Below are 56,812 nucleotides of genomic sequence, written 5' to 3' on the forward strand. Positions count from 1 at the left end.
GACCCGGACGGCGACCAGCAGCGACACCCCGATCGCGACGAGGCCCAGCACCCCGGCGACGCCGAGACGCAGCAGGATCGTGACGGCGACCGGCACGGACCGTTCGGCCAGCCCGTCGGCCTGGCTGAGTTCGAAGTCGCGCAGCTCCTGCTGGACGGCCTCCTGGCTGACCTGCCAGGTACGCGGGTCGATCGGCGGGAGGCCGGACGGCCCGGCGCTGAGCAGCTGCTCCTGCATGGTGCGGAGCCGGACGAACACCTCCCCCTCCACCAGCCGCTGGTAGGCGGCCCGGTCGGCGGCCGGCAGGTCGGCCACCGCCGACTCGGCGAGGAACCGTTCGTTGGCGATGGTCTGCACCAGCCGCAGGTGCTCGCCCTCGGTGAACCGGCCGGCGACGAACGCACCGGCGAGGATCGCGTCGGTCTGGCCGAGCAGTTCGCGGGAGCGGCCGACCGCGGTCAGGGCGAGCGCCTGACGGTTCAACTCGGCGTCGGGCAGCGCCGCCGTCGCGGCGAACGCCTGGAAGGCCGAGGAGATCATGCCGCTGTACAGGCCGATGGCGCCGGCCCGGTCGACCTGCCGGCGGTCGATGAACCCCCGGCCGGCCGGCAACGCCTCCAGGGCGGCGCCGAGCGCGTCGAGCCGGGCGTTGAGCAGGTCACCGGCGGCGTCCCGCAGCGCGTCGCCGTCCATCGACCGGCGCAGCTCGACGATCGCCTCGTCGGTGCGTCGCCGCTGGTCGGCGAGGGCGGGCAGGGTGCCGGTGCCGGCCAGTTGGATCACCGAGGCCCGGCGCTCCCGTTGCAGCTCGGCCACCACCCGTTCGCCGGGTCGACCGAAGTCCGCAAGCAGGGTCCGGGCGGCGAGCAGGTCGAGCGCCGGCCCGAAGGTCAACGTCGTGGCGAAGATCCAGAGCGCCAGGAGGGCGGCCACCGGGGTGACGACCAGGGCGGTCAGCTTGGCGCGGATCGGCCAGTCGCGGGTGTCCATGAGTCCTCGCCCGGGCGGGAGTGTCGGCGGCGGCGCCGGCACCGACCGGGCGGTTCCGGCATCGATGCCGGGCACCGGCGCGGCACCTTGGGCAGGATACGTAATCCTGACGCCCAGCACTACCGTGCGTCTCCCGGCGTCACCGCTGCGTCGCCGCCCCGCCACCCGACGGGCCGTCCCGGCCGACCGGCGTCCGACCTGGCCGCAACCGGGTTGATCAGGCATCGGCGGTGGCCGCCGGGGGCCCGCGCCGACCCCGCGCCGGCCGGCGGGACCGATGGAAAAATGTGATCGGATTTCCACCCGATCGGCCCCCGGACGTACGTCGTGGCCACTTCGTCCCGGTCGGGATCGGCGTGGGCGGAGGAAATTCGCCGGATCGGGATTGGTGATCAGTGCGGGGAGGGAATACCGCAGGGCGAAGGAGGAGCCATGTCGCCCACGCAGATAGTCCTACTGGTTCTCGCCGTACTGGTGGTGGCGGCGCTGGTCGCCGTGGCCGTGGTGGCCAACCGCCGACGCGCCCTGCGGTCCCGGTTCGGCCCGGAGTACGACCGGGTGGTCGCGGAGCAGGACAGCCGTAGCGCCGCCGAGCGGGAACTGCGCGAGCGGGAGCGCCGCCACGCGGAGTTGACGCTCACCCCGCTCAGCCCGACCGACCGGGCCCGGTACGCCGCCGCCTGGGAGGAACTCCAGGTCCGCTTCGTCGACTCGCCGGCCGAGGCCGTCGGTGACGCCGACGAGCTGGTCAGCCGCCTGATCGCCGACCGGGGCTACCCGACCGGGGAGTTCGCCGAGCAGGCCGCGCACCTGTCGGTGGAACACGCCCGCACCCTGACCCACTACCGGGAGGCGCACGAGATCCGGCTGCGCAACGAGCGTGGCGAGGCCGGCACCGAGGATCTCCGGCAGGCCGTCGTCCACTACCGCGCCCTCGTCGCCGACCTGCTCGGCGAGGAGCCGGTCGGACACCGCCTCCCGGAGCAGCAGCACCCGGACAGCCCGCAGGACGCCACCACCCGCTGAGGAGACACCGCCATGCGCCAGGACGAGCAGCAGTCGACCACCGACCACCCCGAGGTCGTCCGGTCCACCCCGGTGGCGGTGCCGCCGCCGGATGCGGTGGACGCCGACCCCGTCGGCCGGCACGCCACGGCCCGCGACGACCGGGACCGCGACGGCGTCGACGACCGGGCCGCCATCGACCACGACGACGACGGCATCGACGGCGACGGCTTCGACGACCGGGACGGCTTCGACAACCACGACGGCTACTACGGCCCACGGAACGACGACGGCTTGCCCCTCGGCCGCCCGCGCTCCCGTGACGACGCCGACCGGGAGACGCCGGCCGGCACCGACCCGGACGGGGACCGGCGGCCGGAGTTCCACGAGCCCGCGCCGCTGCCCACCGCCTTCGGGGCGACCAGCGTGGGCGACGCGGTGGCCGCGTCGGCGCTGGCCGGCGGACGGCCGCAGGACGAGCGGGACGCCCGCGACGAGGATCTCGCCGCGCCCGGTGACGGGGCGCCGGGGCGGACCGGGCCGTTCGACGACGAGCGCGCCGACCCGACCGGGGCGGACCGGATCCACGACCGGGACCGCTGGTCGGCCGACCGCACCTCCGACGACCACCGCACCGGCACCGACGACATCGACGCCGGTGACGTCAACGCCGGTGACGTCGACGCCACCGATCCGGACCGGGACGCCGACCGGCCGGCCCCGGTGACCGACGCCGCCGGCTACGGCAGCGCCACCCCGGCGATGGTCGACCCGGACGCGACGGCCGACGGCGACGGGTCGACGGCGGCCGGCGTCGTCGCGGCCGGCACGGCCGGTGCGACCGGTGCCGCCGCTGCGGCGGCCGGTGCCGACGCCGAACGGTCGACGGGCGCGAACGTGCCAAGCGACGCGGCGACCCTGTTCGAGGCGGACGCCGCGCAGGGCTTCCGGGACCGGTGGCGCGACGTGCAGCTCCGGTTCGTCGACGACCCCCGGGGCGCGGCCGGCGAGGCGCAGTCGCTCGTCGAGGAGGCGATCGCGGCCCTGTCCGAGGCGCTCGCCGCGCAGAAGGAGAAGCTGGGCGGCTGGCAGGGCGCCGACGAGGCCGACACCGAGCAGCTCCGGGTGGCCGTCCGGCGGTACCGCGACTTCCTGGACCGCGTGCTGGGCCGCTGAACCGCCGCCGTACCGCCGCTGAAGTGCCGCGCGGACGGCCCGCCGGCACCGCACCGGGCCACCCACCGCCCGTGCTCCACCTCCGTCGACGCCCCGGCCGGGTCACTCCCGGCCGGGGCGTCGACCCTCTGCCCGCCGATTCGACCCGGACGTCAGGCATGAAAACCCGCAGGAGGGGTAATAGCGCGCCCGGCGAGCGTCGACGGCGCATCGGGAGGGTGGCGGACGATGGACGGTGCCGGGCTCAGACTGAACATGAACGTGCTGGATTACGGAATCCTCGCGCTCTACTTCGTCACCGTGCTCGGGGTCGGTTTCGCCGCCCGCCGGGCGATCCGCACCAGCGTCGACTTCTTCCTCTCCGGGCGTTCACTGCCCGCCTGGGTGACCGGTCTGGCCTTCGTCTCGGCCAACCTGGGTGCCCTGGAGATCATCGGGATGGCCGCCAACGGCGCGCAGTACGGCATCATGACCGTCCACTACTACTGGATCGGCGCCGTACCGGCGATGATCTTCCTGGGCATCGTGATGATGCCGTTCTACTACGGCTCCCGGGTGCGCAGCGTCCCGGAATACCTGCGGCTGCGGTTCAACCGGCCGACCCACCTGCTGAACGCGATCAGCTTCGCGGTCGCCCAGGTGCTGATCGCCGGGGTCAACCTGTACGCGCTGGCGCTGATCATGCAGGCGCTGCTCGGCTGGCCGCTCTGGCTGGCGATCATCGTCGGCGCGGTGATCGTGCTGGCGTACATCACCGTCGGCGGGCTCTCCGGCGCGATCTACAACGAGGTGCTCCAGTTCTTCGTCATCGTCGCCGGGCTGGTGCCGATCACCGTCATCGGCCTGGTGAAGGTGGGCGGCTGGTCCGGCCTGATGGACTCGGTGCGCGACTCGAAGCTGGGCGAGGCCGGGCTGCACGCCTGGGAGGGCACCGGCAGCACCGCGAACCCGCTCGGTGCGCACTGGCTGGGCATCGTGTTCGGGCTCGGTTTCGTGCTCTCCTTCGGCTACTGGACCACCAACTTCGCCGAGGTGCAGCGGGCGCTGTCGGCCAAGAACATGAGCGCCGCCCGGCGTACGCCGATCATCGCCGCGTACCCGAAGCTGGTCATCCCGGCGGTGACCGTGATCCCGGGCCTGATCGCGCTGGTCACCGTCAAGGGACTGGGGGCCGAGTCCGGCGACCTGGTCTACAACAACGCGATTCCGCTGCTCATGCGCGACCTGCTGCCCAACGGGGTGCTCGGGATCGCGGTCACCGGCCTGGTCGCCTCGTTCATGGCCGGCATGGCGGCCAACGTCAGCGGCTTCAACACCGTCTTCACCTACGACATCTGGCAGGCGTACGTCCGCAAGGAGCGGTCCGACGAGTACTACATCCGGATCGGGCGGATCGCCACCGTGGGCGGGGTGGTGGTGGGCATCGGCACCGCGTTCATCGCCGCCGGGTTCAGCAACATCATGAACTACATCCAGGCGCTGTTCTCCCTGTTCAACGCCCCGCTGTTCGCCACCTTCATCATCGGCATGTTCTGGAAGCGGATGAGCGCGCTGGCCGGTTTCTGGTCGCTGCTGGCGGGCACCCTGGCCGCGCTGGCGACCTACCTGCTCTACAAGGCAGGCGTGGTGCACTTCAACTCCGACCTGGAGGAGAGCTTCTGGGGCGCGGGCATCGCCTTCGTCACGGTCGCCGTGGTGGCGGCGGTGGTCACCCCGCTGACCCGCCCCAAGCGGGCCGAGGAGTTGCAGGGTCTGGTCTACGGGATGGGTGGGGTCGACCTGAAGGGCGACGTGCTCGCCGGGGACCAGGTCTGGTGGCGGTCGCCGGTGCTGCTCGGCGCGATCGCGCTGGTGCTGGCCGTGCTCTTCTACATCCCGGTCTTCTGAGGCTACATCCCGGTCTTCTGAGCCCGGTCCGTCACGAGAGGGAGGCGCAGGCGTGGACCAGCACAGCGAGCGGGCGAACGACCCGCAGGTCGCCGAGACCGAGGACGAACGCAAGCGGTCCGCCGCCGCCCGGCTGTTCGACATCCGCCGGGTCATCGGTGGCCTCTTCGTGGTGTACGGGGTGATCGTCGGTCTGGTCGGTCTCTTCGACTCGGCTGCCGAGATCGACAAGGCGCAGGGCGTCCGGATCAACCTCTGGGCCGGGCTGGCGATGCTGGCCTTCGGGCTGTTCATGCTGGCCTGGCAGTGGCTGCGCCCGGTGGTGCCGCCCAGCGCCGAGGAGGCCCGGGAGGTCTGATCCGCCCGGCATGGGGTCGCCCGGACGGGGTACCCGGGACGCGGGAAGCGTCTGGGACAGGAGGGCGGCACCATGACCGACCGTGACCCGAACCGACCGTTGGAGGAGCGCCCCGAGGTGGCCGCCGCGGTGGACGACGACTCCACCGTGCCGCGGTTCTCCCGGGGCGGCGCCGGTCCGGCCGATCCGGCGTTCGTCGCGCCGGGTGACCAGCCCGGGGGTGCGACCGAGGAGCTGATCGGTGACCCGTACGCCGCCGGCACCGGGGCCACCGGAACCGGCACCGGGGCCGGTGGGGACAACATCCGTACCGGGGCGGAGCAGCCCTGGGAACCGGAGGACCTGGTCATGGCGCGCGGGCAGGACCTGACCCGGGAGAACCTGGAGCGGGCCCGGCGTGACCTGGCCGAGATGGGTCGGGCCGCGGTGGAACGTACCGTCCCCTGAGGCCGGCGCGACAGCGGCCCGGCACACGGGTGGGCCCCCGGCCCGACCTCTCGGTCGGACCGGGGGCCCGGGTGCGCCCGCCGCGTCAGTGCCTCACTCCAGCCGCGGCGGGCTGGTTCGTCAGAGCGCCGGGTAGGCGTTCTTCATGAGCTCCTGGAACTGCGCGGAGAACCAGGCGCCGGAGATCGGAGCGTTGGGCAGCGCGCCGCTCATGCTGTTGCCGTTGCGGGCGTTACCGGTGTAGGTCGGGTCGCACATCCGGTCGAAGCCCTTGCCCTCGTTGTTCGGGATGAGGGAGCTGGAGCCGTCGGACTCACCCGGGGGCTTCACCCAGACGTAGGCGTCGATGCCCGGCTCGGGGTTGGCCTTCGGCCGCTCGCCGAGACCCGCACCGGCCTGGTTGCACCAGTTGCCGGCGTGGAACCGACGGTCGACACGGCCACCGTTGACGTAGGTGTCGACGCTGGTCGTCGCGCCCGGGCCGGTGGGCCGGGCGGTGCCGCCCCAGCCGTTACGGGAGGTGTCGATCAGCATGCCGATGTTGCTGTTGAAGCCGACCGAGATCAGCTTGGTGCGGAACGCCTGGGCGAACGACAGCTCGTCGACGTAGTAGTTCCAGTCGATCCACTTGGACTGGCGGACGGTCTGGCCGTTCACCGAGTCGGTGATCTTGATGTACGGCTCCTTCAGGGCGGAGTAGTTCGCCGTGTTGGTGATGAAGCCGTGCACGTAGTTCACGTTGCTGCCGGAGGCGACCGCGGCGGTCTTCAGGATGTCGGCGGTCGGGCCGAAGTTGGTGTCCCAACCCAGCCAGCCGTGGTGACCGGCGTCGATGTAGTTGTAAACGTTGCCGATCGGGCCCAGCTTCGCCAGGGCGTAGCCGACGCCGTTGACGTACGCGCCGTTGGCCTTGACCACGTCACACTGCACCGTGCCACCGGCGTTGCCGGAGGTGTTGGTGACCAGGTTCGGCAGCGAGTCGATCTCGATGATGTTGATGATCCGCAGGCTGGCGTACTTGGCCTGGCTCTGGATCGCGGCGATCGGGTCGATGTACTCCGCCTTGTAGCGCGGCAGTTCGTCGGCGGCCAGCTCACCGTTGGAGGCGAGCGCCGAGCAGTCCCGGCCGGGCAGGTTGTAGATCACGAACTGGATGTAGCCGGCACCCTGGGCGAGGGCGGCGTCCAGGTGGTCCTTGACGCCCATCGCGCCGTTGGAGCTGCTGTCCGGGGTGCCGTTGATCGCGGCGATCCGGTCCAGCCACACGGCGGTCGGGTTGTTGGAGACCCGGCTGCCACCGGCCTCGGCGTCCGCCTTGGCCTTCCACTCCGGGTTCACGTAGCCCTTGACCCCGGCGTAGGGGTTGTCCACCTTCTGCCCCGGCGGGGGCGTGGTGGGCGGAGGCGTCGTGGGCGGCGGGGTGGTGGGCGGAGGCGTGGTCGGCGGGGGCGTGGTGGGCGGCGGGGTGGTGGTCGGCGGCGGGGTGGTGGGCGTGACGCCACCGCAGACGACTCCGTTCAGGGTGAACGAGGTCGGCTTGGGGTTGCTGCCGCTCCACGAGCCGTTGAAGCCGAGGGTGGTGCTGCCGCCGCGACCCAGCGAGCCGTTGTAGGACTCGTTGGTGGCGGTCACGTTCTGGCCGCTCTGCGACCACTTGGCCGACCAGCCCTGGGTCACCCGCTGGCTGCTGTTGGGGAAGGTGAAGCCGAGGGTCCAGTTGCTGATCGGGTCACCCACGTTGCGGATGGTGACGTTCGCGGTGAAGCCACCGGACCAGTCGTTGGTGGTGTAGTCGATGCTGCACTGGGTGGCGGCCTGCGCCGCGGTGACCGGGAGGGTCACCAGCCCGCCCGCGACCAGCACGCTCGCCCCGGTGAGGGCGAACGCCCGGCGTCGGGCGGACAGACTTCTCCACAGATTCATGCCTTTTGCACTCCTTGGGCGAGACCGGCACCACGAGGGGACCGGCAAGTGGCGCGTGAGCGTCCTGGGGTACGGACGACCCCGGCGCCAACGGGACATCTCGGGGGGTGCCCGACCCGGAGGACGGGCGTGGTGGTGGTGAGCTTCACCGGCCCGCACGGACCGGTCGGCGGCGACGTCGTCCGGTGCACCGGTTGCCCTCGACCTCTGCCGTGCGCGGTGTGGCTCCCCGAACCGCGTGCAGCGATTCTTGCATGGGAGCGCTTCCATGGCAATGGCTCGATACTTCGCGGCAACCTGGCCGCAATGCCCGGACCGGCATCCGGGCCGCTACGAGCCTATCTCCGCCCAGCTCGGCCGGGAGCGCGCCGACCGCGCAGCCGGGCGGTAACGCCGACACAAGCGGCTCATGGTGCTTAAGGGTCGCATCATCGGTAAAGCCGAAAACACGAATCTTTCCCCGAATAAGTCATGAAACCGTCTAACGTCGGTCATAGCTCGACTGTCGTCGGGCTCAGGACAACAGGGGATGGAGTGACGCAGGTCATGGCTAACAAGATGCTCGGGAAGGTTGTCGCGGGTGCCGCTCTCGGTGGCGCGTCCCTTCTGGTGTTCACGCCGGGGATCGCGTTCGCGGACGGTCACCACGACGGCGAGAGCCGGGACGGCAAGGTCATCGCCAAGCCGCACGTCGTCAAGCCCGGCGACGAGGTGAAGCTCATCGAGATCTGCCCGGAGGCGCAGGAACACGCCTTCGTCTGGTCCAAGGTCACCGGCAAGGTCAAACTCAAGCCCGCCGAGGGCCGCGGCGAGGAACACGGCGGCTGGAAGGACGACGAGGGCAAGGGCGAGGACCACGGCAAGGGCGAGGAGGGCAAGGGCGAGGACCACGGCAAGGGTCCCGACGGCCAGGCCCCCGACGACCACGGCCCCAAGCCGCAGCCCCCGGCCGAGGGTGGACAGCCCCCGGCGGACGGCGGTCAGCCCCCGGCGGGCGGCCAGGGCGGTGGCTTCATGGCCGCCGACCAGGGCCCGGACCACGGCGGCAAGCCCGAAGAAGGCAAGGGCGACGAGCACGGCAAGCCCGAAGAAGGCAAGGGCGAGGAACACGGCAAGCCGGGGGCCGGCGAGGAGTCCGGCGAGCACGGCAAGCCCGGCTGGGACGAGGAGTCCGACGAGGGCGACTGGCAGGGCCACGAGGGCTACGGCCAGGACGACGAGTACGGCTACGGCAAGGACGAGGAGTCCGGCTACGGCAAGGACGAGGGCGGCTGGGGGCACAAGAAGGACTTCGTCTACTACGGCGAGGCCGAGGTCTCCGAGGACGCCCGCCCGGGCCGGTACGAGCTGAACGGCTCGTGCGGCGAGGGCGAACTGGTCGTCCTGCCGAAGGGCCACGTCGACGGCGGTGACGGTGGGATGACCACCACCGGCGCCGACCGGGGCATGGTCGCCGGCGGGGCCGGCATGATCGGCGCGGCCGCCCTCGGCGGCATCGTGCTGATGCGCCGGCGTCGGGCCGATGAGCTCGGCTGACCCGACGGCGACACGGGCCGGCGGCCGTCACGGGAGACCGTGGCGCGCCGCCGGCGCGGCCGTCGTCGTCCTCCTCGCCATGGCCGGCTCCGGCATGATCGGCGCGTCGATCCGGACCACGCCCCCGCCCCGTCCGCCGCAGCCGGCGGCCCAGGCCGCGCCGCAGACCGCCCCGCCGGACGCCCCGGCCGGGGACACCGGGCCGGTCGACGACCCGGACGCGCAGGTCCCCGCCGACGCGAGCGTGCCGCCGGGCCCCGCACCGCTGCCCCGCTCCGCCCCCACCGCGATCGTGATCCCCAGGATCGGGGTCAACGCGGCGATCATGCCGCTGGGCACCAACCCGGACGGCACGGTCCAGGTGCCCCCGCTGGACCAGGCCCAGCAGGCCGGCTGGTACGAACCGGGGGCCAGCCCCGGCGAGACCGGCAACGCGGTGATCGTCGGGCACGTCGACTCGGCGCAGCTCGGGCCGGCGGTCTTCTTCCAGCTCGGCTCGCTCCTGCCGGGCGACACCGTCGCGGTGGCGCGGGCCGACGGCAGCACCGCCACGTTCACCGTCGACGAGGTGCGGTCCTACCCGAAGACGCAGTTCCCCACCGACCTGGTGTACGGCCCGAACGACCGTCCCGGGCTGCGGGTGGTGACCTGCGGCGGCCAGTTCGACCAGGCCGCCGGCAGCTACCAGGACAACGTGATCGTCTTCGCCACGCTGACGTCCTGAGCCGGCCCGCACACCGCACGACCGCGCCCGTGGCGGAAGTCCGTCACGGGCGCGGTCGGCGTACGGTCAGGCGGCGGCGGACGTCCGCACCAGGGTGCGGATCTGCCGCAGGAGCACCGAGAGCGAGGCGAGGTCCGCCCGCGACTCGTCGAACTCCCCCATCGCCCGGTGCGCCCGGTGGATCGAGGTGGCGTTCGACTGCTCCCACTGGAGCACCCGCTCCTGCGGCGGCAGGTCACCGGAGGTGGAGTCGAGCACCTCGCCGGTCAGCGCGGCCAGTGCGGCGTACAGGTCGTAGCGCAGCGCCATCCGGGCCAACGTCTGCCAGCGGTCCTCGCGCGGCAGCAGGGAGATCTTCGACAGCAGCGAGTCCACCCGGAACCGGTCGGAGAGCACGAAGTAGACCGAGGCCACCTCGCCGACGTCCCGCCCGCTGGTCCGCGCCGTCTCCACCACGTCCAGCAGACCGAAGCTGTACATCAGCCGGGTCGCCCGCCCGGCCAGCTCGGCCGGCAGCCCCCGGGCGGTCATCGCGTCGATGTGCGCCTGCAACGACTCCCGCTCGCTGCCGTGGAACCGGTCCTGGAGGTCCGGCAGGAGCCGGGCCACGCCGTCGCGGAGCCGCTCGATCTCGGCGGGCACGTCGATCGGCGACCGCCTGTTGCTCACCAGCCACCGGACGGCCCGGTCGAGCAGCCGCCGGGTGTCCAGGTAGACGCTGGTCTGCAACTCCGGCGGGACCTGGTTGTCCAGCGCCTCGACCGCGTCCCACAGCTCGCGCAGCCCGAACACCTCCCGGACCACCACGTACGCCCGGATCACGTCGGCCGCCGACGCGGCCGTCTCCTCGACGACCCGGAAGACGAACGAGATGCCGCCCCGGTTGATCGCCTCGTTGACCAGGACCGTGGTGACGATGTCCCGACGCAGCCGGTGCTGGGCCATCCGGTCGGCAAACCGCTCGCGCATCGGCGTCGGGAAGTAGTTGACCAGGACGTCGGTCGTCCACTCCTCGTCCGCGAGCCCCTCGGCCAGGATCTCCCGCTCCAGCACGATCTTGACGTACGCGAGCAGCACCGCGAACTCCGGCGCGGTGAGCCCGGACTCGGTGCGTACCGCCAGCTCCTCGTCCGGGGGCAGCGCCTCCAGCGCCCGGTCGAGCTGGCCGGCCCGCTCCAGTTCGCTGATCATCCGGCGGTGCACCGGCAGCAGCGAGGCGGCCTGGGCCTGCGAGTTGTTGATCGCCCGCGCCTGGTCGTAGTTGTCCCGCAGCACCAGCTCGGCGACCTCGTCGGTCATCTGGGCGAGCAGTTCGTCGCGGGCGGGAACGTCCAGCGCGCCGTCGGCGACCGCCGTGTTGAGCAGGATCTTGATGTTCACCTCGTGGTCGGAGCAGTCCACCCCGGCCGCGTTGTCGATGAAGTCGGTGTAGATCCGGCCGCCCGTCTGCGCGTACTCGATCCGGCCGAGCTGGGTGCAGCCCAGGTTGCCGCCCTCGCCGACGACCCGGCAGCGCAGGTTTTTGCCGTCCACCCGGATCGCGTCGTTGGACTTGTCGCCCACCTCGGCGTTGGTCTGGCTGGACGCCTTCACGTAGGTGCCGATGCCGCCGTTCCAGAACAGGTCCACCGGCGCGGTGAGGATCGCCTTCATCAGCTCGGCCGGGCTGAGCTGGGTGACGTCGTCGGCCAGGCCGATGGCGGCGCGCACCTGCGGGGTGATCGGGATCGACTTGGCCCCGCGCGGGAAGATCCCGCCGCCTTCGGAGATCAGCTTCGGGTCGTAGTCCTCCCACGACGAACGGGCCAGCTCGAACAGCCGCTGACGTTCCCGGAACGAGGTGGCGGCGTCCGGGTCCGGGTCGAGGAAGATGTGCCGGTGGTCGAACGCGGCCACCAGCCGGATGTGCTCGGAGAGCAGCATCCCGTTGCCGAACACGTCGCCGGACATGTCGCCGACGCCGACCACGGTGAAGTCCTGGGTCTGGGTGTCGTGGCCCAGCTCGCGGAAGTGCCGCTTGACCGACTCCCAGGCGCCCCGGGCGGTGATGCCCATCTTCTTGTGGTCGTAGCCGGCGGAACCGCCGGAGGCGAACGCGTCGCCCAGCCAGAAGCCGTGCGCCGCCGAGATCTGGTTGGCGATGTCGGAGAACGTGGCGGTGCCCTTGTCCGCCGCCACCACCAGGTACGGGTCGTCGGGGTCGTGCCGCACCACGTCCACCGGTGGCACGATGTCACCGGAGACGATGTTGTCGGTGACGTCGAGCATCGCGCCGACGAACTCCTGGTAGCAGGCGACGGCCTCGTCCCGGTCCCCCGGCTTCTGCTTGAGCACGAAGCCGCCCTTGGCGCCGACCGGCACGATCACCGCGTTCTTCACCATCTGCGCCTTGACCAGGCCGAGCACCTCGGTCCGGAAGTCCTCCCGCCGGTCGGACCAGCGCAGCCCGCCCCGGGCCACCGGCCCGTAGCGCAGGTGCACGCCCTCGAACCGGGGCGAGTACACGAAGATCTCGAACTTGGGCCGGGGTGCCGGCAGGTCCGGGATGGCCTGCGGGTCCAGCTTGAACGCCACGTACGACTTGGGCCGCCCGTCGGCGCGCTTCTGGTAGAAACTGGTCCGCAGGGTGGCCTGGATCAGCGTCAGGTAGGCGCGCAGGATGCGGTCCTGGTCGAGGCTGGCCACGTCGTCCAGGGCGACGCCGATCGCGTCGACCAGTTCGCCGCTGCGTTCCCGGCGCTGCTCCGCCTCGCGCCCGTCCGGCGCGAACCGCACCTCGAACAGTTCCACCAGCAGCGCCGCGATCTGCGGGTACGCGATGAAGGTCTGCTCCATGTACTCCTGGGAGAAGACCGCCCCGGTCTGCCGCAGGTACTTCGCGTACGCCCGCAGCACCACCACCTGCCGCCAGGTGAGGCCGCCGCGCAGGACCAGCTCGTTGAAGCCGTCCACCTCGGCCTCGCCCCGCCAGGCGGCGGCGAAGGCGTTCTCCACGTGCGGGCGCACCTCGGCCAACTCCTGGTGCCCCTCGGGCAGCCGCAGCCCGAAGTCGTACAGGAAGACCCGGCCGTCGATCCGGTCCACCTCGTACGGGTGCTCGTCGACCACCCGGACGCCCAGCGAGTGCAGCACCGGCAGCACGGCGGAGAGCATCATCGGCTCGCCGTACCGGTAGACCTTGAACCGGACGTCCATCGCCTCGTCGGCCCGCTGCCCGGCCCGGGGGGCCCACTGCTTGCGGAACAGGTGCATCTCCAGCTGGCCGGGTTCCTCCAGCAGCTCCAGCTTGGCCAGGTCCTTCATCGCCTCGTACGGCGTGTGGGTGTCCTTGTAGCCCTCCGGGAACGCGTCGGCGTACCTGGTGAACAGGCGCTTGGACTGCTCGTCGCCGAGCTTGCGTTCCAGCACCAGCCGGTAGTCGTCGTCCCAGAGCCGGGTGGCGTCGGCCAACTCCTCGGCGAGCAGGTCGGCGTCGATGTCACCGGGCGGGTTGTTCGGGTCGGTCCGGACGATGAAGTGCACCCGGGCCAGCATCGACTCGGTGACCCGGGTGGTGTAGTCCACCCCGACCCCGTTCAGCTCCCGCAGCAGGATGTCCTGCATGCGCAGCCGGTTCTGGGTGGTGAACCGGTCCCGGGGCAGGTAGATCAGGCAGGAGATGAACCGTCCGTACGCGTCGCGGCGCAGGAACACCCGCAACTGCCGGCGGCCGGCCATCCGCAGCACGCCGACCACCGCGTGGTACAGGTCGTCGGTCTTGATCTGGAACAGCTCGTCGCGCGGGTAGGTCTCCAGGATCTGGAGCAGGTCCTTGCCGGAGTGGCTGCGCTGGCTCAGCCCGGAGCGGTCCAGCACCTCGGCCACCTTGCGGCGGACCACCGGCAACTCCCGCACGCTGGTCCGGTACGCCGCGGTGGAGAACAGGCCGAGGAACCGCCGTTCGCCGACCACCGCACCGGCCGAGTCGAAGATCTTGAAACCGATGTAGTCCAGGTAGGCCGAGCGGTGCACGGTGGCCCGCGAGTTCGCCTTGGTGATGATCAGCAGCCGCTTCTCCATCACCTTCTCGTGCGCCTCGGGCGTCATCGACGAAAGCGCCCGCGCTTCCGGCGAGTCCGAACGCAGGATGCCCAGCCCGGTGCCGAGCACCGCCTCCAACGCCGGGCCGCCCTGGCCACCGGAGTCGACCAGCCGGTACTCCCGGTAGCCGAGGAAGGTGAAGTGGTCGTGGGCCAGCCACCGCAGCAGCTCCACCGAGTCGGTGATGTCCTTCTCCGGCACCGGCGGGCGGTCGTCCGCCGTCCGGGCCGAGGCCAACTCGTCGGCGAGCGCCAGGGCCCGCTGGCGCATCTTCGGCCAGTCCTCGACGGCTTCCCGCACGTCGGTGAGCACCCGCTGCAACTCGCGGCGCAACTGGTCCCGCTGGTCGGCGTCGCGGACCGGATCGATCTCGATCCGCATCCAGCTCTCCACCAGGTCACCGGCGATCGCATCGTCCGGCTCCACGTCGGCGGAGACCTCGGTCAGCCGGCCCAGCGGCTCCCGCCGGACCACCACCAACGGGTGCACCAGCAGGTGTACGTCGAGGTGGTGGGCGTTGAGCAGGGCGGTCACCGAGTCGACCAGGAACGGCATGTCGTCGGTGACGATCTCGACGACGGTGTGGTGCTGGTCGGCGTCGGGGGGCAGGATGCGCAGCTTCAGCTCGCCCGGCACCCGCTGCTGGGCGAGGTCCCGGTGTGCCCGCGCGGCGTCGAGCATCTCCTCGGCGGTGAACCCGATCAGCTCCTCGTCCGGCGCGAACCGCCAGAACCGGCCCACCAGGGTCGCCGCGTCGTGGTCGTCCCCGGCCAGCGCCACCGCCTGCGCCACCAGGCGTTCCGCGTTGGGCACCGGCTCGTCGAGTTCGGCGTCCTCCACGTCCTCGCCGAGCGCTTCCACCGGAAGGCCCAGGTCGTAGAGGGTGTCGATGCTCGAACCGGTCATCCCGGTCACGCCGGTGTCGAGTCGGCCGTAGCCGTCCCCGTCGATCGGCGGGCTGTCCCCGTCGGTCGCCGAATCGAAGCTGTCGTCCCGGCCGGTGTCGCTCTGCCGGAGGTCGGGTACCGGTTTGATCGCCGGACGCCGGTCCATCGGTGCCACTCCCCTCGACGACCCACCGCGTTGTGGGTCACTCTGCCGCCCCACCATAGGCCCTGCCGCTTCGTGCCTCGGTCGGTGGACCACCGGTGGGACGTCCGGTTCGGGACTCTGGCCTGGCATCCGTGGCAGATGCACGATCGGCCGGGTGCCGAGTACCCCGCCTCGGGATGTTCATCACACCTGCGGGCCCACCACTTCGTGCGGTCCCGTTGGGGCCCGGCCCCACCCCCGGCGTCGCCGTCACGGCGGCCCGGCCGCACCGGCGTACGGCCTGGCCGGGTGGCCCCGGCGGCCGCACGGGGCGGTACGGGCGGCGACGACGGACTAGCGTGCAGGGCAGCCCGCCGTCCGGAAGGTGCAGCTCCATGCCCCTGTCGTACCCCTACCGCTGCCCCGGCACGCCCCTGCGACGGGGGCTCGCGGCCCTGGCCGCCACCGTGCTGGCGGCCGGCGCCCTGGTCGGCTGCTCCGCCGACGACGGGCTGACGGGCAGCGTCGACGCGTTCCTCGCCGGCTGGCGATCCGGCAATCTGGACAAGGTGGGCTTCGTCGACCCGACCGGGGCGAGAGTGCCCGCCGGCACCGTCGTCGAGGAGATCAAGGCGCTTTCCGGCGATCTCGCCGCCACCCCGCCCGCCCTGCGGCACGTCGGGGAGGCCGAGGTCACCAAGAACCTCGCCACCACCACCGTCGACATCCGGTGGACGCTGCCGGGCGGGGCGGACTGGGCCTACCAGCGTCCGCTCCGGTTGCGGCAGAACTCCGGCGACGACCGGTGGCAGGTGATCTGGGAACCGCAGGTGCTGCACGACCAGCTCGCCAAGGGCGACCGGTTGACGCTGCGGCGGACCGCCGCGCCCCGGGCCGGGCTGCTCGACGGCGCGGGACAGCCGATCGTGACGCCCCGGCCGGTGGTCCGGATCGGACTGCAACCCGGCGAGATCCCGGACGTCGCGGCGCTGGTGGGGCGGCTCGACGCGGCGTTCCGGGCGGTCCGGCCGCCGATCAGCCCCCCGGTCGACCTCGCCGACCTGCCGCAACGGCTCCGCGACGCCGACCCGGACGCGTTCGTCGAGGTCGTGACGTTGCGGGACGAGGCGTACCGGCAGATCCGTTCCCGGATCTACGACCTGCCGGGGACGAAGTTCCGGGCCGAGAAGCTCGACCTGGCACCGACCCGGGAGTTCGCCCGCGCCCTGCTCGGCACGGTCGACCCGGCACAGGCCGACGACCTCGCCGCCCACCCCGACCGGTACGCCAAGGGCGACCTGGTCGGCCACGGCGGCCTCCAGGGCCGCTACGACGAGCGGCTGCGCGGCGCTCCCGGCACCACAGTGGAGATCCGCCGGCCCGCGCCCGAGGGCGGCAGCACCGTCGTCACCGAGGCGTTCCGGCAGGAGCCGGGCCCCGGCCAGCCGGTCCGCACCACCCTCGACGTGGCCACCCAGAACGCCGCCGACGGCGCGTTGCGGGGCGAGAAGCGACGCGCGGCCCTGGTGGCGGTACGGGTCGGCGACGGCGCGGTGCTCGCCGCCGCCAACGGCCCCGGGGCGGCCGGGGAGAACCTGGCCTTCACCGCCCAGGTGCCACCGGGCTCCACGTTCAAGACGGTCAGCGCCCTGGCCCTGCTGGACAAGGGGGCGGTGACCCCGCAGACCGTCGTCGACTGCCCGAAGACCAGCGTGGTGGACGGCCGCCCGTTCAAGAACTCCGACGACTTCGTGCTGGGCAGGGTGCCGTTCCGGACCGACTTCGCGAAGTCCTGCAACACCGCCTTCGTCGCGCTGGCCCCGCAGCTCGGCCCGGACGGGCTGGCCGCCACCGGTCGTACCCTCGGGTTGGAGGGCTCGTGGGACCTCGGCGCGGACGTCTTCACCGGCAAGGTCTCCACCGGCGGCGGGCCGACCGAGCAGGCCGCCGCCGCGATCGGCCAGGGCACCACCGTGGTCAGCCCGCTGGCCATGGCGGGGGTGACCGCCGCCGTCGCCCGGGGCCGCTTCGAGCAGCCGAAATTGGTGCTCGACCCGGCCCCCGCCGCGCCCGCCGCGGCCGGCCCGACGCTGCGGGCCGAGTCGGTGGCGGCGCTGAAGACGATGATGCGCGAGGTGGTCACCGCCGGCACCGCCCGGGCGCTGGCCGACGTGCCGGGTGGCCCGGTGTACGGCAAGACCGGCACCGCCGAGTACGACGACGATCCGGCGCACACCCACGCCTGGTTCGTCGGGTGGCGGGGCGACGTCGCGTTCGCCGTCTTCGTCGAGCAGGGTGGTTCGAGCACGGCCAGCGCCGTCCCGATCGCCGAACGCTTCCTCCGCGCCCTCCGCTGACGCCTCTCCCGCCCGGCCCGGTCTCGCGCTCGACGGGGGCGATGTAGCGGTATCCAGGTCGCGTGACCCCGCCACATCGGCCCCGTTGCGGGGTCACGCGGGCCGGGCCAGGCGGGCCGGGGCACGGTCAGGCGACCGGCTCCTCGGCGCGGCCATGCGCGTCGGCCGGGTCGGGGTCGGCGGGGTGCGGCTGGGGCGGCAGCAGCCGGGGTGGGACGGCGTCCGGGGCGACGACCGGGGCCAGTCCGGCGACGACCGTGTTGACGATCTCGGCGGCGTACGCGCCGTCCGGGTCGTAGTCGGGGTCGAAGACGGTCAGCTCGACGCCGAGGCAGTGCGGGGTGTCCACCAGCCCGGCGAGCAGGATCTCCAGCTCGGCGAAGGCGATCCCGCCCGGGTCGGGGGCGTCCACGGCCGGCATCACCGCCGGGTCGAGCACGTCCACGTCGATGTGCACCCAGTAGCCGGCGCAGTCGGCGAGTTGCTCGTGCGCCCACTGGGCGCTGCGGGCGGCCCCCTCGGCGCGCAGGGCCGGCACCGGCCGGGTGATGATCCCGGCGGCCTGGAGGTCGAGCCGGTACTCGTCCTGCGCGCGGATGCCGAGCACCACCACGTCGATGTCCCGGAAGTACGGTCGACGCCCCTCGATGGCGGCCAGGTCGGCCTGCCCGCGCCCGGTCACCAGGGCGAGGTCCTCCCCCGCCGCCGCACCGACGTAGGAGGCGTTGCCGGGGTGCCGGAAGTCGGAGTGGCCGTCGACGAAGACCAGCCCGATCCGCCCGCCGACGGCCTCGCCGAGCCGGTGCATCGCCAGCGCCGAGCCGAGCAGCACCGAACAGTCCCCGCCGAGGACCAGCGGGAACTCGCCCCGGTCGATGATCGCGCCGATCCGGTCGGCCAGCGCCGTCGAGTAGCCGGAGATCTCCCGGGCGTGGCAGACCCCGTCGCCGGGCCGCCAGTCGCCCGGGTCGTACCGGGGGGCGGTGAGGCAGCCTGCGTCGCGGGCCCCGAGCCGGGCGAGCAGGCCGTGGTCGCGCAGCGCCCCGGGGGCCTTGCCGCAGCCGGGGACGGAGGTGGAGGTGGGTGGGCGCAGACCCAGGTTGGTCGGCGCGTCGAGGACGGCGATTCGGCGCATCACGGGCTCCCGTCCTCGATGGTCGGCGGGCCGGCCGTGCGGCCGGCCCGCGCGGGGTGTCAGGGGATCAGAACAGGGCGCTGGCCAGGGCGCGACGGGCGGAGGCCACGGCGGGGTCGTCCGGGCCGGCGATGCTGAACAGCGAGACCAGGTGTTGGCGGGCCCGGTCCCGGTCGTCGCCAGCGGTCCGCCGGACCACCCCGACCAGCCGTTCGTACGCCTGCTCGGCCATGCCGCTGAGCACCTCGATGTCGGCGGCGAGGAGCTGGGCCTCGACGTCGTCGGGGTTGGCCTGCGCGGCGGCGAGGGCGGCCTGCGGGTCGGCACCGGCGACCCGCCGGGCCACCCCGACCTGGGCCAGGCCGGCCTCGGCGGCGGCGTCCGCCGGGGACTCGGCGAGGATCTTGCGGTACGCCTGCTCGGCGGCGTCGAGGTCGCCGCTCATCAACGCGTCGTCGGCCTCGTCGAGGCGCGGGTCCTCCGGTTCGGCGACGGTGACGCCACCGGCCTTGAGCACCGCGGCGAGCCACTGGCGCAGCTGCGGCTCGGGGATCACCCCGGGGAAGGCGTCGATCGGCCGCCCGCCGACCACCGCGTAGACGGTGGGGATCGCCTGGATCTGGAACATCTGCGCGATCCGCGGGTTCTCCTGGACGTCGACCCGGGCCAGGACCCACTGGCCGGCCCCCTCGGCCGCCAGCCGCTCCAGCACCGGGGCGAACTGGTCGCTGTCCGGGTAGCCGGCCGCGCCGAAGAAGACCACCACGGGTGTGGTCATCGACCGTTCGAGCACCCCGGACTGGATGTTCGCCTCGGTCACGTCGAGCACGGCGGCGCTGCCACCTGTGGCGGGACCGCCAGGTGCGCCGGTGGGTGCGCCGGTCTGGCTCGGTGTGGCGGGACGGGAACTGGCCGGGGCGGTGCCGCGCAGCGCGCTGAGGTCGACCGCGCCGCGGGTGAAGATCGACGAGGTGATCCGTGGGTCGCTCATGGTTACCTAGTCTCGCACGATCCCCACCGTTGTCGGCTCAGCCGCAACGCCCACAGTTGCCACTCTCACCTCCCGTTCTCCCCCCACCCCCACCCCGTCGATCATGGAGTTGTGGTGGGCGTAGCGCCCCTTTTATGAGGCTCTGCCACCACCACAACTCCATGATCGACCGGGGGTGGGGTTGGGGGACGGGGGTTAGAAGCGGGCGGGTTCGCGGTAGGTGCCCCATTCCGTGCGTAGGGCGTCGCAGATTTCGCCCAGGGTGGCTTCGGCGCGGACGGCGTCGAGCATGGGCGGGATCATGTTGCCGCCGGTACGGCTGACCTCGATCATGCGCTGCACCGCCGCCGTCACCGCCGCGTCGTCGCGGGCGGCCTTGCGCTCGGCGAGCACCCGGCGCTGCTCCAGCTCCACCTCGTGCGAGATGCGCAGGATCTCCAGCTCCTTGGCGACCGTGCCGGTGTGGCAGTTGACCCCGACGATCTTCTTGTCGCCCTTCTCCAGGGCCTGCTGGTAGACGAAGGCCGACTCGGCGATGTGGCCGGTGAACCAGCCGTCCTCGATGCCGCGCAGGATGCCGGAGGTCATCGGGCCGATCCGGTGCGGGCCGTCGCCGCCGAGCTGCCGGATCCGGGCGAAGATCTCCTCCGCCTCGGCCTCGATGGCGTCGGTGAGCGCCTCGACGTACCAGGAGCCGCCGAGCGGGTCGGCCACGTTGGTCACCCCGATCTCCTCCATCAGCACCTGCTGGGTACGCAGGGCGATCTCGGCGGATTCGTCGGTGGGCAGGGCCAGGGTCTCGTCGAGGGCGTTGGTGTGCAGCGAGTTGGTGCCGCCGAGCACGGCGGCAAGGGCCTCCACGGCGGTGCGTACCACGTTGTTGACCGGCTGTTGCGCGGTCAGCGACACCCCGGCGGTCTGGGTGTGGAACCGCAGCCAGAGGGCCTTCTCGCTGGTCGCGCCGTAGACGTCGCGCAGCCAGCGGGCCCAGATCCGGCGGGCGGCACGGAACTTGGCAATCTCCTCGAAGAAGTCCAGGTGCGCGTCGAAGAAGAAGCTCAGCCCGGGGGCGAAGACGTTGACGTCCAGGCCGCGCGAGAGCCCCAGCTCGACGTAGCCGAACCCGTCGGCCAGGGTGTACGCCAACTCCTGCGCGGCGGTCGAGCCGGCCTCGCGGATGTGGTAGCCGGAGACCGACAGCGGCTTGTAGCGCGGGATCTCGCCGGCGCAGTACTCCATCAGGTCGCCGATCAGGCGCAGGTGCGGCTCGGGGTCGAACAGCCACTCCTTCTGCGCGATGTACTCCTTGAAGATGTCGGTCTGCAACGTGCCGTCGAGCCGGGACAGGTCGACGCCCTGCCGCTCGGCGGCGACCAGGTACATGCAGAACACCGGCACCGCCGGGCCGGAGATGGTCATCGAGGTGGTGACGCCGGCCAGGTCGATGCCGTCGAAGAGCACCTCCATGTCGGCGGCGGAGTCCACCGCGACCCCGCAGTGCCCGACCTCGCCCAGCGCCTGCGGGTCGTCGGAGTCACGCCCCATCAGGGTCGGCATGTCGAAGGCCACGGAGAGCCCGCCGCCGCCCGCGCCGAGGATCATCTTGTACCGCTCGTTGGTCTGCTGGGCGTTGCCGAACCCGGCGAACTGCCGGATCGTCCAGGCCCGACCCCGGTAGCCGGTCGGGTGCAACCCCCGGGTGTACGGGAACTCGCCCGGCCAGCCGATCCGTTCGAACCCGGGGTACGCGGTGCCCTCGGGGGGCCCGTACACGGGTTGCACGGTGGCGCCGGACAGGGTGGTGAAGTCCGCGTCCCGCTTGCGCGCGGCGTCGTACCGGGCCTGCCAGCGTGCCCGTCCGGCGGCGATCTCGTCGGCGTTCATCCGCGGGGCTCCTCCTCGAGTCCTCGACCGAACCCCGAGTGTAGAACGACAACCTGAACGATCGCTAAGGGAACTCACCCCCCCTCGCCACCCCACCCCGGTGATCAAGAGGTTTGCGTCACGATCCGCGGGCAGATTGACGCGAACCTCTTGATCACCGAGGGTGAGGGGGAGGTCGGGGTGGGCTGCGGTCGCCGCGCGGACAGGCCTGGCGCGTCCGAGCGCCTACCAGTACTTCGCGTCCCGTACCGACCTGCTCGACGCGGTCATCGTGGACCTGCTTCCCCGCTGGTCGACCTACGTGACGCAGCGGATGCGCCGGGCCAGCACCCCCGGCCACCGGGTCCTCGCCTACGTGGCGGCCAACCTCCATCTGGTCGCCACGGGCGAGCACGCGGTCTTCCGCGGGTTGTCGGCGATCGCTTCGCCGGAAGCGTTCGCCGAACCCGGCCGTCACCTCCACGAACAGTTGCGCGCTCCGCTCGTGGAGGCCCTCGCCGAGCACGGCGCACCCGACCGGGCCGGCACCGCCGAACTCGTCCAGGCGATCGTCTACACCGCCTCCCACATGATCGAGGACGGTGTCGGGGAGGCCAGGGCGCGTTCACTCGCGCGCGGGCCGCTGGAGCCGTACCTGCGGCAACCGACCGGCTGAACACACCACCGGCGGCGGCCAGCGGAACGGTCGTTCCCATTCCGCGACGGCGCGGTCCGGATCAGGTGTAGAGGAGCAGGTGCCAGTGCGGGTTGTGGCTGGCGGAATAGTTGCAGGCATAGTCGCGGTACCGCGAATTCGGCAGCTCGACCGCATTGCTGCCGGCCTGGTAACAGGAGGTGCTGTTGGTGAACCAGCCGCCACTCACCGAGCCGGCACTCGCGGCTGCCGCCGTCGTCGCCAACGTCAGCGACACGGCGCCGACGACGAGCGCGCCGGAGACACCGAGCCGGGTGGCCATTGTTCCGATCCTGGTCACGGTATTCCTTCCCTTCCTCGGTTCGGAGACCGCGCCCCGGGCGCAGAATGCGCCCGGGCCCGAGATCAGTTTCGCCGTTCCTGTATACACGCGTACATCACGGCATTCAAGAGCAGCAATATGCCCCCCGAAAAGGGCCAGGTGGTGTCCGGCCCGCCGGCCCGGTCAGGCGCTGATCTGGGCCAGCAACTCGTCCGCCGCCGCGTACGGGTCCAGCGCCCCCTCGGCGACCTTCGCGGCGAGCGTCGGCAACTCCGTACCGTCGCGCAGGGAACCGATGCGGGCGCGCAGGGTGCCCAGCGCGATCGCCTCGATCTCGGCGGCGGCCCGCTTCTCCCGGCGGCGGCGCAGCTCGTCGTGCTGCTCCAGCCAGGCCCGGTGCTTGTCGATCGCGGCGGCGATGTCGTCGATCCCCTCGCCGCGCGCGGCGACCGAGCGGACCACCTGCGGCCGCCACTGCCCCGGCCCGCGCTCGCCCAGCGCGATCATGCCCTGGATGTCACGGACCGTGTTGTCGGCGCCGTCCCGGTCCGCCTTGTTGACCACGAAGACGTCGGCGATCTCCAGGATGCCCGCCTTGACCGCCTGGATCGCGTCACCCATGCCGGGGGCGAGCAGCACCAGCGTGGTGTCGGCGAGCGAGGCCACCTCCACCTCCGCCTGGCCGACCCCGACGGTCTCCACCAGCACCACGTCGCAGCCGGCGCCCTCCAGCACCCGGACCGCCTGTGGGGTCGCGGCGGAGAGCCCGCCGAGGTGCCCCCGGCTGGACATCGACCGGATGTAGACGCCCGGGTCGGTGGCGTGGTCCTGCATCCGCACCCGGTCACCGAGGATCGCCCCGCCGGTGAACGGGCTGGACGGGTCGATGGCCAGCACGCCGACCCGGTGCCCGCCCGCCCGCAACGCCCGCACCAGCTCGTTGGTGGTGGTCGACTTGCCGACCCCCGGGGAGCCGGTCAACCCGACCACCTGGGCCTGCCCGGCGTACGGCGCGAGCGCCGCCGCCACCTGCGGCAGCACCTCGTCGCCGGACTCGACCAGGGTGATCAGCCGGGCCACCGCCCGGGGGTCACCCTCGCGTGCCCGACGCACCAGCATCCGTACGTCCCGACTGCGACGAACCGGGACAGCGGCCGGGGAGGGAGCGTTCTCGACAGTCACTGGGCCACCTTCGCTCACGACTGCGGGGCTCGCAAACCCCGCCCACTCCCCGCGCTCGTCACCGGATCACCTTCGCGCCCGACTGCGCGGCTCGCCGACCCCGCCCCTGCCGACCCGGATGCGGGTCAGCCCTGGGCGTCGGCCGGCACGTGGATGATCAGGGCGTCACCCTGACCGCCACCACCGCAGAGCGCCGCCGCGCCGGTGCCGCCGCCGCGCCGCTTCAGCTCCAGCGCGAGGGTGAGCACCAGCCGGGCGCCGGACATGCCGATCGGATGCCCCAGCGCGATGGCCCCGCCGTTGACGTTGATCTTGTCGACGCCGACCCCGAGGTCCCGCGCGGACTGGATCCCGACCTGGGCGAACGCCTCGTTGATCTCGATGAGGTCGAGGTCGTCGATGCTCAGGCCACCCTTCTTCAGGGCGTGCTGGATGGCGTTGGACGGCTGCGAGTGCAGGGAGTTGTCGGGGCCCGCCACGTTGCCGTGCGCGCCGACCTCGGCCAGCCAGGTCAGACCCAGCTCGTTCGCCTTGGCCTTGCTCATCACGACCACGGCCGCCGCGCCGTCCGAGATCGGCGACGAGGAACCGGCGGTGATCGTGCCGTCCCTGGTGAAGGCGGGACGCAGCTTGGCCAGCGACTCGGCGGTGGTGTCCGGGCGGATGCCCTCGTCCTCGCTGATCACCAGCGGGTCGCCCTTGCGCTGCGGGATGACCACCGGGGTGATCTCGTCGGCGAAGTGGCCGTTCTTCTGGGCGGCGGCGGCCCGCTGGTGGCTGGCCGCCGCGAATGCGTCCTGCTCCTCGCGGGTGATGCCGTGCCGTGCGCCGAGCCGCTCGGTGGACTCGCCCATCGAGCAGCAGTCCCAGGCGTCGCTGAGCCCGTCGTGGGCCATGTGGTCCTTGATCGTCACGTCGCCGTACTTGTAGCCGGCGCGCTGACCGAGCAGCAGGTGCGGGGCGTTGGTCATCGACTCCATGCCACCGGCCACCACGATGTCGAACTCGCCGGCCCGGATGAGCTGGTCGGCCAGGGCGATCGCGTCCAGGCCGGAGAGGCACACCTTGTTGACGCTCAGCGCCGGCACCGACATCGGGATGCCCGCCTCCACCGCCGCCTGCCGGGCGGGGATCTGCCCGGCGCCGGCCTGGAGCACCTGGCCCATGATCACGTACTGCACCTGGTCCGGGGCGACCCCGGCGCGCTCCAGCGCCGCCTTGATCGCGATGCCGCCGAGCTTCGTCGCCGGCAGGTCCTTCAGGTTGCCCAGCAGCCGGCCCATCGGGGTCCGCGCGCCGCTGACGATGACCGATGCCACTGTCTGCCTCCGAGGGGGGTACCGAGCTGTACGCCTTAACGGCTGTTCGGCCAGACTAGCGTCATGGCTGAGAACTCCCCCGTCGAGCCCGCTGCCGACTACGTCACAGACATCGGGCTGCGCCGTATCGACCACGTCGGGGTCGCGGTCGCCGACCTGGACGCCGCGATCGACTTCTATCAGCGCACCTTCGGGATGCGCTGCATACACGAGGAGACCAACACCGAGCAGGGCGTACGCGAGGCGATGATGGCCGTCGGCCCGACCGCCGAGGGCGGCTGCGTGCAACTGCTCGCCCCGCTGTCGCCGGAGTCGACCATCGCCAAGTTCCTCGACCGCAACGGCCCCGGGGTGCAGCAGGTGGCGTACACGGTCGCCGACATCGACGCGGCCTGCGCGACCCTGCGCGAACGCGGCGTACGGCTGCTCTACGACACGCCGAAGCGCGGCACCGCCAACTCCCGGGTCAACTTCGTCCACCCCAAGGCCGCCGGGGGCGTCCTCATCGAACTCGTCCAACCCGCCGACACCCCCCACTGACCCTTCCTCTCCCCCTCCCCCGCCCCTCCCTCCGTGTCGATCAAGAGGTTTGCGTCATCCCGATCTCCAGACCTGACGCAAACCTCTTGATCACCGGGGCGGGGCGGACCGGGGCGGGCATTGTGCGGGGATGCCATTCCGGGGGTGGCGGGGGAAAGGTGTGGGGCACTGCCGGGATAGCGGGCGGTGACGGCGGCGGGGCCGCCCGGACCTGCCAAGATCGCCGTTTGGCGTCGGCCGCCGGTACGACCCGGTGGACCATGTAAAGAGGACACGAAAGCTCGGCACCGCTCTTGCGAACGACCCCGGGGGGTCTGCAAGTATGTCCCAATGCCCCAGCAGCAGTCCTCCCCTCTCGCGTTCTTCGATAACGCGAACTCGCAGCCCGACTTCACGGTGGGCCTGCGCGGATACAACACCCACCAGGTCGACGACTTCCTCGGCCGGATGACAGCCGCGCTGACCCAGTCGGAGCAGGCCCGCGCCGAGGCCGAGCAGCGGATGAACGACGCCCAGCGTCGGCTCCGCCAGGCCGAGCAGCGGCAGGCCGCGCTCGAGCAGAAGCTCACCGACACCAACAAGCAGCTCGAGGAGAACAGCCGGCCGACCCTCTCGGGTCTCGGCACCCGGGTCGAGCAGATCCTCCGGCTGGCCGAGGAGCAGGCCAACGACCACCGCAACGAGGCCAAGCGCGAGTCGGAAGGAATCCTCTCCGCTGCCCGGCTGGAGGCGCGGGAGATCACCGACAAGGCGCGCGCCGAGGCCGCCGCGATGAAGGCCACCGCCGAGCGGGAGGCCGGCACCGTCCGCACCGCCGCCGAGCGGGAGGCCGCCGAGGCCCGGGTGCAGGCCCGCCGGGAGGCCGACACGCTGCGCGCCGACGCCGACCGGGAGACCAAGCAGCTGCGTACGGTCACCGCGCACGAGGTGGCCGAGCTGAAGTCCACCGTCGAGCGGGAGGTCGCCACCCTGCGCGCCACCGCCGAGCGGGAGATCACCCAGCAGCGGGCGAAGGCCGCCCGGGAGGCCGAGGAGAAGCGCGCCGAGGCGACCAAGCTGCTCACCGACGCCCGCGACAAGCGGGACAAGGACCTCCAGGCGCTGGAGCTCCAGCTCGCCGAGCGGCGGGAGAAGGCCGAGCGCGAGGAGTCGGAGCGGCACGCCGCCCAGGTGGCGCAGACCCAGAAGCTGGTCGGCGAGGCCGAGCAGCGGGCGCGGGCCGCCCAGGAGCGGGCCAAGGAGATCGAGCAGCGCGCCGAGGCCCGCCGGGTCGAGTCCGAGCGCACCGCCAACGACACCGTCGACAAGGCCAAGGCGTTGGCCGAGAAGACCCTCAACGAGGCCAAGGCCGAGGCGAAGCGGCTGCTCACCGAGGCGCGCACCGAGGCGGACCTGACCACCCAGGCGGCCCGCCGCGAGGTGGAGGACCTCACCCGCCAGAAGGACGCGGTCACCTCCCAGCTCGGCCAGATGCTCTCCGGCCTGGCCGGGATCGTGCCGGGCGTGCCGGCCCAGCAGCAGGCCGCCGCGCCGGCCAAGGCGGAGCCGGCGAAGGCCGACGCCGAGTCCCGGGCGACCGCGGAGACCGCCAGCTGACCGAACGCATCGACGGGGCATGAGTCGCGGCGCGGAGGGACACCGGATGACCGGTGCACCCCCGCGCCGCGCCCGTTCCCGCCCTGTGACACCCTGTCGCGGGACAGCACTGAAACAGCTCCCCACAGCGGCGTCCGTATCGCCCCCGGAGGGCCGGATGCGTGTGAGGATGGGGGCATGTCGCACGGCGAGGAACTGTTCGCTCTCGGCGGGGATGTGACCACGGAGCCCAGCTTCGAGTCCGCTCTGCGGGGATACGACAAACGACAGGTCGACCGGTACGTCGCTCGTGCGGAGCACGAGATCGCCACGCTGACGGGTGAGCGGGAACAGGCGTACACCCAGATCCACAAGCTGGCCGGTCAGGTCGAGCACCTACAGCGGGATCTCGCCCAGGTGCGCAAGCAGGTCGGGGTGGTGGACCGGGCCTCCTTCAAGCACCTCGGCCCCCGGGTCGAGCAGATCCTCGCCCTCGCCGAGGAGCAGGCGGACGCGATCCTGGTCGCCGCCAACGAGGAGATCGAGGCCCGCCGGGCCGCCGCCGAGCACATCATCGACGAGGCCCGCGAGCAGGCCGCCCGGGCGCTCAAGGACTTCGAGATCGCGCTCGCCGCCCGGCGTGCCGAGGAGGAACGGCACACCACGGCCCGCAAAGCCGAGGCGGACGCCGCCGTGCGTACCGCCAAGGAGGAGGCCGCCCGGCTGCGCAGCATCGCCAAGGACGAGGCGACCCTGCTGCGCGCCACCGCCGAGGACGAGTCCAACCGGTTGCGGACCGCCGCCCAGGAGGCCCTGAACCGGGCCCAGCAGGAGGCCACCAAGCTCCGCGACACCGCCAAGGAGATCCACTCCCGGGCCCAGCAGGAGGCCACCAAGCTCCGCGAGATGGCGAAGGCGGCGCTGGCCAAGGCCCAGAAGGAGGCCACCGACCTGCGCGAGGCCGCCAAGGAGGTGCACCTCAAGGCACAGCAGGAGGCCCGGCGGCTCACCGATTCGGCGACGGAGACCAGCCGCGCCACCCACGCCAAGGCGCTCCAGCAGGCCAAGCAGGTCACCGACGACGCCGACGGCGCGGCCAAGGCGACCCGGGAGCGGGCCCGGCAGGAGGCGCAGCGGCTGACCACCGAGGCGACCGAGGCGGCCCAGCGCAGCCGGGCCGAGGCCGAGGCGTACGTGCAGCGGATGCGCACCGAGACCGAGGCGTACGTGCAGCAGTCCCGCGCCCAGACGCAGCAGGAGCTGGGGGCCTGGCGCGCGGGGGTGGAGCAGGAGGTCAACGGCCGGCGGGAGGCCGCCGACCGGGAGCTGGCCCAGCGCCGGGCCGCCGCCGAGCAGGAGTTCGCCAAGCGCCGCGACGAGCTGGACCGCAAGCACCGGGCCCGGCACGACGAGCTGGAACAGCAGCACGGCACGCGGCAGGCCGAGCTGGAGCGGGAGTGGGCCGCCCGGCGGGACGAGATCGAGCAGGGCGCGGCCGAGATCCGCCGGGTCGCCGAGGCGGACGCGGCGACGCTGCGCCGTACGGCCGAGCAGGAGACCACCGAGCTACGGCGGCGGGTGGAGCAGGAGACCACCGAGCTGATCGACCGGGTCGAGCGGGAGACCGCCGAGAAGCGTCGCCAGGCCGACGAGCACGTCGCCGCCTCCCGTCGGCAGTTCGACGAGTACGCGGCCACCACCCAACAGCACCTGGCCACCACCCAGCAGCACCTCGCCGCCACCCAGCAGGAGGCGGCGGCCGGCCGGCAGCAGCTCGCCCGGGTGATGCTGGAGATCGCCCAGGCCCAGCAGCAGCTCGCCGACCTGCGTCAGGAGACCTGGCAGGCGCGGCAGGAGCACGACGAGCTCCAGCGGGACGTCACCGCCCTGCGGACGCGCGCCGCGACGCCGGTGGGCACCGACGCGGTGGTGCCGTCCCCGGACGGCGACCGGCCGGGGACGGGCCCGCTCGGCAACGGCAGGAAGCCGAAGCCGACCCGCACCGCCGACGCCCCGGCGCCGCAGCCGGTGGGCTCCGCTGCGACCGGCGGCGGCAAGGCCCCCGCCGACAGCGACGCCGGGAAGGAACCGGTCGGTGCGGACGCGGTCGTGGCCGTCACCAGGCCGGCCGGCGGTCCGGCCGCCAACGGCACGAAACCGACCGGTGGTACGGACGGTGCCGCGAAGCCGAAGGCCGAGCCGGTGACCACGGTGGACGGCGGGACGGCGAGCGCCGGGGTGGACGGTGAACCGACAGTCGCCGCGGTTCCGGGCACCGCCGGCCGGGGCGCCACCCCGACGAAGATCACCAGTACCGGGGAGAACGGCAAGCGGCCCAGCAAGCCGACCACCGACGAGCGCAGCGCCAAGCCGAGTACGGTGACCGTCGAGTCCGAGTGACCACGGCGGGGCGACCCCGGGGTGGCCGGCGGGCCGCCCACCCCACTACCCTGCGGGCAGGAGCCCGTACGGTAGGTGGTCGCCGGGTGGGTCGGCCGATCCACTCCGGTCTGCCGCGCCGGGGCGGAACTGGGGAGGTCCGGTGGCACAGCAAGGCCCGGCACGCGACGACGCGGCCCGGGACAGCGTCCGCGCTGGCGTACCGGTGGCCCGGGCCGGGAAGGAACCGGTGACGGCCCGCTCCGAGCCGCCGCCCGGCCCGACCGGGGAGCCGGCCACCGGGGCAGAGCCCGCCACGCGCGCAGAGCCCGCCGCACCGACCGGCCGGGCCACCGACGCCCCCACCACGGCACCGCACGCGCCAGCGCAGGACGCACCGGCGCGGAACATGTCGGGGGACGGCTCCGCCGGGTCGGTCGCCACCGGATCGGGGCGGTTCGGTCGACCCGGGCGGCCACTGCGCCGCAGCAGTTTCCTGGTCGGGTTCACCGGGGCCCTCGGCGTGCTGCTGGCGTACACCGTGTTCCTGGGGATCCGCAATGCCGGCGGCATCCTGGTCCTGGTAGTGATCGCGCTCTTCCTGGCGGTGGGGCTCAACCCGGCGGTGGTCCGGCTGCGCCGCTGGGGGCTGCCGCACGGGCTGGCGGTGGCGGTGGTGGCGCTGACTGTGGTGCTGCTGATCGTCGCCGGGCTGGTGGCGTTGGTGCCGCCGGTGGTGACCCAGACCGGGCAGTTCATCGAGCAGCTCCCCAGTTACGTCGAGGAACTGCGCCGCAACCGCACCGCCAACGACCTGGTGGTGCGGTACGACGTGATGCGGCGGGTGCAGGAGCTGGCGAACGCGGACACCGTGGGCCGGGCGCTCGGCGGGGTCCTCGGCGGCGCTCAGTTGATCTTCGGCACGATCTTCCGGGTGCTCACCGTGCTGGTGCTGACGATCTACTTCCTGGCCTACTTCGACCGGCTGCGCGACCTCGGGTACGCGTTGGTGCCGAGGTCCCGCCGGCAACGGGTCAGCCTGATCGGCGACGAGATCCTCACCAAGGTCGGCGCGTACATGGTGGGGGCGTTGAGCATCGCCGTGCTGGCCGGCGCGACCAGCTTCGTCTTCGCCCTGGTCGTCGGGCTGCCCTACCCGTTCGCGCTGGCCGTGGTGGTGGCGGTGACCGACCTGATCCCGCAGATCGGGGCCACCCTCGGCGCGGTGGTCGTCAGTCTGGTCGGCTTCGCCACCGCGCTGCCGGTCGGCATCGCCTGCGTGGTCTTCTTCGTGCTCTACCAGCAGGTGGAGAACTACCTCATCTACCCGAAGATCATGCGGCGGTCGGTGGAGGTCAACGAGGTGGCCGCGCTGCTGGCCGCCCTACTCGGGGTGGCGCTGATGGGGGTGGTCGGCGCGCTGATCGCCATCCCGGTGGTCGCCGCCCTCCAGCTGATCCTGCGCGAGGTGGTGCTCCCCCGCCAGGACCGCCGCTGAGACACGACCGGGAGGGCTCAGCCGGCGGCGGGCCCCGGTACGGGGGTGTCGGCGAAGGCGGCCACCGTCCGGTCGGCGTACGCACTGACGTCGCCGGTCTCCATCGGGCCGTCCCACCTCGTCGGCAGCGGCAGCGGCACCGCCGGGTTCACCCGCCTGACGATCTCGTCGAGCACCCGCTCGGCGTCGCCCACCCAGAGGTGCTTGGCCCCGGGCACGCCGACCACCTCGGCCTGCGGCACCGCCGCGAAGCGCCGCCGGGCCTCGTCGGGGCGCAGGTAGTCGTCGAACTCGGGCACCAGCGCGGTCAGCGGCCGACCCGACTCCGCCCAGACGGCCAGGTCGCCGGGTTGCGAGAAACGCAGCGGCGGGGAGAGCAGGATCGCTCCGGCCACCGCCGGGTCGCAGCCGTACTTCAGGGTCAGGTCGGTGCCGAACGACCAGCCCACCAGCCAGATGTTCGGCAGCTCGTGGAACTCGGCGTACTCGATGGCGGCGGCGACGTCGAACCGCTCGCCCACCGCGTTGTCGAACGCACCCTCGCTGGTGCCCCGCACGCTGCTGGTGCCCCGGGTGTTGAACCGGAGCACCGCCAGGTCGGCCAGGGCGGGCAGCCGCCAGGCCGCCTTGCGGAAGACGTGGCTGTCCATCATCCCGCCGTGGGTGGGCAGCGGGTGCAGGCAGACCAGGGTGCCCGCCGGCGTCCGGTCGACCGGGCGGGCCAGCTCACCGACGAGCCGCAGGCCGTCGGCGGTGTGCAGCTCGATGTCCTCCCGGTGGCCGGGCAGGATCGACGACGCGCGGATCGGTGTGCTCACCGCCCCAGTCTGACCCGAACCCGCCGCGGTCGCTCGCCCGGGGCGGAACCGGGGTGATCCAGATCGCTCGCGCCGGGTGGGTGGGCCGGAGCGGTCAGCCGTACCGGGGAGCGCCCCGGCCGCGCAGCAGGTTCGGTCCCCGCCGGTCCCGGGCCCGCCAGCAGCCGTTGTGCCAGTGCCGCCGGTCGGTGAGGTCACCCGCGCCGTCGGCCGGCCAGGCCACCAGGTGCGCCACCCCGGGTCGGATCTCCTGGTCACACCCGGGGCAGCGGTACGTCTTGACGGACGCCCCGCCGCTGATCCCGCGTACCTGCCACTCGCCGTCGCGCCACTGCTGCACCGATTCGACGCCGTGCCGGGCCCGTTCGGCGTCCAGCTGGCCGGTGTCCTCGCGACGGGGGCGGTTGCGACGGGGGCTCACCGTGCCAAGGTTACGGTCAGGCCAGCGTCCCGGCGGGGTGAGGTCGATCGCCCCGGATCAGCGCCCGGCGTGCTCGCGGAACCGCCGGCCGGCGGTGACCAGGTGGTGCAGCAGCGGCGCGGGGGCCAGGCCCGGTTCGCGCGATTCCCGGTACAGCGCCCGCTGCACGGCCAGCGCCACGTCGGGGCCGACCGCGTCGAGCAGCGCGAACGGGCCGGTCGGATAGCCGCAGCCGAGCGTCATCGCGTGGTCGATGTCGTCGACGCCTGCGTAACCGGCCTCCAGCATCTGCACCGCGTCGTTGAGGTACGGGAAGAGCAGCGCGTCGACCACGAGGCCGGCCCGGTCGGCGCAGACCAGCGTGGTCCGGCCGAGGGCGGCGCAGACCGCGCGGGCGGTGGCGGTGGCCTCCGTCGAGGTCCGGACGGTAGTCACCACCTCGACCAGCGGGCGTACCCGCACCGGGGCGCAGAAGTGCAGGCCGAGCACGTCGGCGGGACGGCTGGTGGCCATCGCCAGGTCGATCACCGGCAGCGCGGAGGAGGCGGTGGCGAGCAGCACGCCCGGCTTGCAGACCTCGTCGAGGCGGGCGAACAGCGCCCGGGTGGCGTCCAGCTCCCCCGCCGTCGCCTCGACCACCAGGTCGGCGTCGGCGAGTTGCTCCAGCGCGTCCGCCCAGGTGATCCGGGCCAGCGCGGCGTCCCGGCCGGTCGCGTCCCGGCGGTCCCGGGTGACGTCCTCGTCGAGCGCGGCCCGGACCGCCCCGGCGGTCCCGGCGGGCCCGTCCGCGCCGACGGCGACCACCTGGTGGCCGGCGGCGGCGAACACCGCGGCGAGATCGGCCGCCGTCGTCCCCGAGCCGACGACACCGACCGTGGCCACGGCCGTGGTGCCCGGCACGTCGTCGGCGGCGGCGGTGGGGGTCGACCCGTCGGGTACGACCTTCGCCGAGCCCGGCTTGTCGTAGGTGTAGAAGCCGCGCCCGGTCTTGCGGCCGAGCAGCCCCGCCGTGACCATCTGCCGGATCAGCGGCGTCGGGGCGTGCCGGCGGTTGCGCCCGCCGTGCCGGTACATGGTGTTGAGGATCTCGTACGCGGTGTCCAGGCCGATCAGGTCCAGCAGGGCGAGCGGGCCCATCGGCAGGCCGCAGCCCAGCGTCATCGCCGCGTCGAGGTCCTCGCGGGTGACGTGGCGTGCCTCGAACAGGCCCACCGCCTGGTTGAGGTAGCCGAACAGCAGGGCGTTGGCGATGAATCCGGCCCGGTCGCCGATCGTCACGCCGACCTTGCCGAGCCGGGCGCAGAGCGCCTCGACGTCGGCGACCACGTCGGCGGCGGTGACCACGGTGCGGACGACCTCGACCAGTTTCATCACCGGTGCCGGGTTGAAGAAGTGCAGGCCGACGACCTGGTGGGGACGGCCGGTGGCGACGGCGATGTCGGTGACGCCCAGCGAGGAGGTGTTGGTCGCGAGGATGGTGTCGGGCCGGCAGATCCGGTCCAACTCGGCGAAGATCCGCCGCTTGAGGTCGAGGCGCTCGGGGACCGCCTCGACCACCAGGTCCACCGCGTGCAGCGCGTCCAGCCCGACCTGGAAGTCGACCCGGGCGTGCAGGGCGTCCCGGTCGGCCTCGGCCAGCTTGCCCCGGGCCACCGCCCGGTCGGTCGACCGGGTGAGGGTGGCCCGGCCCCGGGCCAGGGCGTCCGGGGAGATCTCCACCGCGACGACGTCGACACCGTTGCGGGCGAACACCTCGACGATGCCGGCACCCATGGTGCCCAGACCCACCACGCCCACCCTGGTGAACTCCCGCGCCACGACCGGCCTCCCCTGGTTGATTCCGCCGTTGCCGGCATGAACGAACGCTAAGGTTATCCGCCGGGACCGGCGCGGGGGAGGTCGGTCCCCGTCCGCCTCAGGCGTCGACGACGCTGGGCGCGGGGACCGGGGCGGCCGGCAGGGCGTCGGTGGGGCCGGGGACGCGCGACGGCAGCGGCAGCGTGGGCCGGTGGTCCCGGCGGCCGACGGACCCCCCGGCGAAGCGCAGGCCGACCGGGTCGGTGGTGGCCAGTCCGGGGTCGAAGTAGCGCAGTTCGGTACGGCCGAGCCGGATCACGTCGCCGTCGGTGAGCGGTTCGGCGTCGGTGATCCGCCGGTCGTTGAGCCAGGTGCCGTTGGTCGACCCCAGGTCGGCCAGGAGCACCCCGTCGTCGGTCAGCCGCACCTCGGCGTGCCGCCGGCTCAGGTGCGCGTCGGCGACCGCGATGTCGGCGGTCGGCGCCCGGCCGATCACCTGCGGCTGGGGCCGGACGCGGAAGCTCGCCCCGCGCATCGGGCCAGCGGCCACGGTCAGCAGTGGCATCAGTTCCGGATGTTCCTGCATGGACAGTCAGCTCCCCACCCACCGTCGCCCCGCGGTCAGCCTGCCAGCTCCGCGTGATCAGCTCACCACCCGCCCGGTCATCTCCGCGACCCCTGGCGGACATCCGGTGTCCACCGAACAGGCGGCGACGGAAGCAATAGCTGAGCAGTGTTCACAACTACCAGCGGGTAGCTTCCGGGTCTAGACTTCCGCCATGACGGCTGTGCAGGTCCCGGGTACCCCGGTCATCTCCGACGGTCGGCTGGTCTCGACGAGCCCGGCCACCGGTGACGAGGCCGGCAGCGTGCCGGTCGCCACCGCCGGGGAGGTGGACCGCGCGGTCGCCCGCGCCCGCACGGCCGGGCAGTGGTGGGCCGGGCTCGGCTTCACCTGCCGCCGCACCCGGCTGCTGCGCTGGCGGGCCCTGCTCGCCCAGCGGGTCGAGGAGCTGGCCGAGCTGATCCACGTCGAGGGCGGCAAGCCGGTCGGAGACGCCGTCGTCGAGGTGCTCACCGCCATCGAACACATCGACTGGGCGGCCCGCAACGCCCGCCGGGTGCTGGGGCCGCGCCGGGTCCGCTCCCGGCTGATCCTCGCCGAGTTCTCCGGTCACCTCGAATACCAGCCGCACGGCGTGGTCGGGGTGATCGGCCCGTGGAACTACCCGGTCTTCACCCCTGTCGGTTCCGCCGCCTACGCGCTGGCCGCCGGCAACGCGGTCGTCCTCAAGCCCAGTGAGTACACCCCGGTCGTCGGGCAGTGGCTGGTCGACACGTTCGCCGAGGTGGTGCCGGAGCAGCAGGTGTTCACGGCGGTGCACGGCCTGGGCGACGTCGGCGCGGCGCTGTGCCGCTCGGGCGTCGACAAGGTGGCCTTCACCGGTTCCACGGCGACCGCCCGCCGGGTCATGGCCGCCTGCGCCGAGTCGCTGACCCCGGTGCTGCTGGAGGCCGGCGGCAAGGACGCGATGATCGTGGACGCCGACGCCGACCTGGACGCCGCCGCCGAGGCGTGCGTCTGGGGCGCGCTGACCAACGCCGGGCAGACCTGCATCGGCATCGAACGGGTCTACGCGGTGGCGGCCGTGCACGACGCGTTCGTCGACAAGGTGGTCGCCCGCGCCGAACGGCTGACCGTCGGTGCGGATGGGGCCGATCTCGGCCCGATCACCATGCCGAGCCAGCTCGACGTGATCCGCCGGCACATCGACGAGGCCGTCGCCGCCGGGGGGCGGGCGGTGCTGGGCGGTCCCGCCGCCGTGCAGCCGCCGTACGTGCACCCGACGGTGCTGGTGGACGTCCCCGACTCCGCGTCGGCGATCCGTGAGGAGACCTTCGGCCCCACCGTGACCATCACCCGGGTCGCCGACGCCGACGAGGCCGTACGCCGGGCCAACGCCCTGCCGTACGGCCTGGGGGGTTCGGTGTTCGGGCGGCGCGACGCGGTGGCGATCGCCCGCCGGCTGCGCTCGGGGATGGCGTCGGTCAACTCGGCGCTCACCTTCGCCGGGATGTCCACGCTGCCGTTCGGCGGGGTGGGCGACTCGGGCTTCGGCCGCATCCACGGTGAGGACGGGCTGCGCGAGTTCGGCCGGGCCAAGTCGGTCACCAGGCGACGGGCCCGTTCGCTGCTGCCCGCGATGACCTTCGAGCGGACCCCGACCGACGTGGCCCGCATCGTCAAGGTCACCAAGGCCCTGTACGGCCGCCGCTGACCCCGCCCGGCCGGTGGTCAGAACAGGGTCAGCTCGTCGCGCACGATGCCGCGCAGGCGGTCGTAGTCGACCACCACGCAGCGGATGCCCCGGTCGGTGGCGAGCACCCGGGCCTGCGGCTTGATCTCCTGGGCGGCGAACACGCCGGTCACCGGGGCGAGCAGCGGGTCCCGGTTCATCAGTTCGAGGTAGCGGGTGAGCTGCTCGACGCCGTCGATCTCGCCGCGCCGCTTCACCTCGACCGCGACCGCGCCGGCGTTGGCGTCCCGGCAGAGCAGGTCGACCGGGCCGATCGCGGTCATGTACTCCCGCCGGACCAGGGTGTAGCCCTCCCCCAGCGTCTCCGGGTTGGCGGCCAGCAGCTCCTGCAGGTGCGCCTCGACGCCGTCCTTGCGCAGCCCCGGGTCGATGCCCAGCTCGTACGAGGTGTCCTGGAAGACCTCCTCCAGGGTGATCCGCAGCTCCTCGCCGGCCTTGTTGACCACCCGCCACACGCCGGGGGCCTCCTCCAGCCGGCAGGGCGGGCTCATCCAGTTCAACGGCTTGTACGCGCGGTCGTCGGCGTGGATCGACACCGAACCGTCCGCCTTCACCATGAGCAGGCGGGTGGCCAGCGGCAGGTGCGCCGAGAGCCGTCCGACGTAGTCCACCGAGCACTTCGCAATCACCAGACGCACCCGACGAGGGTAGCGGAGGACCGGCCGGTCACCGTCGCGCGGCACTGGCGTGCCGGTGCGATGCTGAGATGGTGTTCGAAGTCCTCACCGGTACCGGGCTCGCCGCCTCGGCGGGCCTGAACGCCTACATTCCCCTGCTCACCATGGGTCTGCTCGCCCGCTACACCAGCCTGATCGACCTGCCGAGCGGTTGGCAGTGGCTGAGCAACGGCTGGGTGCTGGCGATCCTCGCGGCGCTGCTCGCGGTCGAGGTCGTCGCCGACAAGGTGCCCGTGGTCGACCACGTCAACGACGTCGTGCAGACGGTGGTCCGCCCCACCGCCGGTGGCCTCGCGTTCGGCGCGGGGTCGGGCTCGGAGACGGTGACGGTGAGCGACCCGGGCGGGTTCTTCTCGTCCCACCAGTGGGTGCCGGTGGCCGCCGGTGTCGCCATCGCGCTCGGGGTGCACCTGTTCAAGGCGGCGGCCCGACCGGTGGTCAACGCGACCACCGCGGGTTTCGGCGCACCGGTGGCCAGCACCGCCGAGGACGCGACGAGCGTGCTGATGTCCCTGGTGGCGATCATCCTGCCGGTGCTGGTGCTGGCGTTCCTGCTGGGCATGGTGGCGTTCGTGGTCTGGTTCCTGCGCCGACGCCGGGAACGTCGCCGGGACCGCGAGGCGGCCCGCGCCGCCGGCTACCGGGTCTGACCCGCCGCCGCACACGCCGATGGCCGGCACCCCGGGTGGGGGTGCCGGCCATCGTGTCGTACGCGGGTCAGCTGTTCCAGTGCTGGGCGACGAGGTCGGCGGCCTGCTGCTCCCACTGGGCGTAGTGGTCGGGGTACGCCGACACCTGGACGGTCTGGGCGGCCTTGGTCAGGGGCATGTCCTGCCAGCCGTCGACCTGCTTGAGGCCCTTGAGGAACGCCAGGGTGGCGTACTCGGGGTCGGTGATCTGCTCCACCGTGCCCCAACCGCTGGACGGACGCTGCTGGAACAGGCCCTGCGAGTCGTGGTCGTTACGGTCGCCCAGGTGACCCAGGTTCTCCAGCTTCGACTCCTGCAGGGCGGTCGCGATCGACACCACTGCGGCACGCTCGTCCATGCCGGCCTTCTTCGTGGCGGCGATGATCGCCTTGACGTTACCCGTCTGCTCGTCGTTCAGGTCGATGCGGGACTGCTCGCCCTGCACGCCGTGCGGGATCAGCTTGGCCTTGTCCACCGCCGGCTTGTCGGCCTGCACCACGGCCACGGTGTGGTCGGTGGCGGTCGACTCGGCGGTGCCGTGGTTCAGCGGGCCGGCGGCCAGACCACCGGCGACGGCCAGACCGGCGATACCGAGGACACTCTTACGCAGAATGGTGGTCTTCATGGGGGATGCTCCTTCGAGGGGGTCGACGCCACCCGACCGGTCGGGGGACCGGGGCACCGGCGGAGCCGGCGGTGGGGGCGTAAGCACCACGACGAGGCGCTCATGAGGGGAAGTTCTCAGGTCTCCGGCGGGCCCTGCCGCTCGCGCCGGAACCAGATGTAACGACCGGGGGCCCCGCGTCATTCCGGGGCGCTGCCCGCCTCCGGGCTGGCCGGGCGGGGTGCTGCTGCGGTCGTACAGAGGGTGTAACGACTGCGGGCCGGCCGGGATTCCGCCGTCAGGGTGCCGCCGGTCACGGGACGCCCCGCCCGGCCGATCCCATCCCGGACACCGGTGACGCCGCGCCCGCCCCGCCGCACCCACCCCGCTGCGGTGATCAAGAGGTTTGCGTCGCCGAGAGCGCTCTCCGGCGACGCAAACCTCTTGATCACCGGAGTGGAAGGGCAGGGGCGGGCGGGCGGGCGGAGCGGGGACGGGGTGTCCGGGCGCGGGCGCCGCAGTAGCGGGCTTCCTACGGGGTGATCAGCGCAGGAACGGCCCGTGCCCACCCCACCGGCACCTACTATTTGTGGCATATCTACCGAAAGTGAGGTTGTCATGACCGCAGCGATGGAAATGCCCCGGGTTCAGGAGTGCGCGGCCTCGTCCTGCGCCTACAACCACACCAACGACTGCCACGCGTTCGCCATCACCATCGGCAGCACCGACCACGCGCACTGCCACACCTTCGTGGAGCTGCCGGTACGCGGTGGCCTCGACCGGCTCATCGCCCAGGTCGGCGCGTGCAGCCGGGCCGACTGCCGGCACAACGCCGAACTGGAGTGCCGCGCCCCGGCGATCACCGTCGGCCCCGACAACGACCTGGCCGACTGCATGACCTACCAGAGCCGCTGACCGACAGGCCACCACGGGCCGGGGCCGAGCCGTCCCGGCCCGTCGGACATGACCGGCCACGCCAGACCTGCCGGCCATGCCGGACACGCTCGGCACAGCCCGGCCGTCCCCGGCTATGCAGCACCTCACAGGCCCCCGTCGGGGACGAAGCGGGCCGCCTCGACGCGACCCGGCCGACACCGGCACACCCCGGACCGCCGCGCCGGACGGCCTGGTCGCACACTGGACGGCATGGATGACGAGCTCGCGATCTCCGTACGGGGACTGCGCAAGGCGTACGGCGACAACGTCGCGGTGGCGGGGGTGGACCTCGACGTCCGCCGAGGCGAGGTGTTCGCCCTGCTCGGACCGAACGGCGCGGGCAAGACGACCACGGTGGAGATCCTGGAGGGCTACCGGCAGCGCGACGCCGGCGAGGTCAGCGTGCTCGGCACCGACCCCGGTCTCGTCCTCGGGTCCCGTCCGCGCGGCCCACGGGCGGGCGCACCGCGCACCTCCCGGGGTCAGGCCGCCGACTGGCGGTCCCGGGTCGGCATCGTGCTCCAGGGCACCGGCGAGTTCGACGAGCTGACCGTCGCCGAGGTCGTCAGGCACTTCTCCGGGTTCTATCCCGAGGCGGACGACCCGGACAAGGTCGTCGAACGGGTCGGGCTGGGCGCCAAGGCCAACGCCCGCACGCACACCCTCTCCGGCGGGCAGAAGCGCCGGCTCGACGTGGCGCTGGGCATCATCGGCCGCCCCGAGCTGCTCTTCCTCGACGAGCCCACCACCGGTTTCGACCCGGAGGCGCGGCGCGAGTTCTGGGAGCTGATCCGCGACCTCGCCGCCGCCGGCACCACCATCGTGCTCACCACCCACTACCTGGACGAGGCCGAGTCGCTCGCCGACCGGGTCGGGGTGATCGCCGCCGGCCGGGTGATCGAGGTGGCCCCGCCGGACCTGCTCGGCAACCGCCAGGACGCCCTGGCGACGGTCTCCTGGCGTACCCCCGAGGGGACGCCGGAGACGGCGCAGAGCGCGACGCCGACGGCGCTGGTGGCGGAACTGGCCGCGCGCTTCGGCGGCGAGGTGCCCGGTCTCACGGTGACCCGGCCGACCCTGGAAGACGTCTACCTGAGCATGATCGGACACTGATGACCACCACCACGAAGCCGGCGACCCCGCCCGCCACCACCGGCCGCCGGCGGGTCGGGCCGGGCGCGCTCGCCCTGCGCCAGGGCCGGCTGGAGATCACCCAGTTCCTGCGAAGCCGGGAGTCCGTCGTGTTCACGATGGGCTTCCCGATCATCATGATCCTGATCTTCGCGTCGATCTTCGACGGGACGATCGGCGGCGGGGTGAAGTTCACCCAGTACTTCATCACCGGCATGATCGCGACCGGGCTGATGACGGTGAGCTTCCAGAACCTCGGCATCTGGATCCCGATCGAGCGGGACCGGGGCGTGCTCAAGCGCTACCGGGGCACCCCGATGCCGAAGTGGGTCTGGTTCGCCGGCAAGGTGATCATGGTGGTGGTGATCGGCGTCGCCGAGACCGCGCTGCTGCTGGCGGTCGCCGTGGCCCTGTTCGACCTCGACCTGCCGGCCACCGCCGGGAAGTGGTTCACCTTCGGCTGGGTCGCCGTGCTCGGGGTGACCGCCTGCACCCTGTGCGGGATCGCCATCTCGTCGCTGGCCCGCACCGCGCGCAGCGGCTCCGCCGTGGTCACCCCGGTCTCCCTGGTGCTCCAGTTCATCTCCGGGGTGTTCTTCGTCTTCACCGACCTGCCCACCTGGATGCAGCAGGTGGCGGCGCTCTTCCCGCTCAAGTGGATGTGCCAGGGCCTGCGCGCGGTGTTCCTGCCGGAGAGCTTCGGCGCGCAGGAGCCCGGCGGCTCCTTCGAGCTGGGCCGGGTCGCCCTGGTCCTCGCGCTGTGGTGCCTGATCGGCCTGGCGCTCTGCCTGACCACCTTCCGCTGGACCACCAAGCGCGACGGCTGACCCGTAACGCCCCCACGGCCACCCGCCACCCCGCCTGACCCCCGGCCGGGCCGGGGCCGGCCGGGGGGCGGGCCTTGATCGACTCAGTTGCGCCGATATTGCGGTGTCCGCTTGGCGGGATACCGCAATATCGGCGATCTGGCGAACCGGCCTGGCCGGCACCGGGGCTCAGTAGGAGTAGAAGCCCTGGCCGGTCTTGCGACCCAGGTCACCGGCGGTGGCCATCCGCTGGAGCAGCTCCGGCGGGAAGAACTTCTCGTCGGCCGTATCGGTGTAGATGTTCCTCGTGGCGTTCAGCAGGACGTCCACGCCGGTCAGGTCGACCGTGGCCAGCGGACCCATCGCGTGGCCGAAGCCCAGCTTGCAGGCGGTGTCCAGGTCCTCGGCCGACATCACCCCCGACTCGACCAGCTTGACCGCCTCCATCGCCAGCGCGCAGATCAGCCGGGTGGTGACGAAACCGGCGATGTCCCGGTTGACCACCACCACCGTCTTGCCGATCTCCTCGGCGAACGCCTTCGCGGTGGCCAGGGTCGCGTCGCTGGTCTTGTAACCGCGCACCAGCTCGCACAGCTTCATCATCGGCACCGGGGAGAAGAAGTGGGTGCCGACGACCGACTCCGGGCGCTGCGTGGCGGTGGCGATCTGGGTCACCGGGATGGCCGACGTGTTGGTCGCCAGCACCGCGTCCGCCTTGCAGATCTTGTCCAGCGCGCGGAACACCTCGTGCTTGATCTCGATCTTCTCGAAGACCGCCTCGACCACGATGTCCGCGTCGGCGGCGGCCTCCAGCTCGGTGGTCGGGGTGATCCGGCCCAGCGTGGCCTCGACGTCGGACGCCTCGATCCTGCCCTTCTCGGCGAACTTCGTCAGCGACTTCCGGATGCCGTCCACACCGCGCGTCGTGGCCGCGTCGTCGATGTCGCGCAGCGTCACCTGCCAGCCCGCCTGCGCCGCCACCTGGGCGATGCCGGAACCCATCAGCCCGGCCCCGACGACCGCGAGTCGACCCGCCATCTGCTTCTCCCTCGCCTGCGATTGAGTGTCTGCCAGCACCCTAGTAGGCGAGCCTGAACGACCGCTAAGCCCCGGACGATCGGGACCGGCGACGGGAGGCGGCGGGCGGGTCAGATGGTCAGCTCGGGGGTCTCCGCGGCGGTGCCCCGTTCCACCTCCACGCCGAGCGCCCGCAGGTCGGCCACGAAGTCCGGGTAGCCCCGGTCCACGTGGTGCACGTGGGAGACCTCGGTGACGCCGTCCGCGCAGAGCCCCGCGATGATCAGCCCGGCGCCGGCCCGGATGTCGGTGGCCCGGACCGGCGCGCCGGAGAGCCGGTCCCGGCCCCGGACCACGGCGTGATGGCCGTCGGTCTTGATGTCGGCACCGAGCCGCACCATCTCGTTGGCGAACATGAACCGGCCGTCGAAGATGTTCTCGGTGATCAGTGACGCCCCGTCGCTGACCGCCGCCAGGCCGATCGCCATCGGCAGCAGGTCGGTGGCGAACCCCGGGTACGGCAGGGTCACCACGTCCACGGCGGCGGGCCGGTCGTCGGCGCGGACCCGGAAGGCGTCGCCCCGGGTCTCCACCAGCGCGCCGGCCGACACCAGCTTGTCCAGCGCGACCTCCAGGTAGGCCGGGTCGATCCCGGTGACCGTCACGTCCCCCCGGGTCATCGCCGCGCCGAACGCCCACGTCCCGGCGACGATCCGGTCCCCCACCGTGGCGTGCCGCACCGGGCGCAGCGCGGGCACCCCGGCGATGCGCAGCGTCGAGCTGCCGCAGCCGGAGATCCGGGCGCCCATCCGGTTGAGCATCGTGCAGAGGTCGACGATCTCCGGTTCCCGGGCCGCGTTGTCGATCGTCGTCACGCCCCGGGCCAGCACCGCCGCCATCACCAGGTTCTCGGTGGCGCCCACGCTGGGGAAGTCCAGCACGATCTCGGCCCCCCGCAGCCCGTCCGGGGCGGCGGCGATGACGAAGCCGTGCTCGCCGGAGACCTCCGCGCCCATCCGGGCCAGCCCGGCGATGTGCATGTCCAGGCCCCGCGAGCCGATCGCGTCCCCACCCGGGTGGGCCACCCGCACGTACCCCCGGCGGGCCAGCAGCGGGCCCAACACGCAGATCGACGCCCGCAGCCGACGCACCAGGTCGTAGTCGGCGTCCGCGCCGGGCTGCTCGGGCACGTCGATGACGACCGACCGGGAGCGGGCCTGCCCGTCGTAGGCGACCATCGGGTCCACCGGGTCGTCCGCCGCGAAGTGCACCGCGCAGCCGAGCCGGCGCAGCACCTCGCCCATGATGGCGATGTCGGTGATCCGGGGCACGTTCGTGATCACCGTACGGCCGGGCGCCAGCAGCGCCGCCGCCATCAGCTTCAGCGCCGAGTTCTTCGCCCCGACGACGTGCACCGTGCCGGCCAGCCGGGCGTCGCCGCCGACCCGGATGACGTCGACCGCGTCGACCGCCGGGTCACCGGCGTCACCCGGCCCCACCTCCGCCGGCCAACCGGCCGCAGCGGGCCGTGCCGGGATCGTCAGGTCCGGTATCCGTAGGCTGTGCGTCATGGCCGTCCACCTCACGCGCATCTACACCAAGGCCGGCGACGCCGGCATGACCAGGCTGAGCAACAACGAGCAGGTGCCGAAGACCGATCCCCGGATCGCCGCGTACGCGGATGTCGACGAGTGCAACGCCGCGCTCGGCGTGGCGCTCGCCCTGGGGCAGCTCGACGACGAGCTGCGGGCCGTGCTGGAGTCGATCCAGAACGACATGTTCGACGTCGGCGCCGACCTGGCCACCCCCGTCGAGCCGGACCCGGCGTACCCGCCGCTGCGGGTCACCGAGGAGTACGTCGAACGCCTCGAAGGCTGGTGCGACGAGTACAACGGGCGACTGGGCAAGCTCGACTCCTTCATCCTCCCCGGCGGCACCGCTGGCGCGGCGCTGCTGCACGTGGCTCGGACGATCGCCCGGCGCGCCGAACGGGCGGCCTGGGCCCTGGTCGCCCACGATCCGGATCGCACTAGCTCCCTTCCGGCAAAGTATCTCAACCGCCTCTCCGACCTGCTGTTCATCCTGTCAAGAACGGCCAATCCGGGCGGCGATGTGCTATGGGTGCCGGGCGGCAGGCGCTGAGCACGGGCGGGCTGCACCACGTCGAGGTCTGGGTGCCCGACCTGGCCGCCGCGAAGCGGAGCTGGGGTTGGCTGCTCGGTGAACTGGGCTGGACGCCGTACCAGGACTGGCCGGCCGGCTGCTCCTGGCGGCACGGCCCGACGTACCTGGTCGTCGAGGAGTCCCCGGCACTGACCGGGCGGGTCCACGACCGGCTCGCCCCGGGGCTCAACCACCTGGCCTTCCACGCCGGTCCGCCGCACGCGGTGGACCGGCTGGTGGCCACCGCCGCGGACCACGGCTGGACGCTGCTGTTCGCCGACCGCCACCCGCACGCCGGTGGTCCGGACAGCTACGCCGCCTACCTCACCGACGGGCAGGGCTACGAGGTCGAGCTGGTGGCCGCCGTCGGGGCACCGTGACCGCGACCGGGCCGCTGCCGGGTCAGGCGGCGGGCCAGTCCTGGGAGGCCATACGTGGCGAGGCCGCCCCGGGCGGGGCGGCCTCGAGCCAGGAGGAGAAACCGGTCACCGTGGATCGGGCCATGGCGATCTCGACCGGGGCGTGTTGACTGGTACAGCGGAGGATCACCCAGTCGGACGGCATGGAGAGCCGTTCCTGGCCCTCGGGCAGCCGCCGCCGCTCCACCACCAGCTCCTTGCGGGAGAGCACCCGCTTGGGCCGCAGGGCGAAGCTGAACATCCGGTACCAGCGGAGCTGGTCGCCGACGAACCGCGCGAAGCCCGGTGACCAGCCCCGGCCGTCCAGGACGGTGGTGACCCGGACGCTCAGCCGGATGATGCCGCCGCTACGGGTGACCAGGGCCCGCCGGACGAAGAGGATCAGGAGCGCGGCGAGGATCACCGCGATGCCGATTCCGATCCCTTCGACGATCTCCATCGGCGGGTGGGCTCAGCGGGCCGGAGTGGCCGGGGTGGCGCTCTCGGCGAGCACTGTCACGCTCTCCGCGCCGACCGACAGGAACCCGCCGGTGATGTCGTAGGCGACCTGCTGGCCGCCGGCCTGCTTGATCCGGACCTGGCTGGGCTCGGCGAGCTGGCCGAGCAGCGGCGCGTGCCCCGGCAGCACACCCAGCTCGCCTTCGGTCGTACGGGCGACGACCATCTCGGCCTCGCCGGACCAGACCTTCTCCTCGACGGCTACGAGGTCGACGTGAAGCTGCTGTGCCACGCTGTCTCCTTGCTGCGGCGACGGATTGCCGAAAGTCTAGTCGGACCGCCGTCGCCGACCCAACGCGGGTGCCGAGACCTGCACCACCGTCCGGCGTGTCGGCTGGCCGGACGGTGGTGTCGGCACCCCGCGGGGTCACTTGACCTTGTTGCGGAACTCCGGGTGCTCCAGCAGGAAGGCGTCCAACTGCTCGTCCTTGAGGGCGGCGAAGAAGTCGTCGGCGGCGGGCAGCAACCGCTCCCCCCGGTAGCCGTTGCCGGTGCCGATCCCCTCCCCCGGCAGCTTGATCAGCTCGACGTTCTCCGAGCGGATGTCCTTGAGCGCGATGGCGAAGTCGACCACGCTGTTGCCCCGGCCGTTGAAGGTCAGCGACTGGCCGGCGGCCCGGATCACCCGGTCCAGCTTGATCGGGTTGGTCACCACGTCGGCGCTGAACGCCTGGCTGACCATCGCCTTGATGAACTGCTGCTGGTGCCGCTGCCGGCCGTAGTCGGCGTCCGGGACGCCGTTCTTCGGGTAGCGCTGCCGGACGTAGTCCAGCGCCTGCCAGCCGCTGAGGTGCTGGTTGCCCTTCTTGTAGACCGCCTGCGGCCCGATGTACCCCTCGCCGTACGGGTTGCCCTTGCGGTGCTTGCCGTTCGGCTCGCGGTGCTCGGAGCGGACCTCCCGCTCGATGTACATGTCGACGCCGCCCATCGCGTCGACGATCTTCTGGAAACCGGTGAAGTTGATGATCGCCCCGGCGTCGAACCGGGTGATCCCGGTCGCCTTCTGCACGGTCTTGGCGAGCAGTTCGAAGCCCTGCGCCGCGCTGGGGTTCTTGCCCTCGACGATGCTGCCGTGCGACATCGCTCCGTTGATCTTGCCGGAGCCGCCCCGGTAGCCGGCCTTGTCGAACTTGGGGATGTCGACGTAGAGGTCACGCGGCACGGAGAAGATGTACGCCCGGTCCAGCGACTCGGGCACGTGCAGCACCATGATCGAGTCGGCCAGCGGCGGGGTCTTGGCGTCCCGGGGGTCGATGCCCACCAGCAGGATGTTCAGCGGGCCCTTGACGTTGCTCTTGCGCTCCTGCGCCCCGGCCGCCTTGTCGCCGAACAGGTCGGCCTTGCCCACCGAACCCTCGTAGCGCGACAGCAGCGTCTCGTAGCCCACCAGGACGGCGCCGCTGAGCATCAGCAGCACGACTCCGAAGATGGTGCACGCGCGCGCCCAGCGGGGCACCCCGGACCAGATCGACCGCTTGCCACCCTTACCGGCTCTGCCGGCCTTGTCGACCGTGCCGGCCTTACCCACCGTGCCGGCCTTACCGTCCCTGCCGCCCTTGCCGGCCTTGCCCACCAGCAGCTCCATTCGTCGCGCACGGGGACTCGTCACGAGGATTCGTCACGCCCACGAAGAGGAGACGGGCGTACCCGGTCGAAAAGTTGCACCAGACCGACACCCGGATCCGAGAGTCGTTCTCGGAACGGTACCGCGCCCCCGTGGCGACCGCTCGCCCGGCAACCGGACACCGGCCCCCACCAGGCAGGAAAGGCCGAAGGCCACCCCGGTCGACCGGGGTGGCCCTCGTAGCACGACTGTCCGGGGGCTCAGCCCTCCGACATCAGCTCCTTCGCCTTGCGCTCCAGGTCCTCCAGACCGCCGCACATGAAGAAGGCCTGCTCGGGGAAGTGGTCGTACTCGCCCTCGCTGATCTTCCGGAACGCGTCGATGGTCTCCTCGATCGGGACCGTCGAGCCCGGCACGCCGGTGAACTGCTCGGCGGCGTAGGTGTTCTGGGAGAGGAAGCGCTCGATCCGGCGGGCCCGGCCGACGGTGAGCTTGTCCTCTTCCGAGAGCTCCTCGATACCGAGGATGGCGATGATGTCCTGGAGGTCCTTGTAGCGCTGGAGGATGCGCTTGACCTCGGTGGCCACCGCGAAGTGCGCCTCGCCGACGAACTCCGGGGCGAGGATCCGGGACGAGGACGCCAGCGGGTCCACGGCCGGGTAGATGCCCTTGTCGGAGATCGACCGCTCCAGGTTGGTGGTCGCGTCCAGGTGGGCGAAGGTGGTCGCCGGCGCCGGGTCGGTGTAGTCGTCGGCGGGCACGTAGATCGCCTGGAGCGAGGTGATGGCCTGGCCCCGGACGGAGGTGATCCGCTCCTGGAGCTCGCCCATCTCGTCGGCCAGGGTCGGCTGGTAACCCACCGCGCTCGGCATCCGGCCGAGCAGGGTGGAGACCTCGGAACCGGCCTGGGTGAAGCGGAAGATGTTGTCGATGAAGAGCAGCACCTCCTGCTTCTTGACGTCCCGGAAGTACTCGGCCATGGTCAGCGCCGACAGCGCCACCCGCAGCCGGGTGCCCGGCGGCTCGTCCATCTGGCCGTAGACCAGCGCGGTCTTGTCGATGACGCCGGACTCGGTCATCTCGGCGATGAGGTCGTTGCCCTCACGGGTGCGCTCACCCACGCCGGCGAAGACCGACGTACCACCGAAGTTCCGGGCCACGCGGGTGATCATCTCCTGGATGAGCACCGTCTTGCCCACGCCCGCGCCGCCGAACAGGCCGATCTTGCCGCCCTTGACGTACGGGGCGAGCAGGTCGATGACCTTGATGCCGGTCTCCAGCATCTCGGTCTTCGGCTCCAGGTCCGCGAAGGCCGGGGCCTTGCGGTGGATGCCCCACCTGTCGTCCGCGTCGAGCGTCTCGCCCTCGGTGAGGTTGAGGCACTCGCCGATGGCGTTGAAGACGTGGCCCTTGACCGCGTCGCCCACCGGAACGGTGATCGGCGAGCCGGAGTCGGTCACCTCGGCGCCGCGGACCAGACCGTCGGTCGGCTGCATCGAGATGGCCCGGACCAGGTTGTCACCCAGGTGCTGGGCGACCTCCAGGGTGAGCGTCTTCGCGCCGCCGGAGAGGTTCACCTCCACGTGCAGGGCGTTGAACAGGGTCGGCATGGCGTCGCGCGGGAACTCGGCGTCGACGACCGGGCCGATGACCCGAACCACGCGACCGGTGGCCGTACTGGTCTCTGCCGGTCCCCCGGCAACTGCGGATACAGTCATCACACTTCACTTCCCGACGCGGCCAGCGCGTTCGCGCCGCCGACGATCTCACTGATCTCCTGGGTGATCCCGGCCTGGCGGGCCGAGTTCATCTCACGCGTGTACTTCTCGATCATCTCTTCGGCGTTGTCGGTGGCGCTCTTCATCGCCCGCCGCCGGGCCGCCGACTCGCTCGCCGCCGACTCCAGCAACGCCGCGTAGATCCGCGTGTTGATGTACTTCGGCAACAGCGCGTCGAGCAGCGACTCCGCCTCCGGCTCGAACTCGTACGCCGGCAGCAGCCCCTCGGAGCGCGGCCGGTCCTCGACCTGCATCGGACCGATGATCTTCGTGACCGGGTTCTGGGTCATCAGGCTGTGGAACTCGGTGTAGACGATGTGCAACTCGTCGATGCCGAGCACGCCGTCCGGCCCGGCGTCGCCGTCGGTGTCGTCGGCACCGGCGGTGAACGCCGCGATCAGCGTCTCGCCGACCTCACGGGCGTCGGCGAACGTGGGCTGCTCCGAGAAGCCGGTCCAGTTCGCCGCGATCTGCCGGTTGCGGAACCGGTAGAACGTCAGGCCCTTGCGTCCGATGACGTAGAGCACCGGCTCCTTGCCGTCGGCGGTGAGCCGGGCGATCAGCGACTCGGCGGTCCTGATCGCGTTGGAGCTGTACCCACCGGCCAGGCCCCGGTCGGAGGTGACCAGCAGGACGCCCGCCCGCCGCACCCGCTCGCGCGGGGTGAGCAGCGGGTGGTCGATCCGGGCGTTCGAGGCCAGCGCGGTGAGCACGCCGGTGATCGCCTGGGCGTACGGCAGGGACGCCGTCACCCGGGCCTGGGCCTTGGCGATGCGGCTCGTCGCCACGAGCTCCATCGCCTTGGTGATCTTCTTCATCCCCTTCGCCGAACGGATTCGCTGGCGAAGAACGCGTACCTGGGCCGCCATGAGTCAGCCCTACTGCTTCTCGGCGTCGCCGCCGGCGTAGCGGGTGACCGTCTCCCGGTCCGACTCGCCCTCCAGCGGCTTGGCCGGCGCGTCGTTGACCCGGCGCTCGTCGGCCTTGCCGAGGAAGACCTGCTTGAACTCGCCGATGGCCGAGTCGAGCGAGGCGGAGATGTCGTCGCCCCACTTGCCGTCCGCGATCGAGGCCAGCACACCCTCGTGCTTGTGCCGCAGGTACTGGAGGAACTCGGACTCGAAGCGACGGATCTCGCCGACCGGGACGTCGTCCAGCTTGCCCTCGACGCCGGCCCAGACCGAGACGACCTGCTCCTGCACCGGGTACGGCGAGTAGTTCGGCTGCTTGAGCAGCTCGACCAGCCGGGAACCCCGGTTCAGCTGGGCCTGCGAGGCCTTGTCCAGGTCGGAGGCGAAGGCGGCGAACGCCTCCAGCTCACGGAACTGGGCCAGGTTGAGCCGCAGCGAGCCGGAGACCTTCTTCATCGGCTTCATCTGGGCGGCGCCACCGACCCGGGAGACCGAGGTGCCGACGTTGATGGCCGGCCGGACGCCCTGGTTGAACAGGTCGGACTCCAGGAAGATCTGGCCGTCGGTGATGGAGATGACGTTGGTCGGGATGAAGGCCGAGATGTCGTTGGCCTTCGTCTCGATGATCGGCAGGCCGGTCATCGAGCCGCCACCCAGCTCGTCGGAGAGCTTCGCGCAGCGCTCCAGCAGGCGGGAGTGCAGGTAGAAGACGTCACCCGGGTACGCCTCACGGCCCGGCGGGCGACGCAGCAGCAGCGACACGGCCCGGTACGCCTCGGCCTGCTTGCTCAGGTCGTCGAAGACGATCAGGACGTGCTTGCCGCCGTACATCCAGTGCTGCCCGATGGACGAGCCGGTGTACGGGGCGAGGTACTTGAAGCCGGCCGGGTCGGACGCCGGGGAGGCCACGATGGTGGTGTACTCCAGCGCGCCCGCGTCCTCCAGGATGCCCTTGATCGAGGCGATCGTGGAGGCCTTCTGGCCGATGGCGACGTAGATGCAGCGGACCTGCTTCTTCGGGTCGCCGGAGCGCCAGTTGTCCCGCTGGTTGAGGATGGTGTCCAGCGCGACGGTGGTCTTGCCGGTCTTCCGGTCGCCGATGATCAGCTGCCGCTGGCCCCGACCGATCGGGGTCATCGCGTCGATCGCCTTGATGCCGGTCTGCAGCGGCTCGTCGACCGACTGCCGGGACATCACGTTGGGGGCCTGGAGCTCCAGCTCGCGGTAGCCCTCGTCGGCGATGTCGCCGAGGCCGTCGATCGGCTGGCCGAGCGCGTTGACCACGCGGCCGAGGAAGGCGTCGCCGACCGGTACGGAGAGCACCCGGCCGGTGCGCTTGACGCGCTGCCCCTCCTCCAGCTTGGCGGAGTCACCGAGAACGACGACACCGATCTCCCGCACGTCGAGGTTCAACGCCACGCCGAGCGTGCCGTCCTCGAACTCCAGGAGTTCGTTGGTCATGGTCGAGGGCAGGCCCTCGACGTGGGCGATGCCGTCACCGGTGTCGGCGACGGTGCCGACCTCCTCGCGGGAGACGTCGGTCGAGTAGGAGGAGACGTAGCGCTCCAGGGCGCCGCGGATCTCCTCCGTCGAGATGGTCAGCTCGGCCATCCTCTGCTTCCTTAAGTATCAGGGGCCCGGGATACCTAGTACCGACCGGTCCGAATGGCGTCGATCAAAGGGCGGCGAGGCCGCTGGTCAGCGCTGCACGAGCGCGTTGCGGGTCTCGTTGAGGCGGCGCAGGACGGTGCCGTCGTACAGGTCGGAACCGACCCGCACGCTCACCCCACCGAGCACCTCCGGGTCGACCGTCTGCTTGACGGAAACCTCTCGACCGTACATCGCGGAGAGGCGGGCACCGAGCCGTCGCTCGTCGGACTCACTCAACGGAGCCGCCACGGTCACGTACGCGACCTGACGGTCCCGCCGGTCGGCGGCCAGCTCGACCAGCCGGGTGAGCGCCCCGGTGAAGGAGCGTCCCCCGAACCCGCCGAGAGCCACCTCGACGAGGCGGACGGTGACCGGCCGGGCCTTGCCGGCGAGCAGTTCCCGGGCCAGCCCGGCCCGCTGCCCGGCCGGGGCGATCGGGTCGGCCAGCGCCGCGGAGAGCGCGGACTGGCCGGCGACCACCTGGCCGAAGCGGAACAGCTCGTCCTCGACCTCACCGAGGTCGCCCGCGGCGTCGGCACTGGCCAGCAGCGCCTCTACCCCGAGCCGCTCGGTGCCGTCGAGCAGCTCCGACGGCGTCGACCAGCGGCCGGCGACCAGGCCGGACAGCAGGTCGAGCGCGTCCGCGCCGATCTTGCCGGCCAGGATGCCGTTGAGCAGCGCCGCACGGTCGTCGCCGCTGCGGGCCGGGTCGGACAGCGCCCGGCGCAGCCGCGGCTCGCCCCGCAACAGGGCGGCGACGGAGAGGACGTCGTCGGCGGTGGTCGCCACCGCCGACGGCTCCGCCCCGCGGACGTACGCGTCGAGGCGCTCGGCCGCGACCGCGTACGACTCCCGGCTGGCGGCCTGCATCAGCGGGCCCCCGTGCTCTCGAGGTTGCTCAGGAACCGGTCGACGGTGCCCTTGCGGCGTGCCTCGTCGGCCAGCGACTCGCCGACGATCTTGCTGGCCAGGTCCACCGCGATGGTGCCGACCTCGGCCCGCAGCTCACGCACGATGGTGGCCCGCTCGGCGGCGAGCTGCTCCTTGCCGGCCGCGATGATCCGGTCGGACTCCTCCCGCGCCTTGCCGAGGATGTCCTGCCGGATGCCCTCCGCGTCGGCCCGGGCGTCGTCCCGGATCTTGGCGGCGTCGGTACGCGCCTCGGCGAGCTGCGCGCGGTACTGCTCGAGGAGCTGGTTGGCCTCGGCCTGGGCGGCCTCGGCGCGCTTGATCCCGCCCTCGATCGCGTCGACCCGGGCCTGGAACGTCTGTTCCATGCGGGGGAAGACGAACTTCATCAGCACGAAGCAGAGCACGGCGAAGGCGACGCTGCCGACCACGATCTCCTGCCAGAGCGGGATGATCGGGTTGTGCGTCGACTCACCACCCTCAGCGGCGAGGAAGTACATGGATGACCTCCCGGTCTGCAGGGGCCGGGTCAGCCGGCCCAGATGAAGCCGAAGGCGATGCCCAGCAGCGCGAGCGCCTCGATGACGGCGAAGCCGATCCAGACGTACGGCAGGGTCATCCGGGACGACTCCGGCTGGCGGGCCGTCGACTGGATGTAGGCGGCGAAGACCAGGCCGACGCCGATGCCCGGGCCGATGGCGGCGAGGCCGTAGCCGATGGCGGCGGTGCTGCCGGTGACCTCGGCGAGAACGCTAGCGTCCATGGGTGTGGTTCCTCCTGGGTATCTCGCGTGACTCTCACGCGGGACGACAACGGGTTGATGCGGTGGACCAGTGCTCGCGAGCGAGCCCCCGCCCGTGGACCAGTGCTCGCTTTCGAGCCCCCGCCCGGTGGATCAGTGCTCGTCGGCGAGCGCGCCCTGCACGTAGCTTGCGGTGAGGACGGTGAAGACGTAGGCCTGCAGGCAGATGACCAGGAATTCGAGGAAGGTGAGCGCGATGGTCATCACCCAGGACAGCACCGAGACCGGCGCGAGCCAGGCGTTGGCGCTGAGCATCGCGAAGCCGCCGAGGGTGAAGACCAGCAGCAGCATGTGCCCGGCGAACATGTTGGCGAAGAGACGCACGGCCAGCGAGAACGGCCGTACGAGGAAGGTGGAGAAGAACTCGATCGGGATCAGCAGCGGCAGGATGTACCAGGGCGCCGGCGGGATCAGGGAGTTCTTGAAGTACTTCACGAAGCCGTGGTGCCGGATGCCGACGTAGTTGAACATCACGTAGCTGATCACGGCGAGGACCGCCGGGAAGGCGATGTGCGAGTTCGGCGAGATCTGGAAGAGCGGCACGATCGCGAAGAAGTTGGTCAGCAGCACGAAGCAGAACAGCGTGGTGAAGTACGGCGCGAACCGCACCCCCCGGTGCCCGATCATGTCGACCGCGATGTTGTTCCGCACGAAGCCGTAGATCGACTCGGCGAGCCACTGCTTCTTGGTCGGGACCAGCTGCGGCTTCCGGTAGGTCGCCAGGAAGAAGATGATCAGGATGCCGACGGCGACCCAGACCATCGCCGTGATCTTGGTGAACCAGTACGAGTCGTGCGCACCCCAGGGCAGGATGCTGGGCAGGTAGAAGTCCTCCACGCTGGGTGGGAATGCCGCCTGGCCCGCTGCCAGGACGTTCGCCTGTCCGAACACCGCGTCCCTTCCTAAGTAGGCGTGCCGAGCCGACGGACGACCAGGATGATCCCCCCGGCCATGCCGAGCACGACACCGATCCCGGTGGCGATGCCGCCGGAGTCGAGCCACTGGTCGACCAGCCAGCCGATGAAACCCCAGACGAGCATGCCCCCGATGAGGTACGAGAGCGCGGTCCAACCCTGACCGGCGCCGGTCGGAACGTCGTCCGGGCCACCGGTGGGTCGGGGGTTCTGGTCACCAGCCATGACGGGGCGAACGATATCAGCCGGGGAGACGAGGCTGTGCCTCACCCCCCGCACAACCGTCGTTGTGTGGGCATCCGGTGGGCTCCTTCGTCTGGGGGCACGCTACTCCCCTTCCGCAAGTGAGAGAACGACCGCACGCGGACAGTCGCCCGCCCGCCCACCATGTGGGACGGTCAGGAGCCGGGTCGACGGGAATACACCCTGGTCAGCCACCAGATGTGCACTCCGGTCCAGACCACCACGCCGGCGGCGATGCCGATACAGAGTGGAACCAGGCCACCCCAGCCGGTCGATGCCACCGCCACCATGACCACCCCCAGCAGGGTGAACTTGGCGATGTAGAGGCCCAGGCCGAGCGGCAGCACCAGCTGCGGGTTGACCGCGTCGGCCCGGGCCAGCACCACCGTGGTCAGGCTGTAGCTGACCACCGTCACCGCCACCCCGGCCGCCGCGCCCAGGGCCGCCACACCGCCCCCGGTCACCGCACCGACCAGCGCGGCGACCACCCCCAGCACCGCCGAGGCGGCCAGCAGCACCGGCAGGTGGCGCAGCCGCCACCCCTGGTCGTCGGCCACCGCCGGCCCACCCGCCCCGGGCTCAGCCACGCGGGTCTTCCGGGCCGCCGGCGTGCGGCGCGGCCACGACGGGCCGCCCCCGCTCCGGCCCCCACCAGGTGCGCTTCACGTTCTCCACAGCGAAAGAGTGTACGGAGCCGCACACTGGTGTCCGTGAGATGCCTCGTCACCGGCGCGACCGGATACATCGGCGGCCGGCTCGCGCCCCGCCTGCTGGCCGAGGGGCACCAGGTGCGCTGCCTGGCCCGCAAGGCCGGCCGGCTGCGCGACGTGCCCTGGGCGGCGCAGGCCGAGATCGCCGAGGGGGACCTGCGCCGGCCGGAGACGCTCCCGGCCGCCTTCGCCGACGTCGACGTCGCGTACTACCTGGTGCACTCGCTCGGGCAGGCCGACTTCGAGGCGGCCGACCGGGAGGCCGCCACCAACTTCGCCGAGGCCGCCGCCGCGGCCGGCGTACGCCGGATCGTCTACCTGGGTGGGCCGGAGCCGGCGGCCGGCGGCTCGACCTCGCCGCACCTGCGGTCCCGGGCCGAGGTGGCCCGGATCCTGCTGGCCGGCGAGGTGCCCACGGCGGTGCTGCGGGCCGCCGTGATCATCGGTTCCGGGTCGGCCTCGTTCGAGATGCTGCGCTACCTCACCGAGCGGCTGCCGGCCATGGTCACCCCCCGCTGGGTCCGCAACCGGATCCAGCCGATCGCCGTCCGGGACGTGCTGCGCTACCTGGTCGGATGCGCCGGCCTGCCGCCGGAGGTGGACCGGGCCTTCGACATCGCCGGCCCGGACGTGCTCACCTTCCGGGAGATGATGCAGCGGTACGCGCGGGTCGCCGGGCTGCGCCGCCGGATCATCGTGCCGGTCCGCCCGCTGACCCCGGCGCTGTCCTCGCACTGGGTGGGGTTGATCACGCCGGTGCCGAACGCCATCGCCCGCCCGCTGGTGGAGAGCCTGATCCACGAGGCGGTCGCGCACGAGCACGACATCGCCCGGTGGCTGCCCGACCCGCCGGGCGGGCTGACCGGCTTCGACGACGCCGTCGCGCTGGCCCTGACCAAGGTGCGCGACGCCCAGGTGGAGACCCGCTGGTCCAACGCGAGCGGCCCGGACGCCCCGGCCGAGCCCCTGCCGTCGGACCCGGACTGGTCCGGCGGGACCGCCTACACCGACGTCCGGGAGCAGGAGGTGGCCGCCCCGCCGGCCGCGCTCTGGCGGGTCATCGAGGGCGTCGGCGGCGAGCACGGCTGGTACTCGTTCCCACTCGCCTGGTCGGTACGCGGCTGGCTGGACCGGCTGGTCGGCGGGGTGGGGCTGCGCCGGGGCCGGCGCGATCCGCACCGCCTCCAGGTCGGTGAGGCGCTGGACTTCTGGCGGGTCGAGGAGATCGTCCCCGGGGAGCTGCTGCGGCTGCGCGCGGAGATGCGGCTGCCCGGCCGGGCCTGGCTGGAACTGCGCGCCGAGCCGGCCGGCGAGGGCCGCAGCCGGTACGTGCAACGCGCCGTCTTCCTCCCCCGGGGCCTACCCGGCCATCTCTACTGGCTCTCGGTCGCCCCGTTCCACACGATCATCTTCGGCGGCATGGCCCGCAACATCGCCAACCACGCCCCCACCCCCTGATCTCGCCCACCCCGACTCCTGTCGATCATGGAATTGTGGCGGACGGATCAGACCGTTTCGACCCGTTCCGCGAGCACCACAACTCCATGATCGACGGGGACGGGCGGGGACGGGGGCGGGGACGGGCGCGGCGCGGCTCAGTTGCCGTCGCGGGGGGTGGGGGTGAGGCGGTAGGTGATCGACTCGTCGGGTGGGACGAAGTCGCGGACCGGGCTGTCGGCCAGGGCGGCGGCGAGGACGCGGCCCACCGCGTCGACCATCCGGGACTGGACGGCGGCCCCGACGGCGTCGCGTGGATCGTCGGGGTTGGCGGCGATCTGGGCGACCGCGAGCTGCGGGGTGAACGCCACCACCGACTCGGTCTCGTTCCGTTCCGAACTGCCGGTCTTGCCGGCCACCGGGCGGCCCAGCCCCGGGCGGAGCTGCTCGGCCGTGCCGCCGTCGCAGCGGCGGTACATCGACTGGTCGCCGACCGGGCAGCGGGCCGCGTCGGCGGCCGCCCGGGCCACCTCGGTGTCGATCACCTGCCGGCAGTCGGGCCGGCCGGCAGCCACCTCCTTCCCGGCGCTGTCGGTGATCGACACGACCGGCAGCGGCGCGCACCA

Annotated in this window: 51 protein-coding genes (2 of these 51 only partly in view); 21 read left to right on the plus strand and 30 right to left on the minus strand. The window is 72.2% G+C overall.

Annotated features, from left to right (window positions below; genetic code table 11):
* Positions 1 to 990, minus strand: partial view of a sensor histidine kinase gene (locus tag B5D80_RS05870; RefSeq protein WP_088642747.1) — the start only. 1,353 nt of this gene lie to the left of the window's left edge; 990 of the gene's 2,343 nt are visible here — the first part of the coding sequence; it begins with the start codon at positions 988 to 990; its stop codon lies beyond the left edge, outside the window.
* 432 nt (positions 991 to 1,422) lie between these two features.
* On the opposite strand from B5D80_RS05870, the gene B5D80_RS05875 reads away from it, so the two are divergent.
* The 5 genes from B5D80_RS05875 to B5D80_RS05895 all read left to right on the plus strand — a co-directional run bounded on the left by B5D80_RS05875 (position 1,423) and on the right by B5D80_RS05895 (position 5,863).
* Positions 1,423 to 2,016: a hypothetical protein gene (locus tag B5D80_RS05875; RefSeq protein WP_088642748.1), complete on the plus strand. Its 594-nt coding sequence runs from the start codon at positions 1,423 to 1,425 to the stop codon at positions 2,014 to 2,016.
* Between the two features lie 12 nt (positions 2,017 to 2,028).
* A complete protein-coding gene (locus B5D80_RS35060; RefSeq protein ID WP_088642749.1) occupies positions 2,029 to 3,171 on the plus strand; it encodes a hypothetical protein in 1,143 nt (380 codons plus the stop codon).
* Between the two features lie 228 nt (positions 3,172 to 3,399).
* On the plus strand, positions 3,400 to 5,058 hold the full coding sequence (locus B5D80_RS05885) for a sodium:solute symporter family protein (protein ID WP_088642750.1): 1,659 nt from the start codon (positions 3,400 to 3,402) through the stop codon (positions 5,056 to 5,058).
* Positions 5,059 to 5,110: 52 nt separating this feature from the next.
* Entirely contained in the window at positions 5,111 to 5,416 is a 306-nt protein-coding gene (locus tag B5D80_RS05890) for a hypothetical protein (protein WP_088642751.1), read from the plus strand.
* Between the two features lie 72 nt (positions 5,417 to 5,488).
* The gene (locus tag B5D80_RS05895) at positions 5,489 to 5,863 is read left to right on the plus strand and encodes a hypothetical protein (RefSeq protein WP_088642752.1); all 375 of its coding nucleotides are present in this window, start codon (positions 5,489 to 5,491) and stop codon (positions 5,861 to 5,863) included.
* Positions 5,864 to 5,983: 120 nt separating this feature from the next.
* Here the strand turns inward: B5D80_RS05895 and B5D80_RS05900 are convergent, their stop codons facing one another.
* On the minus strand, positions 5,984 to 7,786 hold the full coding sequence (locus tag B5D80_RS05900) for a glycoside hydrolase family 6 protein (protein ID WP_088642753.1): 1,803 nt from the start codon (positions 7,784 to 7,786) through the stop codon (positions 5,984 to 5,986).
* 546 nt (positions 7,787 to 8,332) lie between these two features.
* On the opposite strand from B5D80_RS05900, the gene B5D80_RS05905 reads away from it, so the two are divergent.
* Together B5D80_RS05905 and B5D80_RS05910 are read left to right on the plus strand one after the other, a co-directional pair.
* Complete coding sequence (locus B5D80_RS05905; protein ID WP_088642846.1) at positions 8,333 to 9,322, plus strand: hypothetical protein; 990 nt, start codon at positions 8,333 to 8,335, stop codon at positions 9,320 to 9,322.
* Positions 9,309 to 10,046 (plus strand): class F sortase, encoded by a 738-nt coding sequence (locus B5D80_RS05910; protein ID WP_088642754.1) that lies wholly within the window; start codon positions 9,309 to 9,311, stop codon positions 10,044 to 10,046. Before B5D80_RS05905 ends, B5D80_RS05910 begins: the two co-directional genes overlap by 14 nt.
* 66 nt (positions 10,047 to 10,112) lie before the next feature.
* Here the strand turns inward: B5D80_RS05910 and B5D80_RS05915 are convergent, their stop codons facing one another.
* Entirely contained in the window at positions 10,113 to 15,179 is a 5,067-nt protein-coding gene (locus tag B5D80_RS05915) for an NAD-glutamate dehydrogenase (protein WP_088642755.1), read from the minus strand.
* Positions 15,180 to 15,553: 374 nt separating this feature from the next.
* Between B5D80_RS05915 and B5D80_RS05920 the strand changes: the two genes are divergently transcribed.
* Positions 15,554 to 17,515: a penicillin-binding transpeptidase domain-containing protein gene (locus B5D80_RS05920; protein ID WP_088642756.1), complete on the plus strand. Its 1,962-nt coding sequence runs from the start codon at positions 15,554 to 15,556 to the stop codon at positions 17,513 to 17,515.
* A gap of 127 nt (positions 17,516 to 17,642) precedes the next feature.
* Here the strand turns inward: B5D80_RS05920 and B5D80_RS05925 are convergent, their stop codons facing one another.
* From B5D80_RS05925 to icmA, 3 genes are all read right to left on the minus strand, one after another.
* Complete coding sequence (locus tag B5D80_RS05925; RefSeq protein ID WP_425437166.1) at positions 17,643 to 18,653, minus strand: arginase family protein; 1,011 nt, start codon at positions 18,651 to 18,653, stop codon at positions 17,643 to 17,645.
* 64 nt (positions 18,654 to 18,717) lie between these two features.
* A complete protein-coding gene (locus B5D80_RS05930) occupies positions 18,718 to 19,641 on the minus strand; it encodes a tetratricopeptide repeat protein (protein ID WP_088642757.1) in 924 nt (307 codons plus the stop codon).
* A gap of 195 nt (positions 19,642 to 19,836) precedes the next feature.
* On the minus strand, positions 19,837 to 21,525 hold the full coding sequence (gene icmA, locus B5D80_RS05935) for a coenzyme B12-dependent isobutyryl-CoA mutase large subunit (protein WP_088642758.1): 1,689 nt from the start codon (positions 21,523 to 21,525) through the stop codon (positions 19,837 to 19,839).
* Between the two features lie 163 nt (positions 21,526 to 21,688).
* Here icmA and B5D80_RS05940 point away from each other — a divergent pair, with 163 nt between their 5' ends.
* Positions 21,689 to 22,180, plus strand: coding sequence for a TetR/AcrR family transcriptional regulator (locus B5D80_RS05940; RefSeq protein ID WP_088642759.1), 492 nt, complete (start codon positions 21,689 to 21,691; stop codon positions 22,178 to 22,180).
* Positions 22,181 to 22,241: 61 nt separating this feature from the next.
* On the opposite strand, the gene B5D80_RS05945 is transcribed toward B5D80_RS05940, so the two are convergent.
* The 3 genes from B5D80_RS05945 to B5D80_RS05955 form a co-directional block, all read right to left on the minus strand.
* Positions 22,242 to 22,481 (minus strand): hypothetical protein, encoded by a 240-nt coding sequence (locus B5D80_RS05945; RefSeq protein WP_088642760.1) that lies wholly within the window; start codon positions 22,479 to 22,481, stop codon positions 22,242 to 22,244.
* A gap of 183 nt (positions 22,482 to 22,664) precedes the next feature.
* Positions 22,665 to 23,600, minus strand: coding sequence for a methylmalonyl Co-A mutase-associated GTPase MeaB (meaB, locus tag B5D80_RS05950; protein WP_245854271.1), 936 nt, complete (start codon positions 23,598 to 23,600; stop codon positions 22,665 to 22,667).
* A 188-nt stretch (positions 23,601 to 23,788) separates the two neighbouring features.
* Positions 23,789 to 24,982, minus strand: coding sequence for an acetyl-CoA C-acetyltransferase (locus B5D80_RS05955; protein WP_088642762.1), 1,194 nt, complete (start codon positions 24,980 to 24,982; stop codon positions 23,789 to 23,791).
* A 63-nt stretch (positions 24,983 to 25,045) separates the two neighbouring features.
* On the opposite strand from B5D80_RS05955, the gene mce reads away from it, so the two are divergent.
* The 4 genes from mce to B5D80_RS05975 all read left to right on the plus strand — a co-directional run bounded on the left by mce (position 25,046) and on the right by B5D80_RS05975 (position 30,974).
* On the plus strand, positions 25,046 to 25,522 hold the full coding sequence (gene mce, locus B5D80_RS05960; RefSeq protein ID WP_088642763.1) for a methylmalonyl-CoA epimerase: 477 nt from the start codon (positions 25,046 to 25,048) through the stop codon (positions 25,520 to 25,522).
* A gap of 330 nt (positions 25,523 to 25,852) precedes the next feature.
* On the plus strand, positions 25,853 to 27,118 hold the full coding sequence (locus B5D80_RS05965) for a DivIVA domain-containing protein (RefSeq protein WP_088642764.1): 1,266 nt from the start codon (positions 25,853 to 25,855) through the stop codon (positions 27,116 to 27,118).
* 177 nt (positions 27,119 to 27,295) lie between these two features.
* Entirely contained in the window at positions 27,296 to 29,497 is a 2,202-nt protein-coding gene (locus B5D80_RS05970) for a coiled-coil domain-containing protein (RefSeq protein WP_088642765.1), read from the plus strand.
* Positions 29,498 to 29,885: 388 nt separating this feature from the next.
* Entirely contained in the window at positions 29,886 to 30,974 is a 1,089-nt protein-coding gene (locus B5D80_RS05975; protein WP_088642847.1) for an AI-2E family transporter, read from the plus strand.
* Positions 30,975 to 30,991: 17 nt separating this feature from the next.
* Here the strand turns inward: B5D80_RS05975 and B5D80_RS05980 are convergent, their stop codons facing one another.
* The 4 genes from B5D80_RS05980 to B5D80_RS05995 form a co-directional block, all read right to left on the minus strand.
* Complete coding sequence (locus B5D80_RS05980; RefSeq protein WP_088642766.1) at positions 30,992 to 31,792, minus strand: alpha/beta hydrolase; 801 nt, start codon at positions 31,790 to 31,792, stop codon at positions 30,992 to 30,994.
* A 94-nt stretch (positions 31,793 to 31,886) separates the two neighbouring features.
* Positions 31,887 to 32,213 (minus strand): hypothetical protein, encoded by a 327-nt coding sequence (locus tag B5D80_RS05985; protein WP_088642767.1) that lies wholly within the window; start codon positions 32,211 to 32,213, stop codon positions 31,887 to 31,889.
* Between the two features lie 57 nt (positions 32,214 to 32,270).
* Positions 32,271 to 33,986: a 3-hydroxyacyl-CoA dehydrogenase family protein gene (locus B5D80_RS05990; RefSeq protein ID WP_425437169.1), complete on the minus strand. Its 1,716-nt coding sequence runs from the start codon at positions 33,984 to 33,986 to the stop codon at positions 32,271 to 32,273.
* A 142-nt stretch (positions 33,987 to 34,128) separates the two neighbouring features.
* On the minus strand, positions 34,129 to 34,596 hold the full coding sequence (locus B5D80_RS05995; RefSeq protein WP_088642769.1) for an FHA domain-containing protein: 468 nt from the start codon (positions 34,594 to 34,596) through the stop codon (positions 34,129 to 34,131).
* Positions 34,597 to 34,789: 193 nt separating this feature from the next.
* Here B5D80_RS05995 and B5D80_RS06000 point away from each other — a divergent pair, with 193 nt between their 5' ends.
* A complete protein-coding gene (locus B5D80_RS06000) occupies positions 34,790 to 36,289 on the plus strand; it encodes an aldehyde dehydrogenase family protein (protein WP_088642770.1) in 1,500 nt (499 codons plus the stop codon).
* A 17-nt stretch (positions 36,290 to 36,306) separates the two neighbouring features.
* Here B5D80_RS06000 and nucS read toward each other — a convergent pair whose 3' ends face one another.
* Positions 36,307 to 36,966 (minus strand): endonuclease NucS, encoded by a 660-nt coding sequence (nucS, locus tag B5D80_RS06005; RefSeq protein ID WP_088642771.1) that lies wholly within the window; start codon positions 36,964 to 36,966, stop codon positions 36,307 to 36,309.
* A 71-nt stretch (positions 36,967 to 37,037) separates the two neighbouring features.
* Here nucS and B5D80_RS06010 point away from each other — a divergent pair, with 71 nt between their 5' ends.
* Complete coding sequence (locus B5D80_RS06010; protein WP_088642848.1) at positions 37,038 to 37,655, plus strand: DUF4126 domain-containing protein; 618 nt, start codon at positions 37,038 to 37,040, stop codon at positions 37,653 to 37,655.
* Positions 37,656 to 37,722: 67 nt separating this feature from the next.
* Here B5D80_RS06010 and B5D80_RS06015 read toward each other — a convergent pair whose 3' ends face one another.
* Positions 37,723 to 38,319 (minus strand): hypothetical protein, encoded by a 597-nt coding sequence (locus B5D80_RS06015; RefSeq protein WP_088642772.1) that lies wholly within the window; start codon positions 38,317 to 38,319, stop codon positions 37,723 to 37,725.
* 597 nt (positions 38,320 to 38,916) lie between these two features.
* Between B5D80_RS06015 and B5D80_RS06020 the strand changes: the two genes are divergently transcribed.
* The 3 genes from B5D80_RS06020 (at position 38,917) to B5D80_RS06030 (ending at position 41,192) form a co-directional block, all read left to right on the plus strand.
* Entirely contained in the window at positions 38,917 to 39,213 is a 297-nt protein-coding gene (locus tag B5D80_RS06020) for a DUF1540 domain-containing protein (protein ID WP_067312880.1), read from the plus strand.
* Between the two features lie 231 nt (positions 39,214 to 39,444).
* Positions 39,445 to 40,347 (plus strand): ABC transporter ATP-binding protein, encoded by a 903-nt coding sequence (locus B5D80_RS06025; RefSeq protein WP_088642773.1) that lies wholly within the window; start codon positions 39,445 to 39,447, stop codon positions 40,345 to 40,347.
* Complete coding sequence (locus B5D80_RS06030; RefSeq protein WP_088642774.1) at positions 40,347 to 41,192, plus strand: ABC transporter permease; 846 nt, start codon at positions 40,347 to 40,349, stop codon at positions 41,190 to 41,192. The genes B5D80_RS06025 and B5D80_RS06030 overlap by 1 nt, the downstream gene beginning before the upstream one ends.
* Before the next feature lie 168 nt (positions 41,193 to 41,360).
* Here the strand turns inward: B5D80_RS06030 and B5D80_RS06035 are convergent, their stop codons facing one another.
* Both B5D80_RS06035 and murA read right to left on the minus strand, forming a co-directional pair.
* Entirely contained in the window at positions 41,361 to 42,209 is an 849-nt protein-coding gene (locus tag B5D80_RS06035) for a 3-hydroxyacyl-CoA dehydrogenase family protein (protein ID WP_088642775.1), read from the minus strand.
* Positions 42,210 to 42,319: 110 nt separating this feature from the next.
* Positions 42,320 to 43,759: a UDP-N-acetylglucosamine 1-carboxyvinyltransferase gene (gene murA / locus B5D80_RS06040; protein WP_088642776.1), complete on the minus strand. Its 1,440-nt coding sequence runs from the start codon at positions 43,757 to 43,759 to the stop codon at positions 42,320 to 42,322.
* Here murA and B5D80_RS06045 point away from each other — a divergent pair.
* Entirely contained in the window at positions 43,758 to 44,330 is a 573-nt protein-coding gene (locus B5D80_RS06045) for a cob(I)yrinic acid a,c-diamide adenosyltransferase (RefSeq protein WP_088642777.1), read from the plus strand. The genes murA and B5D80_RS06045 overlap by 2 nt on opposite strands.
* Entirely contained in the window at positions 44,306 to 44,731 is a 426-nt protein-coding gene (locus B5D80_RS06050; RefSeq protein WP_088642778.1) for a VOC family protein, read from the plus strand. Before B5D80_RS06045 ends, B5D80_RS06050 begins: the two co-directional genes overlap by 25 nt.
* 22 nt (positions 44,732 to 44,753) lie before the next feature.
* Here B5D80_RS06050 and B5D80_RS06055 read toward each other — a convergent pair whose 3' ends face one another.
* From B5D80_RS06055 to B5D80_RS06110, 12 genes are all read right to left on the minus strand, one after another.
* Positions 44,754 to 45,209 (minus strand): DUF2550 domain-containing protein, encoded by a 456-nt coding sequence (locus tag B5D80_RS06055; protein WP_088642779.1) that lies wholly within the window; start codon positions 45,207 to 45,209, stop codon positions 44,754 to 44,756.
* 12 nt (positions 45,210 to 45,221) lie between these two features.
* A complete protein-coding gene (locus B5D80_RS06060) occupies positions 45,222 to 45,500 on the minus strand; it encodes a F0F1 ATP synthase subunit epsilon (protein ID WP_067312863.1) in 279 nt (92 codons plus the stop codon).
* Between the two features lie 135 nt (positions 45,501 to 45,635).
* Positions 45,636 to 46,877: an LCP family protein gene (locus B5D80_RS06065; RefSeq protein WP_245854272.1), complete on the minus strand. Its 1,242-nt coding sequence runs from the start codon at positions 46,875 to 46,877 to the stop codon at positions 45,636 to 45,638.
* 215 nt (positions 46,878 to 47,092) lie between these two features.
* A complete protein-coding gene (gene atpD / locus B5D80_RS06070) occupies positions 47,093 to 48,550 on the minus strand; it encodes a F0F1 ATP synthase subunit beta (protein WP_088642781.1) in 1,458 nt (485 codons plus the stop codon).
* On the minus strand, positions 48,550 to 49,479 hold the full coding sequence (locus tag B5D80_RS06075; protein WP_088642782.1) for a F0F1 ATP synthase subunit gamma: 930 nt from the start codon (positions 49,477 to 49,479) through the stop codon (positions 48,550 to 48,552). The genes atpD and B5D80_RS06075 overlap by 1 nt, the downstream gene beginning before the upstream one ends.
* 9 nt (positions 49,480 to 49,488) lie before the next feature.
* A complete protein-coding gene (gene atpA / locus B5D80_RS06080; protein WP_088642783.1) occupies positions 49,489 to 51,132 on the minus strand; it encodes a F0F1 ATP synthase subunit alpha in 1,644 nt (547 codons plus the stop codon).
* 87 nt (positions 51,133 to 51,219) lie between these two features.
* Positions 51,220 to 52,041 (minus strand): F0F1 ATP synthase subunit delta, encoded by an 822-nt coding sequence (locus B5D80_RS06085; RefSeq protein WP_088642784.1) that lies wholly within the window; start codon positions 52,039 to 52,041, stop codon positions 51,220 to 51,222.
* Positions 52,041 to 52,580 (minus strand): F0F1 ATP synthase subunit B, encoded by a 540-nt coding sequence (locus B5D80_RS06090; RefSeq protein ID WP_088642785.1) that lies wholly within the window; start codon positions 52,578 to 52,580, stop codon positions 52,041 to 52,043. The genes B5D80_RS06085 and B5D80_RS06090 overlap by 1 nt, the downstream gene beginning before the upstream one ends.
* A gap of 29 nt (positions 52,581 to 52,609) precedes the next feature.
* Positions 52,610 to 52,843: an ATP synthase subunit c family protein gene (locus B5D80_RS06095; protein WP_067312849.1), complete on the minus strand. Its 234-nt coding sequence runs from the start codon at positions 52,841 to 52,843 to the stop codon at positions 52,610 to 52,612.
* A gap of 132 nt (positions 52,844 to 52,975) precedes the next feature.
* Entirely contained in the window at positions 52,976 to 53,773 is a 798-nt protein-coding gene (gene atpB, locus B5D80_RS06100) for a F0F1 ATP synthase subunit A (protein WP_088642786.1), read from the minus strand.
* Between the two features lie 11 nt (positions 53,774 to 53,784).
* Positions 53,785 to 54,021: an AtpZ/AtpI family protein gene (locus tag B5D80_RS06105; protein ID WP_088642787.1), complete on the minus strand. Its 237-nt coding sequence runs from the start codon at positions 54,019 to 54,021 to the stop codon at positions 53,785 to 53,787.
* 173 nt (positions 54,022 to 54,194) lie between these two features.
* Positions 54,195 to 54,626, minus strand: coding sequence for a hypothetical protein (locus tag B5D80_RS06110; protein WP_088642788.1), 432 nt, complete (start codon positions 54,624 to 54,626; stop codon positions 54,195 to 54,197).
* A gap of 123 nt (positions 54,627 to 54,749) precedes the next feature.
* On the opposite strand from B5D80_RS06110, the gene B5D80_RS06115 reads away from it, so the two are divergent.
* Entirely contained in the window at positions 54,750 to 56,207 is a 1,458-nt protein-coding gene (locus tag B5D80_RS06115) for an SDR family oxidoreductase (protein ID WP_088642849.1), read from the plus strand.
* 137 nt (positions 56,208 to 56,344) lie between these two features.
* Here B5D80_RS06115 and B5D80_RS06120 read toward each other — a convergent pair whose 3' ends face one another.
* Positions 56,345 to 56,812, minus strand: partial view of a transglycosylase domain-containing protein gene (locus B5D80_RS06120; RefSeq protein WP_088642789.1) — the 3' end only. The gene runs 1,650 nt beyond the window's last position; only the last 468 of its 2,118 coding nucleotides appear in the window; the start codon falls outside the window, past its right edge; the stop codon is at positions 56,345 to 56,347.

Origin of the sequence: Micromonospora wenchangensis, assembly GCF_002210435.1 — a bacterium.
Lineage (GTDB): Bacteria > Actinomycetota > Actinomycetes > Mycobacteriales > Micromonosporaceae > Micromonospora > Micromonospora wenchangensis.

Excerpts from the sequence above, each read along its gene's own strand:
- B5D80_RS05875 (WP_088642748.1), top strand. The coding sequence starts at position 1,423 with ATGTCGCCCACGCAGATAGTCCTACTGGTTCTCGCCGTACTGGTGGTG.
- B5D80_RS35060 (WP_088642749.1), top strand. The coding sequence starts at position 2,029 with ATGCGCCAGGACGAGCAGCAGTCGACCACCGACCACCCCGAGGTCGTC.
- B5D80_RS05885 (WP_088642750.1), top strand. The coding sequence starts at position 3,400 with ATGGACGGTGCCGGGCTCAGACTGAACATGAACGTGCTGGATTACGGA.
- B5D80_RS05895 (WP_088642752.1), top strand. The coding sequence starts at position 5,489 with ATGACCGACCGTGACCCGAACCGACCGTTGGAGGAGCGCCCCGAGGTG.
- B5D80_RS05900 (WP_088642753.1), bottom strand. The coding sequence starts at position 7,786 with ATGAATCTGTGGAGAAGTCTGTCCGCCCGACGCCGGGCGTTCGCCCTC.
- B5D80_RS05905 (WP_088642846.1), top strand. The coding sequence starts at position 8,333 with ATGGCTAACAAGATGCTCGGGAAGGTTGTCGCGGGTGCCGCTCTCGGT.
- B5D80_RS05910 (WP_088642754.1), top strand. The coding sequence starts at position 9,309 with ATGAGCTCGGCTGACCCGACGGCGACACGGGCCGGCGGCCGTCACGGG.
- B5D80_RS05915 (WP_088642755.1), bottom strand. The coding sequence starts at position 15,179 with ATGGACCGGCGTCCGGCGATCAAACCGGTACCCGACCTCCGGCAGAGC.
- B5D80_RS05920 (WP_088642756.1), top strand. The coding sequence starts at position 15,554 with ATGCCCCTGTCGTACCCCTACCGCTGCCCCGGCACGCCCCTGCGACGG.
- B5D80_RS05930 (WP_088642757.1), bottom strand. The coding sequence starts at position 19,641 with ATGAGCGACCCACGGATCACCTCGTCGATCTTCACCCGCGGCGCGGTC.
- icmA (WP_088642758.1), bottom strand. The coding sequence starts at position 21,525 with ATGAACGCCGACGAGATCGCCGCCGGACGGGCACGCTGGCAGGCCCGG.
- B5D80_RS05945 (WP_088642760.1), bottom strand. The coding sequence starts at position 22,481 with ATGGCCACCCGGCTCGGTGTCTCCGGCGCGCTCGTCGTCGGCGCCGTG.
- meaB (WP_245854271.1), bottom strand. The coding sequence starts at position 23,600 with ATGCTGGTGCGTCGGGCACGCGAGGGTGACCCCCGGGCGGTGGCCCGG.
- mce (WP_088642763.1), top strand. The coding sequence starts at position 25,046 with ATGGCTGAGAACTCCCCCGTCGAGCCCGCTGCCGACTACGTCACAGAC.
- B5D80_RS05965 (WP_088642764.1), top strand. The coding sequence starts at position 25,853 with ATGCCCCAGCAGCAGTCCTCCCCTCTCGCGTTCTTCGATAACGCGAAC.
- B5D80_RS05970 (WP_088642765.1), top strand. The coding sequence starts at position 27,296 with ATGTCGCACGGCGAGGAACTGTTCGCTCTCGGCGGGGATGTGACCACG.
- B5D80_RS05975 (WP_088642847.1), top strand. The coding sequence starts at position 29,886 with ATGTCGGGGGACGGCTCCGCCGGGTCGGTCGCCACCGGATCGGGGCGG.
- B5D80_RS05990 (WP_425437169.1), bottom strand. The coding sequence starts at position 33,986 with ATGGGTGCCGGCATCGTCGAGGTGTTCGCCCGCAACGGTGTCGACGTC.
- B5D80_RS05995 (WP_088642769.1), bottom strand. The coding sequence starts at position 34,596 with ATGCAGGAACATCCGGAACTGATGCCACTGCTGACCGTGGCCGCTGGC.
- B5D80_RS06000 (WP_088642770.1), top strand. The coding sequence starts at position 34,790 with ATGACGGCTGTGCAGGTCCCGGGTACCCCGGTCATCTCCGACGGTCGG.
- B5D80_RS06015 (WP_088642772.1), bottom strand. The coding sequence starts at position 38,319 with ATGAAGACCACCATTCTGCGTAAGAGTGTCCTCGGTATCGCCGGTCTG.
- B5D80_RS06020 (WP_067312880.1), top strand. The coding sequence starts at position 38,917 with ATGACCGCAGCGATGGAAATGCCCCGGGTTCAGGAGTGCGCGGCCTCG.
- B5D80_RS06025 (WP_088642773.1), top strand. The coding sequence starts at position 39,445 with ATGGATGACGAGCTCGCGATCTCCGTACGGGGACTGCGCAAGGCGTAC.
- B5D80_RS06030 (WP_088642774.1), top strand. The coding sequence starts at position 40,347 with ATGACCACCACCACGAAGCCGGCGACCCCGCCCGCCACCACCGGCCGC.
- B5D80_RS06035 (WP_088642775.1), bottom strand. The coding sequence starts at position 42,209 with ATGGCGGGTCGACTCGCGGTCGTCGGGGCCGGGCTGATGGGTTCCGGC.
- B5D80_RS06045 (WP_088642777.1), top strand. The coding sequence starts at position 43,758 with ATGGCCGTCCACCTCACGCGCATCTACACCAAGGCCGGCGACGCCGGC.
- murA (WP_088642776.1), bottom strand. The coding sequence starts at position 43,759 with ATGACGCACAGCCTACGGATACCGGACCTGACGATCCCGGCACGGCCC.
- B5D80_RS06050 (WP_088642778.1), top strand. The coding sequence starts at position 44,306 with ATGGGTGCCGGGCGGCAGGCGCTGAGCACGGGCGGGCTGCACCACGTC.
- B5D80_RS06055 (WP_088642779.1), bottom strand. The coding sequence starts at position 45,209 with ATGGAGATCGTCGAAGGGATCGGAATCGGCATCGCGGTGATCCTCGCC.
- atpD (WP_088642781.1), bottom strand. The coding sequence starts at position 48,550 with ATGACTGTATCCGCAGTTGCCGGGGGACCGGCAGAGACCAGTACGGCC.
- B5D80_RS06075 (WP_088642782.1), bottom strand. The coding sequence starts at position 49,479 with ATGGCGGCCCAGGTACGCGTTCTTCGCCAGCGAATCCGTTCGGCGAAG.
- atpA (WP_088642783.1), bottom strand. The coding sequence starts at position 51,132 with ATGGCCGAGCTGACCATCTCGACGGAGGAGATCCGCGGCGCCCTGGAG.
- B5D80_RS06085 (WP_088642784.1), bottom strand. The coding sequence starts at position 52,041 with ATGCAGGCCGCCAGCCGGGAGTCGTACGCGGTCGCGGCCGAGCGCCTC.
- B5D80_RS06090 (WP_088642785.1), bottom strand. The coding sequence starts at position 52,580 with ATGTACTTCCTCGCCGCTGAGGGTGGTGAGTCGACGCACAACCCGATC.
- B5D80_RS06095 (WP_067312849.1), bottom strand. The coding sequence starts at position 52,843 with ATGGACGCTAGCGTTCTCGCCGAGGTCACCGGCAGCACCGCCGCCATC.
- B5D80_RS06105 (WP_088642787.1), bottom strand. The coding sequence starts at position 54,021 with ATGGCTGGTGACCAGAACCCCCGACCCACCGGTGGCCCGGACGACGTT.